We start from the raw sequence: 52,197 nt of genomic DNA, 5'->3' as shown, positions 1-52,197 counted from the left end.
GACGGCTGGTACACCAAGGACGGCACCGACGGCGACTGGGGCGACAAGGTCGAGTCCCTGCCGGCCGCGTTCCCCGCGGGCGTCACGACCTACTACGCCAAGTGGGCCGCTGATTTCACTGACTTCGAGGATCCCTTTGAGGCGGATGCGGTCGGTCAAACTTGGCCCTACGATGCTTCTGAGCGCACGCTTAAGATCTCTGGCACCTATCCGGGCGATGTACTCACCTATGAGTTCGATGGTCAAACTGTTACCGCTACGGTCAATGGCGACGGCAAGATTGAGGGTGCTCCTACCTTCAAGGATGTAGAGGACAGCACTACGGTCAAGGTCACGATTTCGCGTGGTGGTGAAACTGCTTCGGGCGAAGCTGCGATGAAAATTCAGCCTGCAGCGCTTGTCGTTACTACTCCGTCTGCCTCGAAGACATATGATGGCACGGCTCTGACTGCCGCTGGCACCATCAAGGGCTTTGTCAACGGCGAGACTGCGACCTTCACCACTACCGGTTCTGTGACTAACGTGGACGACCCCAACAATGGTGTTGTGGGTAACAACACGTACTCGCTGGTATGGGATGGCACTGCATCTGAGTCCAATTACGCCATCATCACTGAGAACCTCGGCACTCTTACGGTGATTCCGCAAACTATTAATCCCGAGGACCCCGACAACCCGGGCTCATACATGGGTGTTACGGTTAACGATCCTCAAAACACTGTGTACAACGGCACCGATCAGGCGTGGCTGCCCACGGTCGTGAGCGAAGAGGGCGTGACCCTCACTCAGAGCACGGATGGCGGCGAGACCGGCGACTACATCGTCTCCTACAACAACAGCACCATCAACGCTGGTCACATCGTGGTGACGATCACGGGCTGCGGTAACTACGCGGGCACGGTTACGCGCGAGTACGATATCTTCCGGGCCACCATCAGGGTCCATGCCAACAACCACAGCAAGGTCCAGGGCCAGGCCGATCCGTCGCTCACCTCTTGGTACGAGGGCGCCGTGGCGAACGAGATCCCCGGCTGGACTGGCTTCATCTCCCGCGCTGCGGGCGAGGCCCCCGGCCAGTACGCCATCGGCCAGAACACGCTCCGGCTCGCTGACGGTCAGAACGGGTTCCTTGAGAGCAACTACACGCTCGAGTTTGTGGGTGCCACCTTTACCATTACCCCGGCGCCCGTAACGCCGGACGGCGGTGACGACACGCCTGTCACGCCGGTGACGCCGGTCAACCCGGTGCCTGGTCCGGACGACGGTGCGGATGACGCTACCGACGACGCCGAGACCGAGGCCATCGATGACGACGAGACCCCGCTTACTGAGTCCATCGAGGATGACGACACCCCGCTTGCCAGCGGGCGCGAGGATCGCGATTGCTGGGTCCACTGGTTCATGTTTGTGGGCCTCGCGGTGAGCGCCATCTACTACATCGGCGCGCTCATCCACCGTCGCAAGTTCACCGGCGACCTCAAGAGCTACGAGGACTCCGTCCTCAACCCCGACGACCAGAACCGCGCGTAAGGAGGGATAGAGATGAAGAAGTCCAACGTGATTATCACCGTTGTCCTCGCCGTGGTCTCGGCCTTCCTGCTGTGGCTGTGGTACTGGCTTGGCTTTAACGAGGTCGACTCGCCGCTCGATCTGGTGGTGAGTGTGGTCTGGTGGGCTGTTATCGCCGCCGGCGTGGTGCTGGTGTACCGCTCTGAGCAGAAGCGCCGCCGCCAGGTGCGCACTGTCTACCTGGCGGACGGTCGCTACTACAACAGCGAGGCGGGCCTGCGCACCGTGCAGGCTCCGCTCGCGGCCGTCGACGCCATCGCCGTGGTGCTCGGTGCGCTGGAGTACGACTTCAGCAAGATGGACGCGCCCGATCAGTCCAAGCCCGAGGAGCGGGTGGACTGGCGCTACGTGATCCATACGGACAAGTTCAAGCCCGCCCGTACCGATGACAACGGCAACCGCGAGAACGAGACATGGGAGGGCGACGTGGTGACCGTCGCCACGGGCAACACGCGCACGTTTGCCTCGCGTGAGGAGCTGGAGAAGCTCATCGCGTAGGCGCTGTGCCAGAGACGTCCCATGGGGCATGCAGGGCGACCCTCGGAAGTTCCGGGGGTCGCCTTTCTTGTGTTGCCGCTGGGCGCCCGGCGACGACACGCGACAATCTGTCGCGACGGAGGGCGACAGATTGTCGCTCGTGATTGGTTGCAGAGGGAAAGCTCGGCCCAGACCCAAGGCGCGGTTCAAGCGCATACCGGCCGCGGTAGCGCGCCGTGGCAGACGTGCCCAGCTGGTATGATGAGAGCAAGCTGTGGGGCGGGCCTCAATTCTGCCGCGCGGCGTACGGGTACGGTTGGGCGGCCGCGCGGGCGCGGTGGCTCTCTGCGCGGAGGGCACCATGGGCAAGGGGACTCGCAACATAGCTAAACAGCTCGGGCGCATGCGCTTGGGGCTGATCTTGCTCGTCTTCTTTGTGGCGCTCGCCCTCGTGGGCGGGCAGATCCTGCGCTCGACCCTCCTGCAGAACGCGCACGAGTCCAACACCGCCCTCTCGCGCTATTACGCAGCAGAAACCAACAGCTCGCTCACCATGTACCGCGCCCTGTTGGAGTTTGGCACCGAGTCGCTCGACTCCCGTAACGAGCAGGGCAACACGTGGGAGGAGCTCGAGAGGTGGGTGCGCCTGTTCTGCACGCGCCTGCGCTCGGTGCTGGGCGATGAGGCCATCAACGTATACGGCGTGGTTGACGGAACGCCGCTCACGGTGGGCGATTGGGACGAGATGGCGGGCACCGGGGGAGACGGGACGGGCGCCGGGGGAGGCGCGGCGGGTACCTCGGCAGATACCTCAACCGGCACCTCGGCAAACGTCGCCACCGATGAGCTACCCGCCATCGATGTCACCACGCGCGAATGGTATCGGGCGGCCATGGCGTCGCCCGGCGAGACCGTGTTTACCGACGTGTACGAGGACGCCCTCACCGGGCAGAACGTGGTGACCGTGGCATGCGCCGGCAGCACGGGCAACGTGGTCTTGGCGTTTGACCTCTACCCCGAGAACTTCGTCTTCCAATACGAGCAGCAGGATCTGCCGGAGGGCGCCTCGTTCTTCTTGTGCGACGGCGTGGGGAACATCCTCTACAGCGAGACGTCGTTTACGCACGAGGACGGGCTCGACGCCTACATTCTCGACCTCGTCCACCGCATCGAGGCGGGCGAGCTCGAAGACGCCACCTCGTATGTGATCGACCTCGATGGGCGCGAGCGCGCCGTCGACTACAGCCGGCTCGCCAACGGCTGGTACTCCATCGTAACGGCGCCGCGCGCGGTCATTTTGGGGCGGCTCCAGTCGGTCGGCGTGCTGTTTGGCATCATGGTCGCGCTGTTTGCGGTGCTTCTGGGCGCGCTCGCCGTGCGCGACATGCGCCGCGCCCGCACCATGGAGCGCACCAACGAGACCGTGCGCGTGCTGGGCAACAGCTACTACGCCATCTACCTCGTCAATTACGAAGAGGGCACGTATGAGATGATCAAGGGCTCCGACTACGTGCGCCGGCGCATCCCCAAGCGCGGGCCGTACGAGAGCCTGCTGCGCACCGCCGCCGAGGTGATCGAGCGCGACACGTTTGAGGAGTTTGAAGAGAGCTTCTCGGCCGACAACATCCGTATGCTGGTGGCAGGGCGCGTGCGCGACTACGGCGGCGACTTCCAGCGGCGCTTTGGCGACAGCTACCGCTGGGTCAACGTGCGGGTGCTGTACGACGAGTCGCTCGATCCGGAGGAAGTGGTGCTGTGCTTCCGCGAGGTCGACCAGGAAAAGCAGCGCCAGCTGCAGGAGCGCCATTATTTGGAGGAGGCGCTCGAGAGCTCGCGCGCGAGCATCAAGACGCGCCAGGCGTTCTTTAACAACATGAGCCACGACATGCGCACGCCGCTCAACGGAATCATCGGCCTGACGGAGCTGGCACGGGCGCATACGGACGACCCCGCCGTGGTGACCGGGTACCTCGACCGCATCGACCGCTCGAGCCAGCAGCTGCTTGCGCTCATCAACGACATTCTGGACGTAGCCCGCATGGAGCAGGGGAGCGTCTCGCTCGCGACCGAGCAGATGGATCTGGCGCAGGTGATTGACGACTGCGCCGAGCCGTTCCGTCTGCAGGCGGCGCGCGAGGGCAAGTCGTTTGAGCTTGCGTGCGATGTGGACGACGCGCGCGTGCTGGGCGACCCGCTGCGGTTTAGCCAGGTGCTCAACAATCTGCTCTCCAACGCGCTCAAGTACACCGACCCGGGCGACGCGGTTCACGTGCGCGCCGAGCAGCTGAGCGACGCCGAGGCCGAGGGCGGTGTGGCGACGTACCGCATCACCGTGAAGGACACGGGCATTGGCATGAGCCCGGAATTTTTGGAGCGCCTGTTTGACCTGTACGCGCGCGAGCAGCGGTTTGGCACACGCGAGACCGTGGGCACGGGCCTGGGGATGCCCATCACCAAGAACCTGGTGGAGCAGATGGGCGGCACGCTCGAGGTGCAAAGCGAGCTCGACCAGGGGAGCACGTTTACCGTAACGGTGCCGTTTGCCGTGGTGACAGAGGGTGCGCATGCACCTGCGGGCGACGCGGCGCCCGGCCCGGCGGGTGAGGGTGCGGCTGCCGTCGTCGACGCGCTGCCGGCTGCCGCGGACGCCGCTTCTCTCGGGGGCGCCGCCGGGGTCGACGCCGCGCCTTTGGGGGGTGCCGCCGGGGCCGCCCCGCGTCCCGCTGCCTCGGCTACGCCGCATGTGGCGGCGCCGGCGCCTACGGCAGAGGAGCTTCTGGCATCGCTTGCCGGCAAGCGCGTGCTGGTAGCAGAGGACAACGCCATCAATATGGAGATCGCAACCGAGATGCTCGGCATGGCGGGGCTCGAGACCGCGCGTGCCTGGAACGGGCGCGAGGCGGTCGACGCCTTCGCCGCGAGCGCACCCGGATACTTTGACGCGGTTCTGCTCGATATGAAGATGCCCGAGATGGATGGCTGCGCGGCGGCCCGCGCCATTCGCGCGCTCGATCGACCGGATGCGACCGCCGTGCCGCTTGTTGCCGTGACGGCCAACGCGTTTGCCGAGGACATCGTCGCCACCACGGCCGCGGGCATGGACGCGCACGTCTCGAAGCCCATCGATTTCAGTTTGCTCTGCCAGACGCTGGCAGAGCTCATTGCGGCGCGGGGCGACGCCGAGGCACGGGCGGCCGGCGGGGCTTCGCAGCCCGCGTGCGGCGGTGATGCCGGATGAGACGCAGCGACACCCTCGGCTCCCGCTATAGGCGCTTCTGCGCGCGCCGGCGCCGCTTCTTTACCGAGGACTACCCGCGCGTGATAGAGCGGAACTTTCGCAACGTGCGCGCCGCGTGTCTGATGGCCTGCGCCATCGCGGCGCTCTTTACCCCCGTGGCGGCGCTCAGTGTCCCCGCGTGGCACCCGAGCGTCGCCCACTATGCGCTCGCGCCCATCGCGCTTGCGCTCTACGGGCTGATGCGCGTGGCGTCGCCCCGCTTGGCAACGCGCCCTTGGGCTGCGGCGGTGGCGTGCCTGGTGGTGGAGGCGCTGCTGCTTGTTGCCATCGGTCTTCTCGATACGGTTTTTGCCGCGGGGCGCGTGGGCGTGCTCACACAGCCCGTCGGCATTGGCCTCGGGGTGCTCATCGCCACGCCGTGGGGGCTGCCGCTCGGCGTGCTCGGACTAACCGATGCGCTCTTTGTGGCGCTTTCGTTTGCGACCAAGCCGCTCGCCGCCGCCGAGGCCGACCTCTTCTCGGTGTGCGTGGGGTTTGTGGTTGCCATCGCCGTTGCCCAGCTCGCCCTCGAGCTGCGCCTGCAGGACTTTGACGCCCGCGAGCGCTATCGCGAGCTCTCCGAGCGCGACGCCCTCACGGGGCTCCTCAACCGCGGCGCGCTGGCGGCGGCAGCGGCGCGGCTGATCGGTTCCGATGCGGAGCGGGCTTCTGGCGGGCGGTCCGGTGCGCACGCCAGCGCGCCCGTCAGCCTCATCATGGTGGATATCGACGCCTTTAAGCAGGTTAACGACACCTACGGACACGATGCCGGCGACGACCTGCTCCGTGCCATGGGCGACATCCTGCAGGCGTCGTTTCGCGCGACCGACGCCGTCGGCCGCTTTGGGGGCGACGAGTTCATGGTCATCGCGCCCGGGCTCACGGACCCCGCCGTCGCGCGCGCCAAGCTCGCCCGCGTGCAGACCGCCTTTGGCGAGCGCGGCTCGCACCAGGTGGGCGCGCCCGTCTCGTGCAGCTGCGGCGTGGCGGTGGCGCCGGCGGGCGCCGCGTCGTTCGAGCGGTTGTTCCGCGCGGCGGACGAGGCGCTGTATGAGGTGAAGCGTGCCGGCAAGGGAAACGTTGCCGTGCGAGAATATACAGAGCGGGAGCCGGGGGAGGACCGCCGGCGCCGCGGAGAGGGAGGCGAGGGCGTTGCCAGAGAGCGATAACCTCGACAAGGGCGCGGGCACGCTGCTCATCGTCGACGACGACGCCATCAGTCGTACCATATTGGCCGCGCTGTTTGAGGGCGACTACCGCATTGTGGAGGCGCAGGACGGCGCCGCCTGCCTCGACGCGATCGAGCGCGAGGGAGACGCGGTGGTGGCGCTCCTGCTCGACGTGATGATGCCCGGCATCGACGGGCTCGAGGTGCTCAAGCGCCTCGCCCCCACTGGGTTTCTTACGCGCACGCCGGTCTTCCTCATTACGGCCGAGCGCACCGCCAAGGTGATGGAGGAGGCCTATCGGCTCGGCGTGATGGACGTGATCGTCAAGCCCATCATCCCCTTTGTGGTGACGCGCCGCGTGCGCTCGGTCATCGAGCTGTTTGAGAGCCGCAAGCGTTTGAGCTCCACCGTGGAGGACCAGCGCCAGCAGCTGCTCGAGCGCGCCGAGCGCATCATCGAGCTCAACGTCGGCATGATCGAGGCGCTCTCGACCGCCATCGAGTTTCGCGATGGCGAGAGCGGCGACCACGTGCGGCGCATCCACGACATCACGCACCTGGTGCTCTCCGAGACGCCGTTTGGACAGGGCTACGCTGCCGAGGACATCGACGACATCGCGCTCGCCGCCATCATGCACGACGTCGGCAAGATCGCCATCCCCGACGCCATCCTGTGCAAGCCGGGGCGCCTCACGCGCGAGGAGTTCGAGGTCATGAAGTCGCACACCGTGCAGGGGGCTGAGCTTCTGGAGCGTATCCCGCAGATGCGCAGCATGGGCGCGTACCGGTACGCCGTCGACATCGCCCGGCACCATCACGAGCGATGGGATGGGCGCGGCTACCCCGACGGCCTTGCGGGCGACGAGATCAGCGTGCCGGCGCAGGTGGTGTCGCTGGCGGACGTCTACGATGCGCTGACCAACAAGCGGGTGTACAAAGCGGCGTTTACGCGCGAGGAGTCGCTCCGTATGATCGCGGACGGGGAGTGCGGCGCTTTTAACCCCGAGCTCCTCTCGTGTTTCTTTGCGGTGGAGCCGCAGATCGCCGCCCTGTATCAGGCTCCCGCGGCCGATAGTGCACATAAGCCGGAGGGCGATGCCGTATCTGCCCCCCATATGACGACACCCCCTGTCAACTAAGGAGAACGGTCATGGATCTTGCGGTACTGGAGCGGGCGGGCATCGATACGGAGGACGCCCTCAGCCGTGTTATGGGCAGCGAGGCGCTGCTCATGCGCCTGCTCAACACCTTTCTAGAGGACGATAACATGGCCAAGCTCGAGGCCGCTGCGGCCGCAGACGACGCGGAGGCCGGGCTCGAGGCGGCGCACGCGCTCAAGGGCGTGACGGGAACGCTCTCCATGACCGAGCTCTATGCTCTGACATCGCGCCAGTGCGAGCTTATCCGTGCGGATGACTGGCCGGCGGCGCGGGCGCTCACGCCGGAGGTCGCAGAGGCGTACCGCAGGGTGGTCGCGGGCATTGGGGCGTGCGGGGAATAGGACCGCGGGGGCTGCCCCGCGCCTCGCACGGCTCCAAAGGGCGTGCGGGTGCCTATAACTAACCCCCTCTGGACAAAATGTGCATCGAAATAATAAATGACCCCTCATTGAGGGTCGTCATGGAGGCGTTTTCGCTCGATATTCCGCCTCGCTTGTCCCTTTTTCGCGGCTCGAGCGCCCGAAAAGAGGCTGTATCGCCTTTCACAGGCGATTGCACGGCCGCTTTCTAGGGGGTTATTTATTATTTCGATGCATGATTTGTCCATGGGGGGTTAATTAATTACGAAATCGGACGGCTCCAGCGACCAGAGACGATGCGACGCGAGGGGCGCGGCGCCCCGCGTCGTGTCTCCAGCGGCACGCCGCTTCCGGCTGCTTGTGAAGATTTGGGGCAGTGGATGATAGATATTAGATATATCATCCTATTATGAGCGAGATACAGCTCGCCTCACCGACGAGGGTAGTCAAGAAACAACACTACCTAACTGGCTGGTTAGAAGTGGTATAAGAACGGTCAGAATCTCGTTAGATGACCTACCGCTATCTGGCATCATAGTGGATAACTTCATGTAATCATCTTATGGCTAGTGCCCTATAGTACGGGCATGAGCATCTGCGTGTACGGCATATCAGCTCTTGAGCTGTATCGGTCGAGCGGGAGACTCCTCCCTGATTTGCTCGACGGGCCCCGGGTCGAGACCCTCGCGGGCTGCTCCCTGCCGCCGCGCGGCTTTCTCCAAGATGACATGGAACGCGCCGGCGTGAGGACGCGGCCCTATCACGTGCTGGTCTCCGAGCCCAATACATGGCGTGGGCGCGATGACGTGGTGTGCCATAAGCTGTCCGGGGGCGTGCCGGGCGCGACATACCTTCAGGCGTCCCGCGATCTGCTCGTGGTTTGCCCGGAGCTCATGTTTGTCGAGCTGGCCGCATCCGGCGCATACGATGTGCTCGATTTGGTGGAGATCGGCTACGAGCTTTGCGGGACCTATATGTTGGATGGCTCGTGGGACGGCTTTACCACTACGGAGCGCCAGATCGCCTATGCGGACGGGCTGCGCGCGATGGCAGATGCGTGGAGTCCGCGCCGCGGGGCGCGGCTCGCGCGCGAGGCGGCGCGTCTGGTGCATAACGGGGCGCATTCCCCGATGGAGACGGTCGTCGCCATGCTGCTGTCATATCCGCAGCGCTACGGCGGTCTCGGGCTCTCATCGATCCGGCTCAACGTGCGCTGTGAAACCCCCGACGGGCCCCGCCATCCGGACATACTGATTCCGGAGGCGGGGGTGGTCGTCGAGTACAAGGGGCTGCGCTATCACAGCGCCGAGCAGGCGGCTCGCGATGACCGGCGGCAAAACGCCCTGGTGGGCGCGGGGTATGCGGTCATCAACGTATGGTACGAAGACGTGATGGAGGGCCATCTGTACGAGCGGCTGGTTGCGAGCATCTTCCGCGCGTTGGGGCGGCGCCATCGCCCGCGCGCCGTCGCCTTCGAGGCGAACCAGCTTCTCTTGCGGCATCGGCTGCTCCCGCGGTTCCGCGCGCTGCAGGGTGGTTGCGATGCGTGGCGGGCGGGCGCGCAGGCGCACATGCGCGAAGGCGGACCGCAGGGCGCCTTCGATGAATACCTCGACATCCCGTAAGGGCGGCTAGCCGCGCCGGTACCGTGTCGCGGCGAGATGCCTGCTACAGCCCCTCGGCGTCGAGGCGAAGCGCCAGCGCCTCCTGGTGGATGGCGTGCTGCAGTGCAACGCTGCGGTCGATGGTGCCGTCTTGGACCAGGGCGAACAGGCTCTGATCCATCGTGCGCATGCCGGCGTCGCGCCCGGCGGCGATGACGGAGTCGATCTGGTGCGTCTTGCCCTCGCGGATGAGGTTGCGGATGGCGGTCGTGCTCGTCATGATCTCAAACACGGGCACCACGCCGCCCGCACGCGCCGGAACGAGCTGTTGGCTCACGATAGCCTGCAGTACAAGCGAGAGCTGCAGGCGAATCTGGCGCTGCTGCCCCACGGGGAACGCATCCACGATGCGGTCGACCGTGCCCGCGGCGCCGGTGGTGTGCAGGGTCGAGAAGATGAGCTGCGCCATCTCGGCGGCGGTGACGGCGGTGGAGATGGTCTCGGGGTCGCGCATCTCGCCGAGAAGGATGACGTCGGGCGCCTCGCGCATGGCGGAGCGCAGCGCCTCGGCGTACGTGGCGACGTCGGTGGGGACCTCGCGCTGCGTCACGATGCACGTGCCATGGCGGTGCACGTACTCGATGGGGTCCTCCATGGTGATGATGTGGCCCGCACGCTCGTGATTGAGCTTGTCGATCAGGCAGGCGAGTGTGGTGGACTTGCCGGCGCCGGCCGGGCCCGTAACGAGAACGAGGCCGCGGGTGAGCTCGGCCGTTTTGAGCACGGCCTCGGGGATATGGAACGCGGCGGGATCGGGCAGGCCGAAGGGGATGACGCGGATGACCGCGGCGAGCGATCCGCGCTGGCGGAACACGTTGGCGCGGAAGCGGCCGATGCCCGGCAGCGCAAACGAGAAGTCCTCATCGTGGTTGCCGCTCGTAAGGAAGCGCTCGACGTCGCGGTGGGCGACAGCGAAGATGGCGCGCACCGCGTCCTCGGTGTCAGCCGGCATGAGGGGCGCGTCTCCCTCGCGCACCTGGCGCCCGCCGGTGCGGTAGGTGAGGGGCAGACCGGCGACGATGAAGACGTCCGAGGCGCCGACCTCGATCATGTGCTGCAGGTATTCGGTCAGATTCATGTCAGTCTCCCATCCAAAGCGTGTCGGTGGTGTCTTCGGTCCAGGTGGTGGCGGGCTGCCAGGACGTGATGGTGAGGGCTGCGCCCGAGTCCACGGCAAAGGTGGCGGTGAGCGTGCGCCCGCTGGGTGCGGCGACGGTGAGGACGAGGGCGGCATCGGCGGCGGTCGCACCCGTGCCGGCGGTTGCGTCGGTGCCGGCGCCTATCGTCGCCGTTACGGTGGTGCCGGCGGGCGCGGACGCCTCGGTGCGGGCGGCTAGCTCGGGTGCCGCGGCCGCGAGCGCGCTCGCCGCGTCCTCCGGTGCGGTAGAGGGCGCGAGCGTGGCGAGTACGTCGGCTGCTTCGGCGGCAAACATCTGCGCGACGCGCTCGTTGGCGTAGTCATCTTGCGTAAAGGACGCCTGCCGTGCGGCAAGCGCGGCATCGGCGCGCGCCGTGGTGATAGAGAGCACGGCGAGTACGGCGAGGCAGAGCACGATGACGAGCGTGAAGATGCTGATGGGCCCCATGCGCACCGATCCGGCGGCTGGTGCCTCGCGCCTGCGGGTTATCATGCCGCCTCCTCTCGAGATGCGCTGGCAGCGACATAGCGCGCGGTGTCGAGCGTGTAGAGCGTCTCGCCGCCCACCGCGCTCTCGGCGTTGGTAGCGCCGGAGGCACCCTCGGCGGCATCTGCTCCCTCAGAGGTGTCAGCCGCGGCAACGCTGATAGTCGCGGTGTAGAGGGTCCCCGCGGCGCGCTCCTCAGCCGCAACGTCGACCGCTACGACGTAGAGGTCGCCGGTCTGCGCCCCCGCTTCCCGGCAGACGCGGGAGACGGGCTCGTCCGTGGCGGCAAAGGCCTCGGCGGCGTTCTGAGCAAGGGTTACGGCCTCGGAGAGGCGGGCCGCCCGCGCCTCCTCGGCGCGCGCGGAGGCAAACAGGCTCAACACCACGGCGAGCGCCGCCATGAGAAACGCGACGAGCACGAGCGCTTCGATGAGAAAGGCCGTCCCGTGCCAGAGCGGCGGGCGGACGCGCGCGGCATCGTGGGCGCGAGGGGAGGCGTCGCGCGTGCGGAGGGGGGTGATGGGCATTAGGCGACACCCCCTTCGGACGCGGCGTCGGCGGCGTCGGCGGCGCCAGCGGCCCGCGCCGGGGCTGCGACGGACTCATCGGCAGAAGCGTTCTCCGCGGCGGTGGCCGGCGTTTCGAATGGATCGGCCGAGCGCAGCGCAACGCGGGTCGATGCGTCGTCGGTGGTAATGGTGAGCGCGCCCGCGGAGACATCGAGCGCGACCTCGAAGCGCACGGTCTGCGCGAGCTCGGTGGCGCGGGCGGGATCATAGGGTGTGCCCGCGGGGACGTACTCCTCAACAAGCGCGCCGTCTTGCAGGTAGAGGCGCGTCTCAAACGTGCCGCTCGCTAGGCGCTCCGTCATGACCAGGCTCTGGCCGCCGCCGGGGGCCTCCTCCAGGCGGATGGCCCCGGTCGCGTCTTTTGAGCGGACGATGTTTGCCACCAGCGCCCCGGCAAGCCGGGCGTCGCGCGCCGCCGCGCCCGCCGCATGCACGCGGCGGTACACGCCGACGCCCGCGACGAGCGCCAGCAACAGCGCCGTTACAAACAGCAGGAAGAGCGCTGCGGTAAACACGTGCTGCGCCGCCCCGCGCGTCTTGGGCGCACGGGCGCTCATCGGGGCACCACCACAACGCTCGGCGCCACGTTGGAGGCGAACGCCTCGTAGGTGATGGCGAAGTCGTCCTTATTGACGGCGAGCCCGTAGTGCTCCTCGAGGTACTCGATGGTGGAGGGGTACGAGCCCTCGACCGCGCAGCACTGCGCCGCGGCCGCGAGCACCGCCTCGCGCACGCTCTCGCACGCTTGCGCGCGCGCCTCCTGTGCGGCAAGGCTGAGGCCCGCCCCGCCCGCGGCGAGCGCTGCCGCAAGCGCGACGACCGCGAGCGCAACGCGCCGCCGCCTGCGCCCTGAGCCTTCGGTGACCTCGTGATACATGGCCTCGCCCCCTTACCCGACAGATCCCATGATGCCCACGAGCGGCAGCATCACGGCGATGAGCGTCGCGCCCACCGACACGGTGAGGAATGCGGCGAGCGCGGGCTCGGTGCTGTTCACCACGCGGTCGATGCGGGCGAGGGCGTCGTCAAAAAACGTCCCGGCGAGCGTGTCGAGCACCTCGTCGGTTTGGCCGGCGCGGGTGCCGACGGTGAGCATGCGGGCGTAGACGGGCTCGAACACCTGCGCCTCGGCGATGGCTTGGGCGAGGCTCGCGCCGCGGTCGAGGTCGGTCATGGCGGCGTGCGCCCGCGTAAGGCGCGCGCGGAGCTCGACGTGGTCGACGGTCGCTAAGGCCTCGGCCATGGCCTTGTCGGTATCGAGGCCCGCCGCGGTATAGGCGGCGAGGGCGGTGGAGAAGCGCGAGAGCGCGAGCTGGTACATGGCGCCGCGCGTTATGGGCGCGCGCTCGAAGAGGGCGACGAGGCGCGCCTGCCCGGTCGTGGTGCGGCTTGCGACGAGCGTGGCGAGCGCGGCGATCGTGATGGCGAGCGTCACGCCGAGCGCCGTCCACCCCGTCACGACCGCCGCCGTCACAAGGCCCGCCGAGCCCGCCGTGAGGGTGCCTGCCAGCCCCTCGTACACGTCGATAAACACGGGAAGCACCGCGCCGACGGTAAGCGCGAGGATGACGCACATGACGCAGAGGAGCGCGGCGGGATAGCCCACGGCCGCGCGCACCCGCGCAAAGACGCGGTCCTCCTCGTCGTAGTAGGCGGCGAGGCTCTTGAGGACGTTCTCGAGCCGGCCCGCCTTCTCGCCCACGGCGACGAGGCGCACGGCGTGGGCGGGAAACGCGCCCGTTGCCGCAAGCGCGGCGGAGAGGCTCTCCCCGCCCGCGAGCGCGGGGTAGAGCGCGTCGCACACGCGGCGAAAGGCGGGGTCGGCGAGGTTTTCGCCCAGCATATGGACCGCCTCGTCGAGGGTGATGCCCGCGCCGAGCATGAGGGCGATGTCGTCGCAAAAGACGCTTATGGCGTCCGGGGGGAGCGCCGCCTGGCCCGGTGCCGGTGATGTGCGGTGCGTGTCTGCCATCGTCGTTTCTCCTGCCTCGTCGGGGTGTCGCTAATAGGTGTAGCGGTCGGTATAGGAGCTGCCGTCGCCCACGGTGTCGCCCGCGCCCGCCGCGGCGAACGTGAGGTCGACGCGCGTCCAGGTGTCCGGGTCGATGTGGAAGCCCACCGTCGTCCAACTGCCGTTGATGTACACCATGTTCCAAGCGTGATAGACGCCGTCGGGCGAAACGTAGCCCGTGATGATCTTGGTGGGGATGCCCAGGCTGCGCAGCATCGCCGCCGCGAGCGACGCGTAATCGAAGCAGATGCCGCTTTTTGCCGCGAGCGTGGCGTCTGGGTCGGGGACGTAACCGGTGGTGCCGCTGACCTCGGCCGCTTTGTCGTGGTCGTAGGTGATGTTGTCGACGACCCACGTGTAGACCGCGCGCATGACGTCGCCCTCGTTGGCGGCGCCCGCGGCGAGCTCGCGCGCCTGCGCGACGGAGGCGCTCGCGTCCGTAAAGGCGCAGAAGCGGTTGGGGCGGAGGTAGGGCTCGAACTCGCTGGCGAGCGCGACGGTTGCCTCAGCGCGGGCGATCTCGACGTAGTTGTTGCCGCTCGTGTTCTGCATGATGCGGAAGGTGTAGGCGCCGTCGCCCATGTTGAGCGGTGCGAAAAGCGGCGTACCGTCACCCGCGAGGTCGTAGTTGTAGCTCATGTCACCCGCGCTGACCTGCAGCTTGAGACGGCTGGTGCTGACGGCTGCGGCGGCGACATAGCCCTCGGCCACATGTGAGGTATCGATCTGCCCGCCCCCGCCGGTGGTCGCGGCCGCGGCGTCAAAGGTTACCGAGGGGACGGCGGTGGGTGCCTCGAAGGCGGGGCCGCTCGTCTCGCCCGCCTCGACGTTGCCTGCTCCCGACCCCGTGCCGCCGCAGGCGGCGAGTGCGGCCGCAAGCACCAAAGCGAGCGCACCGGCGAAAGCGCGCCTGAGGGTCGCCGCTGTGAGCCCACCGAGCCGCTCCCGCGCGCCGGCGCCGTGTCGTGCTATGTGACGAACGTAGGCCAAGGCAGCTCCTGCGGGCGATGGGCATTGTTGCCCGCTATTATAGCGTCACCCCCGCACCACAATGGGCCGGCGGCACAGGTAGGGCCGCCGTTGCGTTCTCGTCGGCGCGCCCCTCGTCGGCGCGCCCGCCGCTCCGGCGTTCATTCCCGCCCGGGCGGGGCATTCTTGCCGTGTCGCCACATTCCCGTGTGCGGGAGCGCCACTTTCGCCTCTTTGGGAAGGGGCCAACGTGGCAAATCCGCACACGGGAACCCGGCCAGGCGGATGGCGGCGCACCGTAGAGCGCGCAGGCGGAGGACGGCGCCCCGTATCCGCGTCGGGAGCGCATGCCGGCTGCGGCGCGCCGACCCTTGCGCAGTCTTTACAGGGGCGTTTCGTGTTGGTCGCGGCAGGGTGCTACGGTTGGGGGCGCTCGGTCTATACTGGTCGTGATGTAACCGGCAGCAAGGAGGCCACATGTCCGAAACCGCAGAGAAGACGCCGCTTGTGGGCATCATCATGGGATCGAAGTCCGATCTTCCCGTTATGGAGGGCGCGACATCCGAGCTCGAGGCGCTCGGCGTGCCGTATGAGCTCGTCATCGCGAGCGCGCACCGCACCCCCGACAAGGTTCACGAGTGGGCGGCGTCGGCGGCCGACCGCGGCATGAAGGTCATCATCGCCGCTGCCGGCAAGGCGGCGCACCTGGGCGGCGTGGTGGCCGCCTTCACGCCGCTGCCCGTCATCGGCGTGCCGATGAAGACAAGCGACCTTGGCGGTCTCGACTCGCTGCTCTCGATGGTGCAGATGCCTTCCGGCGTGCCCGTCGCCTGCGTGGCCATCAACGGTGCCAAGAACGCCGCCATCTACGCGACGCAGATTCTGGGCGCGACGATGCCGGAGTACCGCGCGGCGGTCGAGAAGCTGAAGGCGGAGATGGCCGAGGCGTAAGCGCAGCCGACGGCAATGGGCCGGGCGCGCGCCCGCTCCGCGGCGCGGAAGGATGAAGCATGGCTGAATATCAGGGCAAACGGTTCAAAAACGCCGCGGGCGGCACCGAGGCGCCGGGCGCCGGCGCGCATCGCGCACCGCAGGGTGCGGCGGGACGCGCCGCCGGTTCGCAGGCCGCCGGCGCGCACGCTGCCCCGGCACCCGGGCGCCATGCCGTGTCCGGGCAGACGCCCGCGCAGCACGCCGCGCCCGTACAAGGCGCGCGCTTCAAGCGCCCCGCCTCGGCCGACGCGCCCGCGCCTCGGGTTTCCCCCGCTCCCGCATCGCGGCAAGCGGGCATGCGGTTTAAGCGCAGCGCTCCCGCCGGGACCCCTGCGAGCGCGCCTGCCCATACGGCGGCGCCCTCGCCCGCGCCTGCAGCCGCTTCCTCGCACACGGCGGCGTCCCCGCAGACGCCCGCTGTGACCCGCGTTCGCGGCGTCGTGCCGGTAGGGCACGCGTCGGCGGCACCGCGCGCGACAGCGGGGTCGGGCGGCGGCGCCGTCCCGCCCGTGAAGCCGTCGCGCTACGGCGCCGGCAGCGCAGACGGGGACCGCGGCGACGGATCGGGTCGCCGGCGCCGCCGCATCCTGCCCAAGCTGCTCGTCGGCATCGGCGTCCTGCTGCTTCTCGTGGCCGGCGGCATGCTCATCCACACGCTGTGGGGCTACCATCAGGCGGAGGAGACGTACGGCAGCCTGGCGGAGTACGCGCCGGTGAGCGATACGGAGAACTCGGGCATCCCGGTGGTCGATTTCGATGCGCTGCAAGAGATCAACCCCGACATCGTCGGCTGGATCTACGTGCCGGGCACCAACATCAACTACCCGGTGGCGCAGGGCGATGACAACACCACCTACCTGAACCGCCTGTTTGACGGGACCACCAACAGCTCGGGCAGCATCTTCCTCGACGCCGACGCGACGGCGCCCGGCATGGTGGACCAGCAGACGCCGGTCTACGGCCACCATATGAACAACCAAAGCATGTTCTACGAGATCGATGACACCGTCGATCAGGCGGCGTTCGACGGCATCGAGGCGGTCTACTACATCACGCGCGATGCCACGTATCGCTGCACGCCGCTTATGACCTGCGTGATTGACGAGACGTTCCTCGAGGCGCGCCAAGCGACCTTCACCGATGCGGCGGCCTTTACCGCCTATCTCGAAGAGATGCACGGCTTCGCCCGGGCCGAGGCGGACGACGCAGCGGACCGTATCGCCTCCGCGCAGCAGGTACTCACGCTCATTACCTGCTCGGGCGAGCTTCCCGGCCCCGACCGCACCGTTATGGTGCTCACGCTCGACGAGACCATCCCCAACCCGTAGCCCCGGGCGCTGAGCGCCCCCTTCCCAACGAGGAGACCCATGGCAAAGGAATCCCCCTCCCTCGACGCGTGGATGCGCGAGGCAAAGGCCGACCCCACCGCCGCCCAGTGCGGCATGTACCTCGCCCATAACGGCGTGGTGCGCGTAACGCCCAAAGCCGAGGTGCGCGGCGTCGAGACCGGCGGCGTCCAGCCCGGCGAGCGCGTGACCACCCTTTCCTTTGGCTATGACCAAGACAAGGTCGACGCGGCCATTGCGGCGGCCCGTGCCATGCCCGGCATCTTCTATGTGCGCGTCTGGCTTAACGAAGGCGAGCTTTCCGTGGGCGATGACATCATGTACGTGCTCGTGGGCGGCGACATTCGCCCGCATGTGATCGAGGCGCTGCAAACCCTCGTCGGCACCCTCAAGAACGAGTGCGTGACCGAGGTCGAGCATGCCTAGCCCCGTCGTTTAGCCCGTTGTTGGCCCACATGGCAGCGGACTGTGCCATCTGATTGCACAAAGGTAAGGAATTCCCGGTCACAGGGGAAGTAGCGCCGAATTGAGCAGATCATCTACCTGCGCAAATGCTGGCGATTTGAGCTTGCATGCTGCGCCGTTGAGTTGAATTCCTTACCTTGGCGCATCTTATTGGGCGGTTGCTCGCATTGCCCCGCCTTTTTCGCGCCCGCACGGGCGCGCCCGCGGTGCGCTGACGCCGTGCTGACATCGTACCGACACCCTGCTGACACCGTGCCGACACCACGCTGACACCGCAGCAATAACCCTGCGGATTCCCATCTCCCGCTCTTCGCTTCGGGTCGCTGACCGCAAAAAGATGACGTGCTCGCACGCAGAGAGTCTTGATTTGGCGACAAATGCTGCTAGGCTCCGAATATGGAGACCGTGGCTGACATATCCGCATGGGCGTACGCCTGCACTCCTCCGTTGGTGCGGGACATCGCGATCCCCGACGAGCGCGCCGTCGCCCCGCCGCCTTACGGTGCGGACTATCCAGCGAGCCTTCTTGTCCCGCGCGGGCGACCGAGCGAGCTGGCCGGACGGGTGCGCGGGCGCATGTTGTCGGACCTGAAGGGCCTCGAGCCGCCCCTCTTTGCGATGCGCTCGGACGCGGTGGACGGTTCTCCCGGCCGTCTGATTTCATGGCATCGCGCCTCATCGTGGCTCGCGGATCGGCACTGCGAGGATGTCGGTAACGGCCTGTACGTCGTGCTTCCCGAGTACGCGCTCATGCAGATGGCGCGCAGTCTATCGCCCGCGCGGCTTGCATTGCTGATGTGCGAGGCGTGCGGTATCTACACCCTCGCACCCCAGACCGCGCGCGTCACATTGGTCGTGCGCGATCTGGTAGACCAAGGCGTCCTAACGCCGGGGACGGTGCTCGGCGGAGATGACTACGTTCGCGAATTCGCCGACGCGCGGGGTCGTCGCGTCGCCTTTGCGGACGCATGGGGAGACGACCTGGGCTGGCGGCTTTGCTTCGACCGTTTGGGGAACCCTACGGACCTCTGGAAGCGATCTCCCCTCACGTCCCATGCGCGTCTCGAAGAGGTGGTCGCAGAGCTGAGGGGTGCCCGCGGCATACGGACGGCTTCAAGGGCGCTCACGCTCTCATGCGATGGCTCGGCGTCGCCCGCCGAGTCGCGCGCCCTCATGATGCTGTGCGGGCCCGTGCGCGAGGGCGGAGAGGGGTGGCCCTGGCCGTCGATCAACCGTCGCATCGACTTCGACGAGCAGGCTAAGCGCCTTGCGGGCACCACGTACGCCATTGCGGATGCGGTGTGGATGAAACAGAGAATCATTCTCGAGGTTAACGGCTTTGGCTCCCATGCCGATCGACAGGGGTTCCATGAACAGGAGGGTCGCACGGCGGCGCTCGAGCATATGGGCTTTACCGTAGTGAGCCTCACGTACCCGCAGATGGAGGACTTGGAATTGTTTGAGAGCCGGACCCAGACGCTTGCGGAGCGGCTCGGATTTCCGATGAAAAGCCGCACGCACGCCTTTCTTACTCGCCGCGAGGGGCTGCATCGGGAGCTGTTCGATGGCGATTCGGGGGTGTTCTAGGGCAATACGGCCAAAAGAGCGTCAAGGTAAGGAAATGCGAGAAGGTGCGCCAGTAGACAGAGCTCACGCCGCAGCAAAAACGCAGGTTAGAGCCTTGCATGTTGCGTGCATATACGGGACCAGAATCAGAATTCCTTACCTTGGTGCACTTTTTTCTGTGGGAGCGCCAGCAGGCGCAAAAGCTACTGCGTGCCGGTATCCGGCTCCACGCGGTTCGAGCTCTCCGGTGTGATGGTCATGCTCTGGAACCGGTTCTCCATGTACTCGTTGTCGAAGTTGCGTGCGTAGAACTCCTCCACGGGCGTTGTCCCCGCCGTGCCCGAGAGCCGCTCGAACCAGCAGTCGAGCGCCTGCAGCGTCATGATTGCGTTGATGAGCATGAGCGCGGCGCACAGCGCGGTGAAGGAGTAGCGGATTTTCCAGGGGATGAGGTTGATGAGCTTGAGCAGGCGCGGCAGGCACAGCTTGATCCATACAAAGCCCAGACCGCCCCACATGAGCATGAACGGCGTCGAGGTGCGGCCTTGGAAGATGGTGGCGACGGGATCGGCGATGCCAAAGATCATCGTCCCGGTGTAGTCCCAAGCTACGGCGCCAAAGGCTGTTTGCATGAACCAGCTCACGAATGCCTCGAACACGCCGCCGATGATGGCGGAGACCACAAAGATAATGACCGGGTTCGACTTGTAGAAGCGGTTGAGTGCGATGGTCATGAGGCAGGCACCCACGCCGTAGATGGGCGAGAAGGGTCCAAAGAGCAGGCCGGCGCGGTCCTGGTAGACACCGGGGTCGACCCAGACCATGTGGAAGATTACTTCGATGATGAGACCGAGGATGCTGCAGACCACGAAGACCCAGAACAGGTTGAAGAAGTTGAGCTCGATATAGCCCGTGCCTTCGAGGTCGCGCCCGAGCATGCCGCGCGCGGCGGCCTCGCGGTCCTCAAGGTCGCGCAGGTGGCGCTGCAGCTTGCGCTCCTCGTGAAGCGAGGGGTCGACGGTAACAGAGAGGGCGATGAGGATGATGAGCTGCACGCCCGGGCGGATGAGCTCGGCGCCGATGCCCTGCAGCATCATGAGCACGAGGATCTCGACGATGGTCGTCGCGATAAGCACGTGCGACACGAGCGCGGCGCGCCGCCGGTGGTTGCGCAGCAGTGTGATGCCAAACACCACGAGGGCGATGGCGTTGGCAACCGCGATAACGATGCCGATGGTGAAGATGATGATGGTGAGGGTAGGGTCGAGGTTGATGCTGAGGCCGGCGGGGTCGGTGATGAGTGCCCAGCCCCAAAGCACCATAAAGAGGACGAGGACCGGCGCGGTAACGATGCCGTCGACAAGGCACAGCACACCGTAGATCCTGGTGGCGAGCGACAGCTTGCGCGTTTGTTCGGGCGTGGGAGTGCCGGGGTCGAGGTCGTTGCCGGGCAGGTCGTAATCGGGTAGCGGCGCGTCAGGTGTGGGCTCGGTCATGATGACTCCTCGGCGGATTGCCCCGCCAGTCGTTCGATATGCGTGAACGCTATGGTACCCCATGTGGCAGCCGCGCTCATCGTGCCATAATTAAGCCTTTCTGAGGACGGATGGCGCAGGCCCGCGGCGACGGCGCGGCCCCGCGCTTTGAGGCTGAGGACGGCGAGCATGATGCAACACAGCAAGATGGGTGAAGAACGTTTTCGCGGGACTGCCCCGCGGCACGACGACGTGCGATGCGGCGCGCAGCGCGACCGTGTGGGATGCGACGGCGCGCTGGGCGCTGCCGCGCCGCAAGACGATGCGCTGCACGAGGAGTGCGGCGTCTTTGGCGTCTGGGCTCCGGGGCGCGACGTGGCGCGCCTGACCTACTTCGGCCTCATGTCGCTTCAGCACCGCGGGCAGGAGTCCGCGGGCATAGCCGTCGGCGACGGCGGTACCGTTATGGTCCGCAAGGAGCTCGGCCTCGTAAGCCAGGTCTTCACCGATGCCGACCTCGCGGCCCTGCCCGGTCAGCTCGCCATCGGCCACGTGCGCTACGGCACGGCGGGCGCCAAGAGCTGGGAGGCCGCCCAGCCGCACCTTTCCACCATCAACGACGTGATCATCGCGCTTGCTCACAACGGCACACTCGTCAACACCGACGAACTGCGCCGTCAGCTTATCGACCTCGGCGTCAACTTCCTCTCCAACTCGGACTCCGAGGTGGCGGCGAAGCTCATCGGCTACTTCACCCAGCGCACGAGCCATCTGCGCGAGGGCATCCGCAAAACCATGGAGCTCGTGCGTGGCGGCTACGCCATGGCGCTCATCAACGAGCAGGCGCTCTACGCGTTCCGCGACCCCTTTGGCATCCGCCCGCTCGTGCTCGGCTACCTGCCCGCCGATGATCAATCTGGGGACCAATCTGGGGACGGGGTTGTTTTGAAGCATACTGAGGCCGAGGGCGCGGCCGACGCTCAGCCCGACCGCGCTGCCGCGGGTGCCGCCGGCGCCGCGCCGGACGGTGCCGCCCACACCCTGCCCGGCCGCGTCGGCGGCTGGATCGTTGCCTCCGAGACCTGCGCCCTCGATATCGTGGGCGCCACGTACGTGCGCGACATCCGCCCGGGCGAGATCCTGCGCATCTCGGCGGAGGGCCTTGTCTCCGAGCAGGGCGTGCCCGCCGCGCCGGAGGCGGCCGAGTGCATCTTCGAGCAGGTGTACTTTGCGCGCCCCGACTCGCTCATGGGCGGCAAGTCCGTCTATGCCTGCCGCTACGACATGGGTCGTCAGCTCGCACGCGAGGCGCCCGTCGAGGTGGATATGGTTATCGGCGTACCCGACTCCGGTCTGCCCCCGGCGGAGGGGTTCGCGCGCGAGAGCGGCATCCCCTTTGGCGAGGGCCTCATCAAGAACCGCTATGTGGCGCGCACGTTCATCCAGCCCACGCAGGAGCTTCGCGCCCGGGGGGTTCGCATGAAGCTCAACCCCCTGCGCGACAACATCGCGGGCAAGCGCCTGGTGGTTATCGACGATTCCATCGTGCGCGGCACCACCATGGTGCAACTCGTCCATATGCTGCGCGAGGCGGGAGCTGCCGAGGTTCACGTCCGCATCAATTCGCCCGAGGTGACGTGGCCGTGCTTCTACGGCATCGATACCGACGTGCAGTCCCAGCTCATCAGCGCCAACAAGACGCCGGAGGAGATTTGCGCCTACATCGGTGCCGACTCGCTCGCATTCCTCTCGGTCGAAGGGCTGCTCGCGTGCGTGCCCGCCATCGGGGAATCTCTTGCGGACGGGGCGCCGGACGGCGCCGCCTGCCCCGCACGCGGCTACTGCACAGCGTGCTTCACGGGCGTTTACCCGGTGGCAATTCCCGAGAGCTTCGGGCGCGACAAGTTCATGCCCGGCTACGACCCCTGCAATCTGACGCAGGCGACAGCGCTGCCGCGCGACGTGATCACCACAAAGGACCGCGACCGCAGCTGGGAGTCTGCGCACCGCGCGTAGCGGCGTCGTCGGGCGCGCAGAGAGGCCCGGCCCGAAATGCTCGGCGAGCAGGCGCATGCGGCCGCGGCGCACCTGCTATGATTTGTCTATCTGAGAGTTTCTCCCGAAAGGACCGCCGATGAGCGAGACACCCAAGCATGTGACCTACGAGGACGCCGGCGTCGACACGGCCGAGGGCGGCCGCGCCGTCGACGCGATTAAAGAGATGGTGGCCGCCACGGCGCGCCCTGAGGTCATCGGCGGCATCGGCGGCTTCGGCGGGCTTTTCTCCGCCGCGGCCCTCAAAGACATGGAGGACCCCATCCTCATCAGCGGCACCGACGGCGTGGGCACCAAGCTCGTGCTCGCCCAGCTGCTCGACCGGCACGAGACGGTGGGTCAGGACCTCGTCGCCATGTGCGTGAACGACATCCTCGCCTCGGGCGCCGAGCCGCTGTTCTTCCTCGACTACGTGGCCATCGGGCACATCGAGGCCGCGCACATGGCCAAGATCGTGAAGGGCGTGGCCGACGGCTGCAAGCTCGCGGGCTGCGCGCTCGTGGGCGGCGAGATGGCCGAGCACCCCGGCGTCATGCGCCCGGACGATTACGATCTCGCCGGCTTCACCGTGGGCGTGGTCGACCGCCCGAAGATGCTCGACCCGGCCGACGTGCGCCCGGGCGACGTGATCTTGGGCCTCGCCTCCACGGGCATCCACTCCAACGGGTATTCGCTCGTGCGCAAGGTCATCGGCGTGGACGGTATCGTGCCGGGCACGCCCGAGGCTGCGGCAAAGCGCGCCGAGCTGGAGCAGCCGCTCGAGGCGCTGGGCGGAGCCAGCCTGGCCGACGCCCTGCTCGCGCCCACCCGCATCTACGTCAAGCCCGTGCTCGAGGCGCTGCGCGGCGGCGCGGCGGGCAAGGTCCACGCCATCGCCCACATCACGGGCGGCGGTATCACCGAGAACCTCAACCGCGCGCTTGCCGCGGACGTCGACGCCGTGGTCGATCGGCGCGCCGACGGCAGCTTTGCGTGGAGCGTGCCGCCCGTCATCTCCTACATCGCGCGTGAGGCGGGGCTTACGGCGGACGAGGCCTGCAAGACGTTCAACATGGGCGTCGGCCTGATGCTCATCTGCGCGCCGGAGGACGAGGCCGCGGTCACCGCCGCGCTCGAGGCCGCGGGCGAGCACCCGTTCCGCGTGGGCGCGTGCGTCGCGGGCACCGGCAAGGTGGTGTACGCCGATGAGCGCTAACGAGCCTGAACGCAACGGCGCCGCGCACGACGACGAGTACCGTCGCCTGGTAGAGGAGGCGGGCCTGCCGCCCGAGGCACTGCCGACGGACGCGTTCTTTACGGCCAACGTCGATGCTGAGCTCGCCCGTGCGGTCGCACAGGCGGCTGGCGCGGATGCAGACGGAGATGCCGCGGAGGCCGCCGCGCCTCAGACGAGCAATCAGATTCAGGCCGCTCGCGCGGCCGCACGCGCCGCGGGCGAGACCTTGGCCCCGCTCGCCATCGGCGTGCTCGTCTCGGGCTCGGGCACCAACCTGCAGGCGTTGATCGACCGCATCGCCGACGGGACCTTGAACGCGCGCATCGCGCTTGTGGTCGCGAGCCGCCCCTCGGCCTATGGCCTCAAGCGCGCCGAGGCCGCCGGCATCCAGACGCTCACCCTCTCCAAAGAGGTGTACGCCGATCCTATCGCCGCGGACGAGGTCATTGCCCACGAGCTGCTCGCCGCGGGCGTCGATTACGTCATCATGGCCGGCTACATGCGCAAGGTGCACGCACCGCTGTTGGCGACGTTTCCCGGGCGCATCATCAACCTGCACCCGGCGCTGCTGCCGAGCTTCCCGGGTGCGCACGGCATCCAGGACGCCTACGACCGCGGGGTCAAGGTGACGGGTGTGACGGTGCACATCGCCAACGCCGCCTACGACCAGGGGCCCATCATCGCGCAGGAGCCCGTGCGCGTGGAGGAGGGCTGGTCGGTCGACGAGCTCGAGGCCGCCATTCACGCGGTCGAGCACCGGCTGTACCCTGAGGTGGTCGAGCTGCTGGCCGAGGGCCGCGTTCAGGTACGGGAGAACCTGACGGTGGCGATTTCGTAACAAGAGGCCGCGCGGGCATGTGCGCGGCGCGGGCGTAGGGAAGACGCCAGGCGGTCCGCGCGATGCGCCAGCTGCGGGGGAGGACTGCGCTATGGCTGCGACGGATCGCGAACGTACACATCGTGGCGGGGGAGACGCTCGTCCCCCGCGCCGTCCTGCCGCTGCGTCCGGGCGCAAGGGCGCCGCGCCCGCCGCGCGTCCCCATGCCTCCGGCGGCGGGCCAAAAGGGCTGGGTCGCAAGCCCGCCCCCGCCCCGCGCCCGCACGCCTCCGCCGGCACGTCGCCGCGTCGTCCCGCGGCATCGGCGCACCCCGACCGTCCCCGTCGCGAGGCCGCCGCACCGCGCCCCGGCGCGCCCCGCCGCCGGTCTGCCGCAGGCCCCACGGCGCCCAACGGCACCCGCGCGCCGCGACCCTCGTCGCGCCGGCGCGATCCCGCGCGCGTTAACCGCACGCGCTTTGGGTATCCCACGGTAAGCGAGCGCCTCGCCAAGAGCGCCGGCCGTGTGGCGCCGCACCGCCGCAGCGTGGTGGGTTCGACGGTCCAGCATAACGGTTCGCTCGGCTACATAGGCCGCGGACCCTTCGGCCGTGGCTCCTCGCAGCGCCGGGCAGCTCGGGCGGGCCTGCTCAAAGTTGCGCCATACGCCCTTGGGGTCGTGGTCGCGGTCGCGCTGCTCTGGGGCATCGGCTCGGCGGTGCAGGGCGGCTGGAGCCCGCTCGCCTTTCTGGTTCCCGCTTCCGCTCCGGTCGAGCTCACCGGGGCCGCTCGCGGTATCGCCGGCGCCCTTGAGATTCCGCCCGAGCAGTCGACCCTGCAAGTGCGCAGCGGCAGTGCGCGCGTGCTCACACCGGGCCGTGCGACGGCCACGGGCACCGGCCGGGTGACGTTCTCGGCCGTCGGCGACAACCTCGCCAACGAGAACCTGCTCGCCATCGCCGACGCCGCCTCCGGCGCCACGGGCGACGGCCAGTACGACTTCAACGCGTTCTACGACGGCATCCGCGATGAGATCCAGGGGTACGACATCGCTTTCGTCAACCAAGAGACGACGCTCGGCGGCCCCGATCGCTACGGTTACAACGGCTATCCCTCCTACAATACGCCGGATACCATGGCCGATGCCCTCATCGCCGCCGGGTGGGACGTTATCTCTCTCAACACCAACCATACCTACGACACCGGCGAGCCCGCCATCCAGCATAGCCACGAGGTGTGGAGCGCCCACCCCGAGGTGCTCACTATCGGCAGCTACGCCACCGATGCCGCCCGCAACCGCGTGCAGCTCGTGGAGTGCAACGGCATGCGCATCGCGTTTCTCTCGTACAGCTACGGGCAAAACGGCTACGACCAAAGCGAGCTTCCCAACGATTATTACGCCGTGCCGTACGTGCGCGAGGACATGCAGGCAGACGTCGAGCGCGCCCGCACGGTGGCGGACGCCGTGGTGGTCTACATGCACTGGGGGACGGAGTACGAGCACGAGCCGAGCGATACGCAGCGCACGTGGGCGCAGGAGCTGGCCGATGCCGGCGTCGACCTCGTCATCGGAAGCCATGCCCACGTGATCCAGCCGATGGAGTGGCTCGAGGGCGCGGGCGGCAAGACGCTGGTGGTCTACGGCATGGGGGACCTGTGGAGCGGATACGACTCATATCCCGAAACGATCCTCTCGGGCATGATGACCTGCGATATCGTCAAGCTCGACGCGGACGCCGCCGCCGAGGCGGGCCGGGGCGTCGCCATCGAGAACGTCGTCTGGCACCCGCTCATCGAGCATATGGAGGGCGGGTCGGACACGGTGTATCTCGTGCGCGACTACACGGCGGAGCAGGCCAATGCCAACGAGCTGCTGACCGACGTTGTGGGCGACCGCTACTCGTGGATGTGCGACCTGAGCCATCAGGTCATAGGCGAGGGCTTTACCATCGATCTCTAGGGCTCGCGCCCCTTTAGCCCGCGCCGGGCGTAATAGCCCGCTGCACGGCGCCCCGCGGGCCGGAGCGGCGTTCCGGTCTGCCCCGCGCCGCCTACCCCGTGCGTGCGACCGCTCACCAGATTGTGGGTATGCAGACGCTGCGGGGCGGGCTTACTAACCCTATAGGGTACTATCCGCCGGCGCCGCGCGGCGCCCGTCTCAAGGAGGAACATCATGGGTCGTAAAGTCGAGGAGCCGCTCGAGATCGATTTCGAAGGACTTCAGGCGTACCTGCGTTCCAAGACGCGCGTATTTATGGATGTCGACGGGGACGAGTACTACATTACCCATACGGACGGGTACTGGCGCGTGCAGGATTGCGGTAAGTTGAACGACAAGGGGCGTTTTACCGATTGCTCCGAGCTCGTCGCCACTATGCCTGAGGTCATCGAGTTGCCGTTCCGCGACGGCAAGAGCATCCACGACCTGTTTGATCAGGCCGTGTTCTACGAGTCCGATCAAGAGGGCTGGGAGTAGCCCCTCCCTTGGGCAGCCCCTCCCCGAGGGTGGGGCGCGGCGTCTTATGGCTCCGCATGAGCGTGCCGCCCCCTGCGTTGCGCGCCGAGCACCCTCACCATAGGCCCCCGGCCGCCGATGCGCTCGCGTGTCGGCGGCTTTTTCGTGCGTCGACGGCCCCTCCGTTGGCGTGCCCTTTTCCTGCTCGGCCGTCGGTCGTCTCAATTTGGTTATGGAAGCGGCGCGCGTGCGTTGACTGTTATCCGAAACCGGACTAAACTCCCGTCACGTGTTTACACCGGAGGTGGGCGCTCACGAGGTTGGCGCAGAGGGGGGAGGTCGTATGACAGCGGACGCATGCTCGCGCGATGGGGGCTCGGCTCGAGAGCTCGATTACCTCTATAACGAAATCGATAAGCTCTACCACGTCTATGCCCACGGCTGCGGCGTCTCCGACTGCGCATACTGGATGCTCTACGATCTGGAGGTCGCGGGCGGCGAGCTGCCGTTAGCCGAGTTGACCGGGTCGTGGTCGTACAGCAAGCAGACCATCAACTCGGCGCTCAAGACCTTGGCCGAGCGCGGGCTCGTAGAGCTTTCCTTTGTGCCGGGCAGCCGCAAGAGCAAGCGCGCCCGTCTGACGGAGGCAGGTCAGGTGTTTTCGCGTCGGCACATCCTCCCGGCGATCCGAGCGGAGGAGCGGGCGTTCTCGTTTTTGTCTCCCGCCGAGCAGGAGGAGCTCATCCGCTTGGTGCGGCGCTATACCGAGGCGCTCGATGCCCAGCTGACCGCGGTCGAGGCTGCAGACGCGGGCCCGGGCTCTGATGCTGAGCCGCCCACCGGCCCCGGGTGCGACCCCGGCGCCGGCCCCGATTGCCCTGTCGACCCCGGTCGCGCCGTCCCCGCGCCCGACCGCGACCGCCCCACCCATTCGCCCTATCCCGTCGACCAAAAGGAGGACTGCGCGTGAAGACCCTGCTGCGCTTCTTGCGGCCGTACAAGCTGCAAACGTTTGGCGTGCTCATCGCCCTTGCCGTTAATCTGGCGGGTGTGCTGCTGGTGCCGACGATCCTCGCCAACATGATCAACATCGGTGTTTCGTCGCGCGACTTCGGCTTTATCTTGAACCAGGGCGGCTATATGCTCGTGGCTGCCGTCGTGTCCGGCGCCGGCGCGTTTGCGTGCAGCTATTTTTGCGCCGACCTCGTCACCAAGGTGGGGCGCGACATCCGCAACGCCGTCTACGACGCGTCGCTCGCCTTCTCGGGCGGCGACTTTGAGCGCTTCGGTACCGGCTCGATGATCACGCGCACCCTAAACGACGTCAACGTCATCCAGATGGCCATCTCCATCACCATCCAGATGATCCTGCCCGTGCCGTTTGCGATGGTTATCGGTATCGCGCTTGCGTGGTCGGTCGATTACCAGATGGGCATGATGCTGCTCAGCTTTGTGGCCGTCGTCGCCCTTATCGCGGTTGCGAGCGTCAAGTCGGCCGCGCGCATCTTCCAGCGGCTGCAGCGCTTCATCGACCGCATGAACGTGCGCCTGCGCGAGAGCATCACCGGCGTGCGCGTCATCCGCGCGTTTGGTAAGGAGAAGACCGAGCAGGAGAGTCTCGACGAGGCGTTCTCTGAATACGCGACCAACGCTATCCGCGTCAACTGGATCTTTGCGACCTTCGACTGCTCGGCGTTCTTCATCATGAACATCGCCGAGGTCGCGATTCTCTGGCTCGGCGGCAACCGCGTGGGCGCCTATGCGATGGAGATCGCCTCCATCTCCGCCTGCGTCGAGTACGCGATGATGATCCTCTTCTTTATTATGATGGCGCAGATCGGTGCGCTTATGCTTCCGCGCGCGCTCGTGTGCATCGAGCGCTGCCGCGAGGTGATCGAGCACGCGCCCTCCATTGCGGACGGTCCCGAGACGGCGCTCGCCACCGCGGCGGATGCCCCCGCCGCGCCCGCGCCCGCAGGCGATGTGGTGGCGCACTTTGGCAACGCATCCTTCCGCTTTGCCGACGCCGACGAAGACACCCTCCATCACCTCAACTTCCTCTGCCGTCGCGGCACCACGACGGCCATCATCGGCCCCACGGGGTCGGGCAAGTCCACCATCGCCAAGATGCTCCTGCGCTTCCACGATGTGACGGACGGCACGGTCGAGCTCTGCGGCACGGATGTGCGGGAGCTCACCCAGCACGCCCTGCGCGAGCACATCTCATATGTGCCGCAGAAGGCATGGCTCTTTAGCGGGACCATCGCCGACAACCTGCGCTATGGGGCGGAGGACGCCACCGATGAGGAGCTCTGGCACGCCATCGATGTCGCGCAGTCCGGCTTTGTGCGCGAGCTGCCCGAGGGTCTGGGCCACCGCGTGGCGCAGGGCGGCACCAACTTCTCGGGCGGGCAGCGCCAGCGCCTCTCCATCGCGCGCGCCCTCGTCAAGAAGGCCGACCTCTACATTTTTGACGACTCGTTCTCGGCACTCGACTTCAAGACGGACGCGGCGCTGCGCCATGCGCTCGCCGAAGAGGTGCGCGACGCCGCGGTCCTCATCATCGCGCAGCGCATCAACACCATTTTGAATGCCGACCAGATCGTGGTGCTCAAAGACGGATGCATCCAGGGTCTTGGTACGCACGAGGAGCTCATGCGGACCTGCGAGGCGTACCGCGAGATCGCGCGCTCGCAGCTGCGCGCGGAGGAGCTCGAAGCGCTCATGGATGATGCGAACGCGAAGGGAGGTGCATAAACCATGGCACAGGAGAAGGACCAGAACATGATGACCGAGACTCCGCAAAACGCGCCGGCGCCCGCGCGCTATGCCGACCCCGCCGAGCCAGCGCCCTCGGGCGCGCCCGAGCCCGAGGCCGAGCAGGAGCTCGAGGTTCCCCAGAACGCCCGCGCCGTCATCGCCCGCCTCTGGCGCGAGTCGCGCGGCGAGCATTGGCGCTTCGCGGTGGTGCTCGTGTGCGTGGCATGCTACACCGTCGCCCAAATCTCGGCCCCTGCGTACAGCGCGCACCTCATCGACCTTCTGTGGGGCAACATCCAGGCGGCCCACGCGCGCGGCGAGCTCTTTACCATAGGCTGGGAGACGGGTGGCCGCGAGCTTCTGACGTTTGTGGGCATCTGGACGGTTGCCTGGGCGTTCTACACGGTGCAGAGCTTCACCATGGCGAGCTTTGCCGAGCGCCTGAACCTTAAGCTGCGCCACCGCATCGGCGAGAAGCTCAACCGCCTGCCCCTCAAGTACTACGACGCCCACAAGCCGGGCGACGTGATGAGCCGTGCCACCAACGACCTCGACAAGGTGTCCGAGGTGCTGCAGCGCGGCCTGCTCTCGATGCTCATGGCGGTGGGCTCTGTCACGGGCGCCGCCATCATGATGGTGCGCCTCAACCTGACGCTCTCGCTCGTGTTCCTCTGCTTTGCCGTCATCGCCGTCACGGGCACGCGGCTGGTGGCCAAGCGCACACTCGTGCTCGCTGCCGAGCAGCAGCGCGCCGTCGGCATCTTGAACGGCCATGTGGAGGAGGCGTATTCCGGCCGCATCGTCATCAAGGCGTTCAACCAGGAGGAGGCGAGCTCGGCGCGCATCCACGAGGCGACGCAGCAGCTTGCCGACACCATGCGCCGCACCGACTTTGTGACCAACGTCGTGGCACCCATGGTGCGATGCCTCGTGCGCCTGTCGCAGGTGGTGCTCGCGCTCATGGGTACGAGCATCCTCATGGCGGGCGGCCTCACCATCGGTACGCTGCAGGCCTTCTTCCAGTACGTCAACACGGCCTCCGAGCCGCTCACGCAGTTCTCGCTCACCATAAACCAGCTGCAGAGCGCACTCGCGGCGGTGGAGCGTGTCTTCGGCGTACTCGACGAGCCGGAGATTGAGCCCGATCCGGAGGTGCCCGTCCATGTGGCGGAGCCGGTCTCGGGCCGCGTCGCCTTTGAGCACGTGCGCTTTGGCTACGATGCCGACCGCCCGCTCATGACGGACGTCAACTTTGTGGCGGAGCCGGGGCAGAAGGTCGCCATCGTCGGCGCTACCGGCGCGGGCAAGACGACCCTCATCAACCTGCTCATGCGGTTCTACGAGATCGACGGCGGGCGAATCACCCTCGACGGCGTCGACACGCACGCCATGACCCGCAGCGAGCTGAGGAGCCATTTTGGCATGGTGCTGCAGGATGCATGGCTGCGCGAGGGCACGATTGCCGAGAACATCGCCTACGGCTGCCCGGGCGCCACGCGCGACGAGGTCATGCAGGCGGCAAAGACCGCGCAGGTCGACTTCTTTGTACGGACGATGCCCAAGGGCTACGACACGCTGCTCGAAAACGATGCGGAGAACATCAGCCAGGGCCAGCGCCAGCTCTTGACCATCGCACGCGTGCTGCTGGCGAATCCCGCCATCCTCATCCTCGACGAGGCGACCTCGAGCGTCGACACGCGCACCGAGCGCTCGATCGTGCAGGCGATGGAGGCGCTCACGCAGGGCCGCACGAGCTTTGTGATCGCGCACCGCCTCTCTACGATCGTCGACGCCGACCTCATCTTGGTGATGGACCACGGCAACATCATCGAGCAGGGCACGCACGACGAGCTGCTCGCACAGGGCGGCGCCTATGCGGAGCTCTACAACTCCCAGTTCGCGTAAGGCGGCTTAGCGCAAGGCGACGGGCCCGGGCGGGGTCCGTCGCCTTGCTTGAGGGCCCCGGTGGGGCCCGTCGTCTTGCCGTTGGGGGCGGTGCTACTCGCCGAACTTCTTCTTGGGCGGGCGCGCCTCGGTGAGCGCCGTGTAATCCACATTGGCCGAGCTCGGGTGCATGGGGCCCGGTGCGAACCAGTCGAGCGCGCAGTCGATCCACGCGTTCCAGAACGGCCACTCGTGCCCGCCGATGCCGGGCTCCCAATACGTCACGTCAAAGTCGGCGTCCTCGAGCAGTTGGACCACCTCGCGGTTGTTGGCGCAGAGGTTGTCGGACTTGCCGCATGCCCCGTAGAAGCGGGGCTTGGGCAGACTCGGGTCGGCGCGGAAGCGGTCGACCAGCGCAACGTAATCCTTCTCGGAGCCGAGGACCGTGTCGAGGTCGCCAAAGAACCGCTCGTAGTACTTGCGCTTGCGCGGGCTGTGCGATTCCACGGCGTCGAGCACGCGGTCGCGCATGAAGGCGCCCGAGAGCGAGATGATCGACCCAAAGCGGTCGGGGCGCAGAAGCCCGTTGATGAGGGCGGTGTAGGCGCCGATGGAGATGCCCGCGAGCGCCGTGTCCTCGCGCTTGCGCGAGAGCGGGAAGAGCCGCCGCGTCACCTCCACGAGCTCCTCGGAGATGAACTTGCCGTGCCACTCGTTGATCTCGGGCTTATCGAGGTAGAGCCCGTCCTCGCCGGAGGGCATGATGACGGCGACGTCGCGCGCCTCCGCCGTTTGGATGACGTGGGTCTTGTCGATCCAGTCGTAGTCCTGTCCAAACAGCCCGTGCAGCAGGTAAACCGTCCGGTACGGGCCCTGGCGGCGCTTGGCGAGCTTGGAGCCGTCCATCTTGTCGACGGGAATGACGGCCGTCAGCACAACGTTGCGCTCGAGGTAACGCGAGTAGAAATCAACTCTGAGGAGGGCCATGACGTCTCTCCCTTCGGTTTGACGTGGGACGCCGTGCGAGCAGCGGCGACATCGACGCCCGCGGAGCCGACCCGGGCAGCCGCGGGCGCATCATGTGGATCAGCGGGGCAGCCAGTTCAGCGCCATGGGGAGCGCTTGGTTCCAGAGGTTCCAGTCGTGTCCGCCCTGTAGCTCATGATACGTGACGTCGAGCCCCGTGCCGCGCATGCGGTCGGCGAGTACGCGGTTAGCGGGGGTCAACGGGTCCTGGTTGCCGCTCGCCATAAAGATGCGCGGGCGGGGCCGGTCGCAGTACACGAGGTCGGCGGCGAGGCGAGCGGGGTCCTTGTCGGAGTTCACCACCTGCGAGAGGTCGCCAAAGATCGACTCGAGGTAGGTGCGCTCCAAAAAGAAGAGCCCGTCGGAGATGATCTGCTCAAAGCCGTCGATGACCATGGCGCTCGACAGCGCGATGATCGACCCGAAGTTCTCGCAGTACTTGAGGCCGTTGCGCAGCGCGCCGTACGCGCCCATGGACACGCCGCCGATGAAGGTGTCCTCCCGGCGGTCGGAGAGCGGGAACATCCGACGGGTCACGTCGAGGAGCTCCTCGCCCACAAAGCGGCCGTAGTAGTTGTGGGTCTCGGGGTGGTCGAGGTAGAACGCGTTGTAGCCCGAGGGCATGACCACGGCGAGGTTGCGCTCCTCGGCAAGCGCCCGGATGCGCGTCTCGGAGATGAGGTCGGTGTGGTTGCCGGTGATGCCGTGGAGCAGGTAGAGCGTCTTGAACGGCGGCTTTTTGGAGGGGTAGTCGCGGCGGTCCCAGGCGCTCGGGTCGTGGCGACGGGTGTGGTCGACACCCATGGCCTCGCCGGCGTTATCGACGGGGAGGATGACGTCGAGGGTGGTGGTGCGCATCAGCGCAGCGGAGAAATAGTCGACGGAAAGACGTGCCATGCGTCTCCTTTGACTCGAAGGGTCATTTCGTCAACATTATAGAACGTGAAGGCGGGGCGGGTGGCGACGTGCCCTTCGGCGCGCGGTGCCGGCAGGGGGGCGGTATGGCTCGATGCCTCCTTGCGAGGACCCGCGGCGCCGTCGTCGCCCCTCGTTACGAGCTCTCGCCCTCGTGCGGGGGAAGGTCCTCCTCGCGCGCCGAGGCTGTTTTGAGCACGACCCCGCGCGCCTCCAGAAGCGCGGTGAGCTCGGCTACCTGCGCCTCGAGCTGGCCGATGCGGCAGGCGTTCTCGCGAATCTTCTCGCGGCTGAGCGCATATGCCTCGCGGACGGGATCGGGCATGTGCTCGTGGCGCTCGCGCGCGTCGGAGCGCTCCTCAAGTACGCGGCAGCCGTTGCGACGGACCACGCGGCCGGGTATGCCCACCACGGTCGCGTTGTCGGGCACGTCTTTCACCACCACGGAGTTGCCGCCGATGCGCACGTTGTTGCCGATCTGGATGTTGCCGAGCACCTTGGCGCCGGATCCCACCACGACGTTGTTGCCGAGGGTGGGATGGCGCTTGCCGTCCTCGTTGCCCGTGCCGCCGAGTGTGACGCCCTGGTAGAGGGTGCAGTCGTCGCCCACCACGGTGGTCTCGCCGATGACGACGCCCATGGCGTGATCGATAAAGAGCCGCCTGCCCAGCTGCGCGGCCGGGTGAATTTCGACGCCGGTAAAGAAGCGCGTGATCTGGGAGAGGACGCGCGCGGGCCCGTGCAGGCCGTGCGTCCAGAGCCAGTGCTCGGGCGTGTGCATCCATTTGGCGTGGAGGCCGGGGTAGGAGATGAAGATGGTGAAGGCGCTCTGCGCTGCCGGATCGCTGCGCTTGACGTTGGCGATGTCCTCGCGGACGGTGGTGATGATGCCCATGGCGGCTCCTGTCTGGGATGCCAAGTGTTGGGGGCGGCGCGCCCCCAAGGTGCGTTCCTGTATGGTAGGCGGCGGCGCGCTAAATGTCTAGCAAAATACTAGGATTAACATCCGGCGCCTCAGCGCCTTATAGACGTTATTCTCTCGTTGAGCTTGGCCCCATGCGGCCCCCGCACATTCAGGCGCACGGTCCCGCGGGGACGGTGAGACCTGCGTTACAAACGATGCTCCAGATAGGCGCGAAAATAGGGGAGCTCAAACGCCACGACTCCGCGGCGCTTCTCGCCGATGATGCCCGCGTCGATGAGTCGCCGTCGGTACTGGGCTATCTGCGCCGATGAGGAGACGGTGTGGCTCACGCAGACGCAGATGTCTGAGCTGTTTGGGCGCAGCATCGCGGTCATATCGCGTCATATTAGCAATGTGTTCGAGGAAAAGGAGCTGGTAAAAGAGGGTAATTTGCATTTTATGCAAATTGCTTCCTCGACGAAGCCGGTGGCCTTCTACAGCCTCGATGTCATCATTTCCGTGGGCTATCGCGTCAAGTCGCAGCGCGGCGTGGAGTTTCGCAGGTGGGCGACGGATGTGCTCAAGCGCTATGTTCTGCAGGGTCATGCGGAAAACGATGCGCGCCTGCGGCAGCTGGGGACGGTCGCGCGGATTATCGAGCGCCTGCCCGGCGAACTCGCGTCGCGGTAGACTCTCGATATCGTCGAGAGCTACACCGACGCCTACACGCTTCTCGACGCTTACGATCGCAAGGCTGTGCCGCGACCCCGCGGCGTCCGCTCAACCTATGTGCTCGATTACCACGAGTGCATGGAGCTCATTGCGCAGATGCGCCCGCGCTTTGGGAGCGACATCTTCGGACGTGAGAAAGACGAATCGTTCCGAAGCAGCATCGCCGCCATCTACCAGTCGTACGGCGGCGAGGAGCTGTATCCCTCGCTTGAGGAGAAGGCTGCGAACCTGCTGTACTTCATTATCAAAAACCACTCGTTTGTGGATGGCAACAAGCGCATCGCGTGCAGCCTGTTTCTGTACTTCCTCGATCGGAATGACGGCTTGTTCCGAGGCATCGAAAAGCGCGTGTCCGACAGCACGCTCGTGGCGATGGCGCTCATGATCGCAGAGTCGCGTCCCGAGGAGAAGGAGACGATGGTTGCGCTCGTGATGAACTTCCTCGCATGAGGCTGGACGGGGATCGGCCCCTCGCATCCATCCGCCAGCTCGTGCAAGGGTCGGGACGGATGCTCGGTGAGCCGATTTCGTGCGGATCGTGGCCGTTTCCGGGACGATGGCTTGTCCCGGAAACGGGTGCGGTACACTATCCGCTACGCCGGTTAGCCGGCAGCACCATGCGCGGGCATCGCCAAGTGGTAAGGCATCAGCTTCCCAATCGAGCGAGCAAGAGAACGCAAGCGCAACCAAAGCAACCCATAATCAAATAAGACCAGTTAAAACGCCCTGTTTTCGCAACGGGCGTTTTTTCATGGGCTCTCGCGCAATCGGAGCAACGCGCGTTTTTTCCGAATCGGTTCCGAGCGCAAGGCGCTCTCCCTGCACGCTGACGCCCGCAAACAAGGGGCTCGCAAAGCCGACACCGAGGCGCGCCCCACGTTCGCCAAGCCGCCGTCGGGCACCTCCGCCACAGACGTGGAAGTGCGGCGGCGCTGAAGCTCTGCGCGGCGCCTGCTCGCTTATGTGCGCATCGCGGAGGAAGGCCGGCTCTCTCGTCCGGATATTCCTCCCGTACCTGAATCCCAAAACAATCGGAAGGAGCGTGGGAGCCATGTGCCCGTGCAAGGTCCTGGCGATAGCGAACCAGAAGGGAGGGACGGGCAAGACCACGACGGCCGCGAGCCTGGGCGTCGCCCTCGCGATGCGCGGCAAGCGCGTCCTGCTCGTCGACGCGGACCCGCAGGGGGACCTCACCACATCGCTCGGGTGGAACCCGGACGAGCTCGAGGTGACGCTCGCCGCCCATCTCGAGCGAGCGGTCCTCGACGAGCCGTTCCCCTGCCGCGCGGGCATCCTGAGCCATGCGGAGGGCGTGGACCTGATGCCCGCCAACATCGAGCTCTCGGGGACGGAGGTGGCGCTCGTGAACGCCATGAGCCGCGAGCACGCCATGCGCTCGTGGCTCGACCGCGCGAAGCGCGGGTACGACTTCGCGATCATCGACTGCCCGCCGTCGCTCGGGATGATGGCCATCAACGCGCTCACGGCGGCGGACGGGGTGGTCGTCCCGGTGCAGGCCCAGTACCTCCCGGCGTAGGGGATGACCCAGCTCGTCAAGACCGTGAACCGCGTGCGGCGGCACATCAACCCCTCCCTCCGCATCGAGGGCGTCCTGCTCACGCTCGTCGACGCGCGCACCAACCTCGCCCGCCAGGTCGAGAGGAACATCCGGGGCTCGTACGGGGAGGCCCTGCGCGTGTACGAGGCAACCGTCCCCGTCGCCGTCAAGGCCGCCGAGAGCAGCGCGCACGGGAAGAGCGTGTTCGCCTACGACGCTTCGGGAAAGGTCGCGCGCGCCCGCTCCGGCATCGAACGGCTCGTCCATCTGACGCCGCGCGCGGCACGGCGCATCGCCCGCGCAACGGCCGAGGGCGGGGAGCCGCGCCCCGTGGCGGAGGAGACCATCGCGGCGGAAGCCGTTCAGGTGGGCGACATCCTACGCGTGCTGCCCGGGGAGGCCGTGCCCGTAGACGGCGTCATCGTCTCCGGTCAGACCTCGGTGAACCAGGCGGTCATGACCGGCGAGAGCCTGCCGGTGGACAAGGGCCCGGGGGACGAGGTGTCGTCCGGCACGGTCAACCAGTTCGGATCGTTCGACATGGCCGCGACGCGCGTAGGCGAGGACTCGTCCATCCAGCGGATGATTCGCCTCGTGCAGTCGGCCGACGCCGACAAGGCCAAGATCGTGAACCTCGCCGACCGCTGGGCGGTGTGGATCGTCGTCATCGCCCTTGTGGCAGCAGTTCTCACCTATCTCGTGACGGGCGAGATCATCCGCTCGGTCACCATTCTCGTCGTCTTTTGCCCGTGTGCGCTCGTGCTCGCCACACCCACGGCCATCATGGCGGCGATCGGCAACGCCACCAGGCACGGCTTTCTGGTGCGCGAGGGGGACGCGCTCGAGCGCCTGGCGCAGGTCAGGCGCGTGTGCTTTGACAAGACAGGCACGCTCACCACGGGGGAGCCGCAGGTGGTTGCCGTGTGCGCGGGCGAGAAGGACGTGAGCGAGGACGCGTTGCTCGCGGTTGCCGGCGCGGCCGAGAAGCGATCAGAGCACCCCCTCGGGCGCGCCATCGTGGCCGCGGCCACGGAGCACGCCGGAGCGGCGCCGAAGGACCCAACGTCCTTTGCCATGGTGCCCGGTCGCGGCGTAGTGGCCGAGGTGGGCGGGCGCACGGTGTACGCCGGCAGCGCTGCGCTGCTGGCGGAGCACGGTCTGGCTATACCGGACGCGCTGGGGAGGCGCGTGGACGCTACGCGCGCCGAGGGGGCAACGATCACCTATCTCGGCTGGGGCGACACGGCAGCGGGGTTCATCGCACTCGCCGACCGCGTGCGCGAGAACGCCACCGCTACGCTTTCGGCAGTGTGGGAGACGGGCGTGGAGCCGGTGCTCCTCACGGGGGACCACGAGGCGGCGGCCGCCCACGTGGCTGCCGAACTCGGCATCACCACCTACAAGGCCGCCTGCCTGCCCGAGGACAAGCTCTCCTTCATCGATGACTCGGAGCGCGCGGGCAAGGGCGTTTGTATGGTCGGCGACGGCGTCAACGACGCGCCTGCGCTCAAGCGCGCGCTTGTGGGCATCGCCATGGGAGGCGTCGGCAGCGATATCGCCGTTGACGCGGCGGACATCGCGCTCGTGAACGATGACATCGCCGAGCTGCCGCACCTCCTGCGCCTCTCCCGCCGCATGATGACGACCATCAAGATCAACCTCACGTTCTCGATGACGCTCAACTTCATCGCGATCGCGCTCGCCATCTCGGGCGTCCTGAACCCTGTGGTGGGCGCCCTCGTGCACAACGCGGGCTCGGTGCTCGTTATCGTCAACTCCGCGCTTCTGCTGGGATGGAAGCCGCGTGTTCGGTAAGGCTGCTTGGGGCGGTATTCGGCCTAGCGGCGAGCTTGATGATTGACGCTTACGAGGCGTTCCTGTAGAAGCATCCGTTACCACCGGGCGAGAAACGCGAGCGTCTGGGTGAAGGCGTCCTCGCGGCTCCGCCGGCATGCTTCGGGGTGGGCGCGCTCAACGCGGAAGAGCTTGAGCGAGGGTGTCTCCATGGGCACGAGGATGTGGCTCGCGTACTCGTAGGAGCGTCGCGTGATCTCGAAGGGATGGGCGTGCTTGGCGAGGCACTGCTCGACGATCCGACAGGCCTCGTCGCTCGGCCACATGGCGTCATGCGAGGGGCTGGCGAGAAGGACGGGCCCGTTGATGCGCTCCACGGCAATCCAGGCCTCCTTGGGCGCGCGCTCGACGATCCGCTCGTAGACGAAGCGCATGTCGAGCTGGCGCTCGGTGACGATACGGCGGATGATGCCGAGGTAGGGGAGCCTCCCGCCGCCCCGCGCGCAGGGCATGGGCTCGCCGCGCCAGGTCCAGCTCGAGCGGTCGCTCAGACCCTTGCCGGCAAGGCTTTTGTTGCCGGTGATGCCCGGCATGGCGCAGGCGAGCGGGGAGATGGCGACGACGCAGGTGATCTGAGGCATGAGCGAGGCGGCGAGAAGCGCCAGCTCGCCGCCCTTGGAGATGCCGTAGATCCCCACGCGGTCAAAGCCACGCTGCCGGAGATAGGCGACGGCACGCTCGATTGGCTCGATCGGCACCTCGATGAGCTCATCGGGGAGTCCCGGCGCGTTCCAGTAGCACAGGCCGAGCGCCGCGATGCCCTCCCGTGCGAAACGCGCACCGAGGTTGCGCGGGATGTTCTCGTTGCCCTCGCTGCCGCCGAGCACGATGAGAGCCTTGCCGGAGTACGCTTCGACGTGCCGCTCCGGCAAGTGGAGGAATCCGAAGAAGCCGTCTTGCTCGACGGTGAACCGCTCCATGTCCCACTTCCCAACGACAGGCCCCACAGCGGACCGATTGATGCTTCCTAGAGACGTCGAGCGCTTTCTGCGGCCAGCGCGATGGTGGTGCCGTTGTGCAGGAGCGCCGAGGTCTGGGGTCGGATGATGCCGACGATTCCCGCAGCGAGAAGGGCCGAGTTGATGCCCATAACCGCGGTGAACGAGCGGTCGAGGCGCCCCATGAGGGAGCGGCTGAGCGCGTGCAGGCGCACGATGGCGTCGAGCCCGCCCGCGGCGAGCGTGACGTCGGCGACCTCCTGCGCGATGGCGGTGCCCGTGCCCATGGCGATGCCCACATCGGCGGCGGAGAGCGCCGGCGCGTCGTTAACGCCGTCACCCACCATGACGACGCGTTGCCCGCGAGCCACGAGCGCCTCCACGTAGGCATGCTTGTCCTCGGGGAGCAGGTCAGCCCGGTACTCGGTGATGCCCGCCTCGGCGGCGATGCGTGCGGCGGTGCGCTCGTTATCGCCGGTGAGCATGATGATGTGGCCGATGCCCTGTGAGCGAAGTGCCGCAATTGCCTCGGGCACTCCTGCCTTTAAGGGATCTTCGATGCCGAGCACGCCCACCAGCTTTCCGTCTTGGGCGAGGTAGAGCGGTGAGAGGCCTTCGAGGTCGCCGTCGATGCGCGCCTCTGCCTCGGGGGCGACTTCGACGTGCTCGTCCTCCATCACGAAGTGGCGACTACCGATGACGATGCGCTTGCCATCGAGCGCCGATGCGATGCCGTGCGCCACGATATAGGCGACCTCGGCATGGCGTTCGCGATGCTCGAGGCCGCGCGCGGCGGCGGCCGCCACCACGGCGCGCGCCACGGGATGCGGGAAATGCTCCTCCAGGCAGGCCGAGGTGCGCAGCACCTCGTCCTCGGTCCAATCGGGCACGAGGGCGAGCACGCGCGCGACCCGGGGCGTCGCCTCGGTGAGCGTTCCCGTCTTATCGAACACGATGGTGTCGGCGGCGGCGATGGCCTCGAAATGCTTGGCACCCTTGACGGCTATGCCTTCGTGCGCGCTCTGGCTCATGGCGGAGAGCACGCTGATGGACGACGTGAGCCTGAGGGCGCAGGAGTAGTCGACCATGAGGGCGGCCGATGTCTTGGCAAGGCTTTTCGTGGTCGCCGCCACAAGCCCCGCAAGCAGGAAGTTCCACGGCACGAAGCGGTCCGCGAGGTGCTCGCGGCGCGTCTGGACCTCGCTTTTGAGCTGCTCGGAGGCTTCAACGAGATTCACGATGGAGCGGAGCTTGGTCGATGCGGGCTCGGCGCCCACGCGGATGACGATCTCGCCCTCTTCAACCGCGGTGCCGGCGAAGACGTCGTCGCCGGCCATGCGCCCGACGGCAAGCGGCTCGCCGGTGAGTGCCGCCTGGTTGACCATGGCCGCACCGCATACCACCACGCCGTCGACGCACACGGGCATGCCGGTGCGCGCCACGACGAGGTCGCCTGCGCGGAGACTCTGGGTGGGCACGGTGACCTCCTCGCCGTCCTCAAGGCGCCGGGCGTTTTGAGGAATGGCCATGAGGGAGCGGATGAGTTCGTGCTCTGAGCGCTCACGGGTGGCGTCCTCGAGGACCTCTCCCAGGTCGAGGAGGAACATGGTGCTCGCCGCGGTTTTGGGGTCGCACTTGACAAACGACAGGCCGATGGCCGTGGCGTCGAGTACCGGCACATCGAGGCGGTGCCGCATGAGCGAGGTGAGGCCGGCGCGCAGAAACCCGAGGTAGTGAAGGCCGGCCCATACCGCCCTCAATGCGGGCGGGAGGAGCCAGCGGCGGATGAGATGGTTGCCCACTAGGCAGATGATGCTGCGCGCGGCGGACGGGACCGCGGGCGCGAGCGCCGTGGGCGCCTGGGCGCGCACCGCATCGAGCTGGACGCGGCTGAGCTCGTTCAGCCGATCGAGCAGGGCGGTTCTTGCAAGGGCGTCGCGGTACCAGATGGCGACCGAGCGAATGCGCGGGTAGGAGCGCACGCGCTCGACGCCTGTCCACGAAGAGAGCGAGGTCTCGAGGGCGAGGGCGTCGGACGGGTCAAGGTGATCGGCAAACGTAAGGCGCAGACGCCCCGGCACCTCGTGTTCGATGACGTATCGCACGGTCGCGCCTACGCCTTAGCGGGGACGGTCTCTGCGGCGGTATCCGACGCGCCGTCTTCCTCGTCCTCGACGCCGTAGACGCTTTCATTGAGATACGCGGCTTCGGCGACGATGTCGTCCATCTCGGCTCGCGCGCGTTCGACGGTATCTTCACAGGCCTGCTTCGCGCGCAGCCCAGCCGCGACGGCTTCGACGTAGACGCGTTTCGCCCCGTCGCTCGTAAGCACCCTGGCGCCAACAGACCCGATCAGTACGCCGGCACCCAGAAGCAGACCGTGCGTCCCCTTGAGAAAGCCCAGAGCACTCATGCGAAACTCCTCTCTGCGCACAACAGTACGCCTTGGTAAACAATTACAAGTTAACTGTAGCTCACTCTGAGGAGGGGAGTGGTGTGATTTGCGAATTGGGAAGAACTTGCTGTCAAGAATTCGAAAGAATGCGGCGGCTGGTCGCGTCCATCCCCGATAAGCGATCCACAGACGATCGTGGCGGTCTACATATAGTGTAGGTCCGGTGGTGATTAGGCGAGCAGGCAGATGAGCATCGCGGTGAACATGATCGTGAACACGAGGTTGCTCCACCCGCCGAAGAGAATGCACCGCGCTGGTTGTGGCACGCGCATCCACACGAGACCTAAAAAGTTCGTCACGATGGGCGTGAAGACGACAAACCAGGCCGGGAAGACAGTTTGCCCCAGCGTGATGGCGGCGGCGAGCAGGATAGACCCGGCGTACATAGGAGTCGTCGCCAGCCGCATGATGAGCATAATGTTGGCGGATACCTCCTCGTAGAGGTCCTCATGCTCCGCTTTAGCGATGATGGAGAGATAGGCGTACTGCGCGTGGTAGGCGCCGCCGCAGATGAGCGCGAAGGTAAGGAGCGCTGCCGCAAGCCAGACGAGCCAGGCGAGGTCGCCGCGTCAACCTGACCGGAGTCGGACCCGGGGTTCGCCCTCATGAGGCGCTGCCGGACGGACGAGCTCGTCGCGGCGCTGTCCCGGGTGCCGAAAGTCCAGCTTCGCCGCCTACTCATGCATACCGTCGTGCGCCTCCCGGTCAGGGAGATCGCCCGTCGCGAGGGCTGCTCCGAGCGGGCGGTGAAGTACAGCCTTGCGCGCGCACGGAGGCGGATGAGGGCCTTGTTGACCGACGGGGATTGAAGGTCGCTCAAGCCCGTTCGGCCCCTGCCCGAACGGGCTTGAGTATCCCGGGGTCAAAAATGATTCGGCTCGGTGACCATGCCGCCGGCAAGCCGCCGCGCGTCAGCGTTCCTAGAACTCCCCCTTGACTTCGTGAACGAACTCCCTCTCGCCGAATCGACGCCGCCTCCACTCGCTCGGCGCGGTTCCGTATTCCCTCTTGAACGCGGAGGAGAACTTGCTCGGGTTCGCGTAGCCGACGCGCACGGCGGCTTCGGCGACGCGCGTTCCGCTGGCAAGCAGGGCGGCGGCGACCTCCATGCGCCGCTTGCGGAGGTACCCCGCGACGGTGCTCCCATATGCCCGCGAGAAGTACTGGTTGAGTGTCGTCGCGCTCACACCGAACGCCGACGCTAGCACGCGGGCGTCGTGGGCGCAGTCGAGAGAACCCTCGAGCTCGTCGTGCACGGCGGCAACGATGCGCATCTGGGCGCGTGTGAGGATGAAGCGGGGTCTGGCGCAGGAGAGGTCGCGACGTTGGAGGCCAAGCAGCAAGCCGAGAACCTCGTAGGTGGCCAGAGCCCTGTCGGGTGCTTCGACGAGGGCGGCGATGCGTCTCATATGCCCGTTGAGCTCGCCGTCGCCGCTGAGCACGGCGGCGCTGCCCGCCTGTCGCGCGATGGCCTCGACGGCATCCTCGTCATCGAGCAGCGAGAAAAGCGGCGATCGAGCGATACGCGTGTTCACGAACACCTCGACGCCCCGGTAGCGTCCCGAGGGGTACCGGAACTCGGCGGGGCGCTCCTGCGAGCAGCTGATGCACACCTCGCCGGCCGAGACCGTCGCCAGACCCCCGCTTGGGACGTCGACCTCGCAGCGGCCCTCGTGGCACAGGTTTATCGTCAGCCATTTGCCCCGCGAGAACGCGGGGAGGGGGACGGACGGGGCCTCTGGGACGTTGGGGCACCGCTCGCACGCGAAGTCGACGTTGGCGACGAACAGGTCGCGCGACAGGGATCGGCCTCGCATGCACCCGCTCCCGACCGGGTGCGACAGTACCAGCTCGTAGACGCCGTCGGCGTCTTGGACGAGCTCGACGCCGGAGGCGACGCGCAGGCGCGTCCCCCGGTTGCTCTCCGTATCGGTGAAGGGTGCGTTTCCCATAGGCTATCTTCCGTTCGCGCAGTCCAGCCCCATTCGTCTCAAAAGTTTATTTTATCTAACTTGATGAGATTTGGAGCTGAACCTACATCGCGGAGTTGAGGGGGCATGCGTTCCAGGCTTACTTTGGTGGCCGCGGGCGTCATGCCCGTTTAAGGAAAGGAGCGATTCCATGAGACTATGCGATGTGGCGACGGGGCTTTCTGCCCGTATCGCATCCGTATCCGGCGACGACCGGTTCGTCTCGCGCGTCACGGCCATCGGGCTGACGGAGGGATGCGCCGTCGAGGTCCTGCAAAACGTCAAGAACCGGCCCGTGCTCGTGCACGTGCGCGACAGCGACGTGGCGCTCGATCGCGGCGACTGCATGCGCATCGAGGTGGAGGTGGTCGCATGAGCTGCGAGAGATGTGCGGCTTCCTGCCCCGCGGCGGGAGGCGCGAAGGCGCCCGCCGCCCGCAAGGCGGCGGGCGGCGTCACGGTCGCGCTGCTCGGCCAGCCCAACTCGGGCAAGTCGACGCTCTTCAACGGGCTCACGGGGGCGCGCCAGCACGTGGGCAACTGGCCCGGCAAGACCGTGGAGCGGAAGGAGGGGACGTTCGAGCGCGGCGGCACGGCGTTCCAGGTCGTCGACCTCCCCGGCTCGTACGGGCTCGCGGCCAACTCGCCCGAAGAGGAGGTGACGCGCGACTACCTCGCATCGGGCGCTGCCGACATCGTGCTCGTGATGGCCGACGCGTCGCAGCTCGAGCGCAGCCTCTACATGCTCGCCGACTTCGTTGCGGCGTGCCCGGGGCAGCCGTGCCTGCTCGCCCTCAACCTCATGGACGTCGCCGAGAACCAGGGCAAGCGGATCGACGCCGTCCTTATCGCGCGGCGGCTGGGCGTTCCTGTGGTGCCGCTCGTCGCCTCGCGCCCCGAGGGATACGGCGCGCTGCTTGACGCGCTTGCACGCACGGTGCGCGAGCGTTCCGTCGTGGATGGTGCGCGCCTGCGCGAGGGGATCGCTGCCGCCCCCGACACGATCCAGGGCACGGCCGCAGCGAAGTTCGCCTGGATCGAGGGGCTGCTCGACGGAGCGGTGGAGGCGCCCGCGCGCCTGCACGCGCTTTCGCGCTTCGATCGCGTGGTCACGGGCTCGCGCTGGTCGAAGCCCATCACCATCGGCATGATCTTGCTCGGGTTCATCCTGGCGTTCGTGCCGGCTATTCCCATCATGATGCTCGGCGGCGCCATCTCGTCGCTCGGGCAGGTCGTGGCGGGCGCGCTCGCGCAGGCGGGCGCCCCCGATGTTCTGGGCAGCTTCCTCGCGGGCGTGGTGTTCAACAGTTTGTGCTTCGGCACCATGATGGTGGGCTACGTCTTCGGCATCAACCTCGTGTTCGGCCTCTACGAGGAGGCGGGCTACATGGCGCGCATCTCCTACGTGTTCGACCACACCATGGCGCGCTTCGGGTTGCAGGGCAAGTCGCTCATGCCCTTCCTCATGTGCCTCGGCTGCACGATGGGCGGCGTGTCGGGTTCGCGCGTCATCGACTCGTGGGGCCAGCGCATGCTCACGGTGATGATGGCCTGGGCGATCCCGTGCGGCTCGACCTGGGGCGTGGTCCCGGTGCTCGCCGTGGCGTTCTTCGGCGTGGCCGGCGCGCCGCTCGTGATCGTGGGCATCTTCGCCGTGACGATCCTCATCATGTGGCTCGTGGGCAGGGTGTTCGGCCCGCGCTTGGTGGCGGAGGGCGAGCGTGCGGGCATGGTCATGGAGCTTCCGCCGTACCATCGGCCGCATCTGGGCAACGTCGCGCGCGGCGCCCTGCTCAAGAGCCGACAGATGTTCGTGCGAGCCATCCGGGTCGTCGCCCTCTTCGCCTTCGCGATTTGGGCGCTCACCTACACCGCGACCGGCAGCGTCGAGGGGTCGGTGCTCTACGCGCTCGGTACCGCTATCGAGCCGGTCACGCGCTTCTTCGGCATGGGTTGGCAGACGTTCACCGCGTGGTTGTGCGCCCTCGTGCTCAAGGAGTCCGCGCTCGGGGTGCTCTCGGGGCTCTTCACGGGTGCCGCGACGCCCAACGCCGTGCTCGTGGGCGTCATGACCGGCGCCGCCGCCGCGGCGTCGAACATCGGCGAGGTCATGGCGCAGGCCATCTCGGCTCCCGAGGCGCTCGCGTTCATCTTCGCGTTCACGTTCAACATGCCGTGCGCGGCGAGCGTGTCGGCGACCTGGGGTGAGGTGCACTCGACCAAGTGGACTGTCATCACGGCGCTCTTCTACATCTGCTGCTCTCTGCTATTGGGATGCGTCGTCTACCACGTGAGCGCGCTATGCTTCTAGCGGGCGTCACCCCGCAACCGACGTACGACCCCATATGGTGGAAGTGGCAAACGTAATGAGGGGCGTCGCGGCGGAAGGCGTTGCGGTGCTCGTAATCACCCACGACATGGACCTCGTTGCGGAATGCTGCGACCGTGCCCTTGTCTTAGAAGAGGGGCACGTCAGGTTCGAGGGGCTGCTGGACGAGGAGGTTCTCTGCGATGCCGTTGCCTATCTGAAGCTGTCTCACGAGTGCCCTGCCCCTGTTTGTGAGAGGAGCCGATCCATTGCTCCATGAGTCGGGAGAGGACTACCTCGAGGCCATCCTCGTGATCCGCCGCCTGCGCGGGTCGTGCAGAAACGTGGACATCGCCGGGCGCCTCGGCCGCTCCAAGCCGAGCGTGACGAAGGCGCTCTCGAACCTCGCCGCCGCCGGCCTCGTCCGGATGTCCGGGCACGACGTGCTCCTCACCGAGGAGGGCGAGCGCGCCGCGTCCGCGACGCTCGAGCGGCACCGCTTCTTCAAGCGGCTGCTCGTCGAGTCCGGTGTGGACGCGAAGACCGCCTCGGCGGAGGCCTGCCGCATGGAGCACTGCCTGTCGGAGGACTCGTTCCGCAGGCTCGCCGACCGCCTGGCCCCGGAGACCGGTGCCGCATAGGGTAGCGCGTCTCCCCCTAGCGGCTTTCAGAGCGGCCCCTTTTGCCGGACGACAAGAGGGGCCGCCTTCTTGCGGGCATGGGCGCGCCTCGACGGGAGGGGCCCGTCCGCCGCGTCAACCGAGCCGGAGTCGGAGCCGGGATTCGGTCTCCTGAGCAAGTGCCGGACGGACGAGCTCGCCGCCGCCCTGGCCCAGCTCCCGGCGGTCCAGCTCCGCCGCCTTCTCATGCACGCCATCGCACGCCTCCCGGTCAGAGAGATCGCCCGATGCGAGGGGCGCTCCGAGCGCGCTGTCAAGTACAGCCTCGCGCGCGCAAGGAGGCGGATGGGGGAGCTTATGGATGGGAGCGTCTGACCCTGCCCCTCTCTACGTCAATTCCTGCTGATCGTTTCTGGCTCGACGTTCACGACAGCCATAACGGAGCGGTTCCTGAATTGTTGGGGAGACATCCCGAACGCCTTCGCAAACGCCGCCGAGAAGCTCGTGGGCGAGCGGTAGCCGACCTCTCGCGCCGTCTCGGCAACACCGGCTCCGGACGCCAAGAGCGCCCTCGCCTCCCGCATCCGTCGTTCGGCCAGGAAGGTGCCCCAGGAGCTTCCGGTTGCCTGCTTGAACAGTCTCTTGAACTTGGTGAGGCCCATGCCGGCAACCGAGGCAGCCTCCTCCTGGCTCACGCGTCCGCGCCACCGGGCACTCGCAAACTCCACGGCGGCGAGGATGCCGACACGGTCGCCCCTTTCCCTCGGCAGGCATGCCGTAGCTGTGCCGATGAGCGCGCCGAGCAACATCTTTGCTGCGCCCTCGTAGACGAGCTCCGCGCCCGGCATCGCTGGATTGACGCGTGCGATTTCGTCGAGGGCGGAGAGCGCTCCGGGTGCCCAGCCAACGCTATGGCTCATGTCGGCAAGAAGCGATGAGACCTCGTCGATGGGCCCCCACCCGAGTTCGGAGAACGCATCGCGGAGCGCGCCCTCGAAGTACTCGACCTCCGCGTAGGAGAAGTGCGACCCGGCGGCGACGGGCGTCGTGACCCAACCCTCGCGTGTCTCGATGTAGGCGATCGCCACGGGGTCCGCCGCGCCGGCGCGCCCCTCGCTCGCTGCCGGGCCGCGCACGGTGAGGTAGCGTCGCGTGTCGATGCCGAAGAGCGTGTTCACGAGGATGGTGAAGTCGCAGGTGACCACCGTGAGGCCGTCGCCCGCCCAGGCGCGGTACCAGCCCTCGGCGCGCACGCCGTCGCCCACGAACAGCTCGCCGGCGCCCCGGTCGTCGCCTGCGGGCAGGAGCCCCATGTGCTCGAGCTCCTCCGCCTGGAAGAGCTTCGGCTCTTCGTTTGGTCGCCCGTCTCTCGTGCTGGTCGTTTCCCCCATGCTCGTGCGCCCTTCCTTCCCGCTGCTGCACAATCAATGTAAGTCTAGTCTAACTTGCTGCGCCCACATCGGGCTATCCGTGCGGTCGTGGCGGAAAGGGGGCCTCATGGCCAAGCGAAAGGAGGGCGCGGGCAGGGAGGAGTCCTGGGCCGCCCGCGTCATCGGGTTCACCGGCGGCGGGAGGTGGCTCATCTACCTCTCCATGGCGCTCTCGGCGCTGTCGTCGGTCTGCTCGTTCCTGCCGTTCGTCGCCGTTTACCTCGTGGTGGCGGACGTCATCGCGGTCTACCCGGACTTCTCGGCGCTCGACGCGGCCCGCATGGCGGGCTTCGGCTGGATGGCGGTCGCGGGCGTGGCGGGCAACATCGGGCTCTACCTCGCAGCACTGCTCTGCGCTCACTCGGCCGCGTTCGACGCCGAGTACAACCTGAAGCTCCAGATTGCGGAGCATCTGGCGCGCATGCCGCTCGGCAGGCTCGAGGCGCTCGGCACCGGGCGCGTGGGCAAGGTCATGGACGAGAGCGTCGGGGCCATCGAGGGGTTCTTCGCCCACTCGCTGCCGGACATGGCCGCGGCGTTCGCGGCGCCGGTGGCCATCGTCGTCCTGCTCTTCGTCTTCGACTGGCGCTTCGGGCTCGCGGCGGTCGCGTGCGTGGTCTCGGCGTTCGGCGTCGAGGCGGCGGGCTTCTCCAACAAGGCCATCACGGACAAGATGCAGCGCCACTTGGTCAACCAGGAGCTCATGACGAACGCCACCGTGGAGTACGTGCGCGGCATGCCCGTGGTCAAGGCGTTCGGCCAGACGGCCGAGTCGTTCGGCCGCCTCTCCGAGGCGGTGCGCGCCTACACGGACCTCGCCCTCGACGTCGCCCTCTTCTGGCAGAGCCTCATGCCGGCGTTCACCGCGATCATCAACAACGCCTACCTGTTCGTCCTGCCGGTGGGCATCGCGCTCGGCGCGGGCCTCTCGGGCGCCGACTTCCGGGCCTTCGCGCTCGACTTCATCTTCTACCTGCTGTTCGTGCCGTCCATCGCTGGCGCGCTCAACAAGATGATGTACATCTCCGAGGACAGCATGATCATCTCCTCGCAGCTCGCGCGCATCGACGAGGTTCTGGGCGTCCCGGCGCTGCCCGCGCCGGCGCCGGGCCGGGCGCTCGCGCCGGAGCGCTTCGACGTCGAGCTCGACCATGTGTCGTTCTCCTACGAGGCGGGCGGCGGGGAGGGAGCCCCGCTCGCACTCGACGACGTGAGCCTCGCCGTCCCCGAGGGCACCACCTGCGCCATCGTCGGGCCGTCCGGGGCGGGCAAGTCCACCATCGCGAGCCTCGTGGCGCGCTTCTGGGACGTCTCGGCCGGCGCGGTGCGCATCGGGGGCGTCGACGTGCGCGACATGGAGCCCGACGCCCTTATGGGCTGTGTGAGCCTCGTCTTCCAGGACGTGCACCTCTTCCGGACGAGCATGCTCGAGAACATCCGCATGGCGCGGCCGGGCGCCACGCGCGAGGAGGTCGTCGAGGCGGCCCGCGCCGCGCAGGCCGACGCATTCATCCGCGCGTTGCCGCAGGGCTACGACACCGTCTACGGCGGCGAGGGCGTGCACCTCTCCGGCGGCGAGGCGCAGCGCGTCTCCATCGCCCGCGCCATCCTCGCCGACCGCCCCGTCGTGGTGCTCGACGAGGCGACGGCGTTCTCGGACCCGGAGAACGAGCACCTCATCCAGAAGGCGTTCGAGCGCCTCATGGCCGGCAAGACCGTGATCATGATCGCGCACCGGCTCTCCACCGTGGTCGGCGCGGACCAGATCGCGGTCGTGGACGGCGGGCGCGTGGTGGAGCGCGGCCGGCACGGCGAGCTCCTCGCCGCCGACGGCGCATACGCGCGCATGTGGGCGCGCTACACGCAGGCCCTCTCGTGGGGCATCGGCTCGGACGCGCCGAACGGAAAGGAGATGGTCTAGATGGCCTTCTCGAACAAGATCCCGCGCCTGCAGAGGGCGCTCGCCCTCACCGACCGGGGCTACCGCAGCCTCAAGGGCGCCATCGCGGCGTGCACGCTCACCAACCTCGCGCTCATGGTGCCGTTCGCCATCACGGTCATGGTGTTCGGCGTGGTGCTCATGCGGCTCACGGGGCAGCAGGTGGACTGGCAGGCGCTCTGGGGGCTCTTCGCTGCGGGCGTCCTCGGGCTCCTCGCGGTCTTCCTCTGCGCGCGCAACGACTACCGGCGCACCTACGTGACGGCGTACCGCGAGACCGAGGCCACGCGCATGGGCCTCGCCGAGCACCTGCGCCGACTCCCCATGGGCTTCTTCAACCAGCGGGACCTCTCCGAGCTCACCGAGAACCTCATGGGCGACGTCTCGAGCCGCGAGTCGCTCATGTCGAGCACCATCCCGCAGCTCGCGGCAAGCTGCGCCTCCACGGCGGTCGTGTGCGCGATGCTCGCGCTCTTCGAGTGGCGGCTCGCGCTCTGCGTGTTCGCGACGCTGCCGGCGGCGCTCCTCATCGTGCTCGCCGCCCGCGGGCACGAGCGACGCCTCTTCGAGCGGCAGACCGGCGCGCGCCTCGAGGCGACCGCCCGCCTCATGGACTACGTCGAGGGCATCCGCGACATCCGCGCGTGCCGGCAGGTGGGCGCGCAGTCGGCGCCGATGCGCGCGGCGCTCGGCGCCCTGCGCGACATCGCGATGAGGGTCGAGCTCGCGGTGGACGTGTGCGTGTCGGCCGCCACCACGGTGCTCCAGGCGGGCGTCGGGCTCACGGTCTTCGTGGGTACGACCCTGCTCACGGGCGGCGAGGTCGACTTCGTCACGCTGCTCATGTTCCTGCTCATCGCCTCGCGCGTCTACGGCCCCATCACCTCGATCCTCTCGCAGCTGCCGAACCTGCTGCAGCTCTCGGGGCGTACGGCGCGCCTCAGGGCTCTCGCCGACGAGCCGGCCGCCGCGGGCACGGGCGACGCGTCCGGCCTGGGCGCGAAGCCCGTCGAGCTGCGCGACGTCCGCTTCTCGTACGGCGCGGGCGGCGGCGAGGTCCTGCGCGGGGTCTCCTTCCGCATGGAGCCGGGCACCGTCACGGCGCTCGTCGGCCCCTCCGGCTCGGGCAAGTCGACCGTGGCGAAGCTCGTCGCGCGCTTCTTCAGCCCGAGCTCCGGTTCCATCTCGGCGGGAGGGGCCGACCTCGCGTCGCTCGACGAGGAGTCATGGCTCAAGAACGTGTCCGTGGTCTTCCAGGACGTGACGCTCTTCGACGACACGGTGATGGAGAACATCCGCATGGGCCGCGCTGGCGCTACCGACGAGGAGGTGCGCGCGGCGGCGCGCGCCGCCCACTGCGAGGAGTTCGTCGAGCGGATGCCGGAGGGCTGGGCCACGCGTCTCGGCGAGAACGGGGCGCGCCTCTCGGGCGGCGAGCGGCAGCGCATCTCCATCGCCCGCGCGCTCCTCAAGAACGCGCCGATCGTGCTCCTGGACGAGGCCACGAGCTCGCTCGATCCCGAGAACGAGACGCTCGTGCAGGACGCGGTGAGCCGCCTCTGCGCCGGCAAGACCGTGCTCGTGATCGCGCATCGCCTCCGCACCGTTTCAGGCGCCGACCAGATTATCGTGCTCGACGGCGGCTGCGTGGCGGAGCGGGGCACACACG

Annotated in this window: 46 protein-coding genes (1 of these 46 cut by a window edge); 28 read left to right on the top strand and 18 right to left on the bottom strand. The window is 67.4% G+C overall.

The annotated features are described in order from the left end of the window. The 7 genes from B5F70_RS10650 to B5F70_RS08640 form a co-directional block, all read left to right on the top strand. The coding region (locus tag B5F70_RS10650; RefSeq protein ID WP_158094970.1) for an MBG domain-containing protein at positions 1 to 1,530 on the top strand (1,530 nt) is incomplete at its 5' end. Between the two features lie 12 nt (positions 1,531 to 1,542). Beyond that, a complete protein-coding gene (locus B5F70_RS08665) occupies positions 1,543 to 2,067 on the top strand; it encodes a hypothetical protein (RefSeq protein WP_087205171.1) in 525 nt (174 codons plus the stop codon). A 340-nt stretch (positions 2,068 to 2,407) separates the two neighbouring features. Further along, a complete protein-coding gene (locus B5F70_RS08660) occupies positions 2,408 to 5,284 on the top strand; it encodes a hybrid sensor histidine kinase/response regulator (RefSeq protein WP_143753953.1) in 2,877 nt (958 codons plus the stop codon). Then, entirely contained in the window at positions 5,281 to 6,492 is a 1,212-nt protein-coding gene (locus tag B5F70_RS08655) for a GGDEF domain-containing protein (RefSeq protein WP_087205169.1), read from the top strand. Before B5F70_RS08660 ends, B5F70_RS08655 begins: the two co-directional genes overlap by 4 nt. Beyond that, positions 6,476 to 7,630, top strand: a complete 1,155-nt coding sequence (locus tag B5F70_RS08650; protein ID WP_087205168.1) for an HD domain-containing phosphohydrolase — start codon at positions 6,476 to 6,478, stop codon at positions 7,628 to 7,630. Before B5F70_RS08655 ends, B5F70_RS08650 begins: the two co-directional genes overlap by 17 nt. Before the next feature lie 11 nt (positions 7,631 to 7,641). Then, the gene (locus tag B5F70_RS08645) at positions 7,642 to 7,992 is read left to right on the top strand and encodes an Hpt domain-containing protein (protein ID WP_087205167.1); all 351 of its coding nucleotides are present in this window, start codon (positions 7,642 to 7,644) and stop codon (positions 7,990 to 7,992) included. Between the two features lie 605 nt (positions 7,993 to 8,597). Beyond that, positions 8,598 to 9,635: a hypothetical protein gene (locus B5F70_RS08640; protein ID WP_143753952.1), complete on the top strand. Its 1,038-nt coding sequence runs from the start codon at positions 8,598 to 8,600 to the stop codon at positions 9,633 to 9,635. Between the two features lie 43 nt (positions 9,636 to 9,678). On the opposite strand, the gene B5F70_RS08635 is transcribed toward B5F70_RS08640, so the two are convergent. Genes B5F70_RS08635 through B5F70_RS08605 form a run of 7 tightly spaced genes read right to left on the bottom strand, consistent with a single transcriptional unit; the run spans position 9,679 to position 14,869 of the window. Beyond that, a complete protein-coding gene (locus tag B5F70_RS08635; protein ID WP_087205165.1) occupies positions 9,679 to 10,752 on the bottom strand; it encodes a PilT/PilU family type 4a pilus ATPase in 1,074 nt (357 codons plus the stop codon). Between the two features lies 1 nt (position 10,753). Next, positions 10,754 to 11,305, bottom strand: a complete 552-nt coding sequence (locus B5F70_RS08630) for a hypothetical protein (RefSeq protein WP_087205164.1) — start codon at positions 11,303 to 11,305, stop codon at positions 10,754 to 10,756. Then, on the bottom strand, positions 11,302 to 11,826 hold the full coding sequence (locus tag B5F70_RS08625) for a hypothetical protein (protein ID WP_087205163.1): 525 nt from the start codon (positions 11,824 to 11,826) through the stop codon (positions 11,302 to 11,304). The genes B5F70_RS08630 and B5F70_RS08625 overlap by 4 nt, the downstream gene beginning before the upstream one ends. Continuing rightward, a complete protein-coding gene (locus tag B5F70_RS08620; RefSeq protein ID WP_087205162.1) occupies positions 11,826 to 12,425 on the bottom strand; it encodes a DUF4860 domain-containing protein in 600 nt (199 codons plus the stop codon). Before B5F70_RS08620 ends, B5F70_RS08625 begins: the two co-directional genes overlap by 1 nt. Then, on the bottom strand, positions 12,422 to 12,745 hold the full coding sequence (locus tag B5F70_RS08615; protein ID WP_087205161.1) for a hypothetical protein: 324 nt from the start codon (positions 12,743 to 12,745) through the stop codon (positions 12,422 to 12,424). The genes B5F70_RS08620 and B5F70_RS08615 overlap by 4 nt, the downstream gene beginning before the upstream one ends. A gap of 12 nt (positions 12,746 to 12,757) precedes the next feature. Further along, the gene (locus B5F70_RS08610; protein WP_087205160.1) at positions 12,758 to 13,840 is read right to left on the bottom strand and encodes a type II secretion system F family protein; all 1,083 of its coding nucleotides are present in this window, start codon (positions 13,838 to 13,840) and stop codon (positions 12,758 to 12,760) included. Positions 13,841 to 13,870: 30 nt separating this feature from the next. After that, positions 13,871 to 14,869, bottom strand: coding sequence for a transglutaminase-like domain-containing protein (locus B5F70_RS08605; protein WP_087205159.1), 999 nt, complete (start codon positions 14,867 to 14,869; stop codon positions 13,871 to 13,873). A 456-nt stretch (positions 14,870 to 15,325) separates the two neighbouring features. Between B5F70_RS08605 and purE the strand changes: the two genes are divergently transcribed. From purE to B5F70_RS08585, 4 genes are all read left to right on the top strand, one after another. After that, positions 15,326 to 15,799, top strand: a complete 474-nt coding sequence (purE, locus tag B5F70_RS08600; protein ID WP_087205158.1) for a 5-(carboxyamino)imidazole ribonucleotide mutase — start codon at positions 15,326 to 15,328, stop codon at positions 15,797 to 15,799. A gap of 59 nt (positions 15,800 to 15,858) precedes the next feature. Next, positions 15,859 to 17,169: a sortase gene (locus tag B5F70_RS10990; protein ID WP_087205157.1), complete on the top strand. Its 1,311-nt coding sequence runs from the start codon at positions 15,859 to 15,861 to the stop codon at positions 17,167 to 17,169. Between the two features lie 39 nt (positions 17,170 to 17,208). After that, positions 17,209 to 17,613, top strand: coding sequence for a molybdenum cofactor biosynthesis protein MoaE (locus B5F70_RS08590; RefSeq protein WP_087205156.1), 405 nt, complete (start codon positions 17,209 to 17,211; stop codon positions 17,611 to 17,613). A 444-nt stretch (positions 17,614 to 18,057) separates the two neighbouring features. Next, positions 18,058 to 19,239 carry a hypothetical protein gene (locus B5F70_RS08585; protein ID WP_143753951.1) on the top strand — a complete coding sequence of 394 codons (1,182 nt, stop codon included), beginning with the start codon at positions 18,058 to 18,060 and terminating at the stop codon, positions 19,237 to 19,239. A 182-nt stretch (positions 19,240 to 19,421) separates the two neighbouring features. On the opposite strand, the gene B5F70_RS08580 is transcribed toward B5F70_RS08585, so the two are convergent. After that, positions 19,422 to 20,714: a putative ABC transporter permease gene (locus B5F70_RS08580; RefSeq protein WP_087205154.1), complete on the bottom strand. Its 1,293-nt coding sequence runs from the start codon at positions 20,712 to 20,714 to the stop codon at positions 19,422 to 19,424. 168 nt (positions 20,715 to 20,882) lie between these two features. Here B5F70_RS08580 and B5F70_RS08575 point away from each other — a divergent pair, with 168 nt between their 5' ends. The 8 genes from B5F70_RS08575 to B5F70_RS08540 all read left to right on the top strand — a co-directional run bounded on the left by B5F70_RS08575 (position 20,883) and on the right by B5F70_RS08540 (position 31,901). Next, positions 20,883 to 22,709, top strand: a complete 1,827-nt coding sequence (locus tag B5F70_RS08575; RefSeq protein WP_241145957.1) for an amidophosphoribosyltransferase — start codon at positions 20,883 to 20,885, stop codon at positions 22,707 to 22,709. A 118-nt stretch (positions 22,710 to 22,827) separates the two neighbouring features. Then, complete coding sequence (gene purM / locus B5F70_RS08570) at positions 22,828 to 23,943, top strand: phosphoribosylformylglycinamidine cyclo-ligase (protein ID WP_087205153.1); 1,116 nt, start codon at positions 22,828 to 22,830, stop codon at positions 23,941 to 23,943. Between the two features lie 205 nt (positions 23,944 to 24,148). Next, complete coding sequence (purN, locus tag B5F70_RS08565) at positions 24,149 to 24,802, top strand: phosphoribosylglycinamide formyltransferase (RefSeq protein WP_241145960.1); 654 nt, start codon at positions 24,149 to 24,151, stop codon at positions 24,800 to 24,802. A gap of 91 nt (positions 24,803 to 24,893) precedes the next feature. Then, positions 24,894 to 26,741: a CapA family protein gene (locus tag B5F70_RS08560; RefSeq protein WP_087205151.1), complete on the top strand. Its 1,848-nt coding sequence runs from the start codon at positions 24,894 to 24,896 to the stop codon at positions 26,739 to 26,741. A gap of 213 nt (positions 26,742 to 26,954) precedes the next feature. Continuing rightward, the gene (locus tag B5F70_RS08555) at positions 26,955 to 27,257 is read left to right on the top strand and encodes a CDP-alcohol phosphatidyltransferase (protein WP_087205150.1); all 303 of its coding nucleotides are present in this window, start codon (positions 26,955 to 26,957) and stop codon (positions 27,255 to 27,257) included. A gap of 322 nt (positions 27,258 to 27,579) precedes the next feature. Further along, complete coding sequence (locus tag B5F70_RS08550) at positions 27,580 to 28,206, top strand: winged helix DNA-binding protein (RefSeq protein WP_087205149.1); 627 nt, start codon at positions 27,580 to 27,582, stop codon at positions 28,204 to 28,206. After that, entirely contained in the window at positions 28,203 to 29,993 is a 1,791-nt protein-coding gene (locus B5F70_RS08545; protein ID WP_087205148.1) for an ABC transporter ATP-binding protein, read from the top strand. The genes B5F70_RS08550 and B5F70_RS08545 overlap by 4 nt, the downstream gene beginning before the upstream one ends. 3 nt (positions 29,994 to 29,996) lie before the next feature. Continuing rightward, positions 29,997 to 31,901 (top strand): ABC transporter ATP-binding protein, encoded by a 1,905-nt coding sequence (locus B5F70_RS08540; RefSeq protein ID WP_087205147.1) that lies wholly within the window; start codon positions 29,997 to 29,999, stop codon positions 31,899 to 31,901. Positions 31,902 to 31,994: 93 nt separating this feature from the next. Here the strand turns inward: B5F70_RS08540 and B5F70_RS08535 are convergent, their stop codons facing one another. The 4 genes from B5F70_RS08535 to B5F70_RS10540 form a co-directional block, all read right to left on the bottom strand. Beyond that, the gene (locus B5F70_RS08535; RefSeq protein WP_087205146.1) at positions 31,995 to 32,867 is read right to left on the bottom strand and encodes an alpha/beta hydrolase-fold protein; all 873 of its coding nucleotides are present in this window, start codon (positions 32,865 to 32,867) and stop codon (positions 31,995 to 31,997) included. Between the two features lie 99 nt (positions 32,868 to 32,966). Next, the gene (locus B5F70_RS08530; RefSeq protein ID WP_087205145.1) at positions 32,967 to 33,803 is read right to left on the bottom strand and encodes an alpha/beta hydrolase family protein; all 837 of its coding nucleotides are present in this window, start codon (positions 33,801 to 33,803) and stop codon (positions 32,967 to 32,969) included. Between the two features lie 154 nt (positions 33,804 to 33,957). Next, positions 33,958 to 34,716, bottom strand: coding sequence for a serine O-acetyltransferase (cysE, locus tag B5F70_RS08525; protein WP_087205144.1), 759 nt, complete (start codon positions 34,714 to 34,716; stop codon positions 33,958 to 33,960). A 215-nt stretch (positions 34,717 to 34,931) separates the two neighbouring features. Beyond that, positions 34,932 to 35,075 (bottom strand): hypothetical protein, encoded by a 144-nt coding sequence (locus tag B5F70_RS10540; RefSeq protein WP_206383538.1) that lies wholly within the window; start codon positions 35,073 to 35,075, stop codon positions 34,932 to 34,934. On the opposite strand from B5F70_RS10540, the gene rhuM reads away from it, so the two are divergent. The 4 genes from rhuM to B5F70_RS08515 all read left to right on the top strand — a co-directional run bounded on the left by rhuM (position 35,065) and on the right by B5F70_RS08515 (position 38,830). Continuing rightward, entirely contained in the window at positions 35,065 to 35,415 is a 351-nt protein-coding gene (rhuM, locus tag B5F70_RS10890; protein ID WP_241145956.1) for a RhuM family protein, read from the top strand. The two genes, B5F70_RS10540 and rhuM, sit on opposite strands and share 11 nt — an antisense overlap. A 66-nt stretch (positions 35,416 to 35,481) precedes the next feature. Beyond that, positions 35,482 to 35,907: a type II toxin-antitoxin system death-on-curing family toxin gene (locus B5F70_RS10885; protein WP_241145955.1), complete on the top strand. Its 426-nt coding sequence runs from the start codon at positions 35,482 to 35,484 to the stop codon at positions 35,905 to 35,907. Positions 35,908 to 36,508: 601 nt separating this feature from the next. Continuing rightward, entirely contained in the window at positions 36,509 to 36,994 is a 486-nt protein-coding gene (locus B5F70_RS10795; RefSeq protein ID WP_206383536.1) for an AAA family ATPase, read from the top strand. Positions 36,995 to 36,997: 3 nt separating this feature from the next. After that, entirely contained in the window at positions 36,998 to 38,830 is a 1,833-nt protein-coding gene (locus B5F70_RS08515; RefSeq protein WP_206383535.1) for a cation-translocating P-type ATPase, read from the top strand. A gap of 77 nt (positions 38,831 to 38,907) precedes the next feature. Here B5F70_RS08515 and B5F70_RS08510 read toward each other — a convergent pair whose 3' ends face one another. The 5 genes from B5F70_RS08510 to B5F70_RS08485 all read right to left on the bottom strand — a co-directional run bounded on the left by B5F70_RS08510 (position 38,908) and on the right by B5F70_RS08485 (position 44,214). Further along, entirely contained in the window at positions 38,908 to 39,789 is an 882-nt protein-coding gene (locus B5F70_RS08510; RefSeq protein ID WP_087205143.1) for an acyl-CoA thioester hydrolase/BAAT C-terminal domain-containing protein, read from the bottom strand. A 47-nt stretch (positions 39,790 to 39,836) separates the two neighbouring features. Further along, a complete protein-coding gene (locus tag B5F70_RS08505) occupies positions 39,837 to 41,912 on the bottom strand; it encodes a heavy metal translocating P-type ATPase (protein WP_087205142.1) in 2,076 nt (691 codons plus the stop codon). Positions 41,913 to 41,920: 8 nt separating this feature from the next. Further along, positions 41,921 to 42,220 carry a DUF6110 family protein gene (locus tag B5F70_RS08500; RefSeq protein WP_206383534.1) on the bottom strand — a complete coding sequence of 100 codons (300 nt, stop codon included), beginning with the start codon at positions 42,218 to 42,220 and terminating at the stop codon, positions 41,921 to 41,923. Positions 42,221 to 42,432: 212 nt separating this feature from the next. Further along, positions 42,433 to 42,678, bottom strand: a complete 246-nt coding sequence (locus B5F70_RS08495) for a hypothetical protein (RefSeq protein ID WP_087205141.1) — start codon at positions 42,676 to 42,678, stop codon at positions 42,433 to 42,435. 504 nt (positions 42,679 to 43,182) lie between these two features. Further along, positions 43,183 to 44,214, bottom strand: a complete 1,032-nt coding sequence (locus B5F70_RS08485) for an AraC family transcriptional regulator (RefSeq protein WP_087205139.1) — start codon at positions 44,212 to 44,214, stop codon at positions 43,183 to 43,185. Between the two features lie 169 nt (positions 44,215 to 44,383). On the opposite strand from B5F70_RS08485, the gene B5F70_RS08480 reads away from it, so the two are divergent. The 3 genes from B5F70_RS08480 (at position 44,384) to B5F70_RS08465 (ending at position 47,180) form a co-directional block, all read left to right on the top strand. Next, entirely contained in the window at positions 44,384 to 44,608 is a 225-nt protein-coding gene (locus tag B5F70_RS08480; RefSeq protein ID WP_019128997.1) for a FeoA domain-containing protein, read from the top strand. Then, positions 44,605 to 46,542, top strand: coding sequence for a ferrous iron transporter B (locus tag B5F70_RS08475; protein ID WP_087205138.1), 1,938 nt, complete (start codon positions 44,605 to 44,607; stop codon positions 46,540 to 46,542). Before B5F70_RS08480 ends, B5F70_RS08475 begins: the two co-directional genes overlap by 4 nt. Positions 46,543 to 46,808: 266 nt before the next feature. Beyond that, the gene (locus B5F70_RS08465) at positions 46,809 to 47,180 is read left to right on the top strand and encodes a metal-dependent transcriptional regulator (protein WP_087205136.1); all 372 of its coding nucleotides are present in this window, start codon (positions 46,809 to 46,811) and stop codon (positions 47,178 to 47,180) included. Between the two features lie 371 nt (positions 47,181 to 47,551). Here B5F70_RS08465 and B5F70_RS08455 read toward each other — a convergent pair whose 3' ends face one another. Further along, on the bottom strand, positions 47,552 to 48,550 hold the full coding sequence (locus B5F70_RS08455; RefSeq protein ID WP_087205134.1) for an AraC family transcriptional regulator: 999 nt from the start codon (positions 48,548 to 48,550) through the stop codon (positions 47,552 to 47,554). Positions 48,551 to 48,656: 106 nt separating this feature from the next. On the opposite strand from B5F70_RS08455, the gene B5F70_RS10790 reads away from it, so the two are divergent. Both B5F70_RS10790 and B5F70_RS10785 read left to right on the top strand, forming a co-directional pair. Beyond that, positions 48,657 to 50,510 carry an ABC transporter ATP-binding protein gene (locus B5F70_RS10790; protein WP_206383533.1) on the top strand — a complete coding sequence of 618 codons (1,854 nt, stop codon included), beginning with the start codon at positions 48,657 to 48,659 and terminating at the stop codon, positions 50,508 to 50,510. Continuing rightward, on the top strand, positions 50,511 to 52,197 hold the 5' portion of the coding sequence (locus tag B5F70_RS10785) for an ABC transporter ATP-binding protein (RefSeq protein WP_206383532.1). It continues 95 nt past the right edge of the window; 1,687 of the gene's 1,782 nt are visible here — the first part of the coding sequence; the start codon lies at positions 50,511 to 50,513; its stop codon lies off the right edge, out of view.

Origin of the sequence: Collinsella sp. An268 (assembly GCF_002159765.1) — a bacterium.
In the GTDB taxonomy this organism is placed as follows: Bacteria; Actinomycetota; Coriobacteriia; order Coriobacteriales; family Coriobacteriaceae; genus Coprousia.
The sequence above is the reverse complement of the archived record's forward strand: the minus strand, read 5'-3'. Positions and strand labels throughout refer to the sequence as shown.

What these genes read in the sequence shown, in the direction of transcription:
- B5F70_RS08665 (WP_087205171.1), top strand. Translation starts at nt 1,543, where the DNA reads ATGAAGAAGTCCAACGTGATTATCACCGTTGTCCTCGCCGTGGTCTCG.
- B5F70_RS08660 (WP_143753953.1), top strand. Translation starts at nt 2,408, where the DNA reads ATGGGCAAGGGGACTCGCAACATAGCTAAACAGCTCGGGCGCATGCGC.
- B5F70_RS08655 (WP_087205169.1), top strand. Translation starts at nt 5,281, where the DNA reads ATGAGACGCAGCGACACCCTCGGCTCCCGCTATAGGCGCTTCTGCGCG.
- B5F70_RS08645 (WP_087205167.1), top strand. Translation starts at nt 7,642, where the DNA reads ATGGATCTTGCGGTACTGGAGCGGGCGGGCATCGATACGGAGGACGCC.
- B5F70_RS08640 (WP_143753952.1), top strand. Translation starts at nt 8,598, where the DNA reads ATGAGCATCTGCGTGTACGGCATATCAGCTCTTGAGCTGTATCGGTCG.
- B5F70_RS08635 (WP_087205165.1), bottom strand. Translation starts at nt 10,752, where the DNA reads ATGAATCTGACCGAATACCTGCAGCACATGATCGAGGTCGGCGCCTCG.
- B5F70_RS08630 (WP_087205164.1), bottom strand. Translation starts at nt 11,305, where the DNA reads ATGATAACCCGCAGGCGCGAGGCACCAGCCGCCGGATCGGTGCGCATG.
- B5F70_RS08625 (WP_087205163.1), bottom strand. Translation starts at nt 11,826, where the DNA reads ATGCCCATCACCCCCCTCCGCACGCGCGACGCCTCCCCTCGCGCCCAC.
- B5F70_RS08620 (WP_087205162.1), bottom strand. Translation starts at nt 12,425, where the DNA reads ATGAGCGCCCGTGCGCCCAAGACGCGCGGGGCGGCGCAGCACGTGTTT.
- B5F70_RS08615 (WP_087205161.1), bottom strand. Translation starts at nt 12,745, where the DNA reads ATGTATCACGAGGTCACCGAAGGCTCAGGGCGCAGGCGGCGGCGCGTT.
- B5F70_RS08610 (WP_087205160.1), bottom strand. Translation starts at nt 13,840, where the DNA reads ATGGCAGACACGCACCGCACATCACCGGCACCGGGCCAGGCGGCGCTC.
- purE (WP_087205158.1), top strand. Translation starts at nt 15,326, where the DNA reads ATGTCCGAAACCGCAGAGAAGACGCCGCTTGTGGGCATCATCATGGGA.
- B5F70_RS10990 (WP_087205157.1), top strand. Translation starts at nt 15,859, where the DNA reads ATGGCTGAATATCAGGGCAAACGGTTCAAAAACGCCGCGGGCGGCACC.
- B5F70_RS08590 (WP_087205156.1), top strand. Translation starts at nt 17,209, where the DNA reads ATGGCAAAGGAATCCCCCTCCCTCGACGCGTGGATGCGCGAGGCAAAG.
- B5F70_RS08580 (WP_087205154.1), bottom strand. Translation starts at nt 20,714, where the DNA reads ATGACCGAGCCCACACCTGACGCGCCGCTACCCGATTACGACCTGCCC.
- B5F70_RS08575 (WP_241145957.1), top strand. Translation starts at nt 20,883, where the DNA reads ATGATGCAACACAGCAAGATGGGTGAAGAACGTTTTCGCGGGACTGCC.
- purM (WP_087205153.1), top strand. Translation starts at nt 22,828, where the DNA reads ATGAGCGAGACACCCAAGCATGTGACCTACGAGGACGCCGGCGTCGAC.
- B5F70_RS08560 (WP_087205151.1), top strand. Translation starts at nt 24,894, where the DNA reads ATGGCTGCGACGGATCGCGAACGTACACATCGTGGCGGGGGAGACGCT.
- B5F70_RS08555 (WP_087205150.1), top strand. Translation starts at nt 26,955, where the DNA reads ATGGGTCGTAAAGTCGAGGAGCCGCTCGAGATCGATTTCGAAGGACTT.
- B5F70_RS08550 (WP_087205149.1), top strand. Translation starts at nt 27,580, where the DNA reads ATGACAGCGGACGCATGCTCGCGCGATGGGGGCTCGGCTCGAGAGCTC.
- B5F70_RS08540 (WP_087205147.1), top strand. Translation starts at nt 29,997, where the DNA reads ATGGCACAGGAGAAGGACCAGAACATGATGACCGAGACTCCGCAAAAC.
- B5F70_RS08535 (WP_087205146.1), bottom strand. Translation starts at nt 32,867, where the DNA reads ATGGCCCTCCTCAGAGTTGATTTCTACTCGCGTTACCTCGAGCGCAAC.
- B5F70_RS08530 (WP_087205145.1), bottom strand. Translation starts at nt 33,803, where the DNA reads ATGGCACGTCTTTCCGTCGACTATTTCTCCGCTGCGCTGATGCGCACC.
- cysE (WP_087205144.1), bottom strand. Translation starts at nt 34,716, where the DNA reads ATGGGCATCATCACCACCGTCCGCGAGGACATCGCCAACGTCAAGCGC.
- B5F70_RS10795 (WP_206383536.1), top strand. Translation starts at nt 36,509, where the DNA reads ATGTGCCCGTGCAAGGTCCTGGCGATAGCGAACCAGAAGGGAGGGACG.
- B5F70_RS08515 (WP_206383535.1), top strand. Translation starts at nt 36,998, where the DNA reads ATGACCCAGCTCGTCAAGACCGTGAACCGCGTGCGGCGGCACATCAAC.
- B5F70_RS08510 (WP_087205143.1), bottom strand. Translation starts at nt 39,789, where the DNA reads ATGGAGCGGTTCACCGTCGAGCAAGACGGCTTCTTCGGATTCCTCCAC.
- B5F70_RS08500 (WP_206383534.1), bottom strand. Translation starts at nt 42,220, where the DNA reads ATGAGTGCTCTGGGCTTTCTCAAGGGGACGCACGGTCTGCTTCTGGGT.
- B5F70_RS08495 (WP_087205141.1), bottom strand. Translation starts at nt 42,678, where the DNA reads ATGCTCATCATGCGGCTGGCGACGACTCCTATGTACGCCGGGTCTATC.
- B5F70_RS08485 (WP_087205139.1), bottom strand. Translation starts at nt 44,214, where the DNA reads ATGGGAAACGCACCCTTCACCGATACGGAGAGCAACCGGGGGACGCGC.
- B5F70_RS08480 (WP_019128997.1), top strand. Translation starts at nt 44,384, where the DNA reads ATGAGACTATGCGATGTGGCGACGGGGCTTTCTGCCCGTATCGCATCC.
- B5F70_RS08475 (WP_087205138.1), top strand. Translation starts at nt 44,605, where the DNA reads ATGAGCTGCGAGAGATGTGCGGCTTCCTGCCCCGCGGCGGGAGGCGCG.
- B5F70_RS08455 (WP_087205134.1), bottom strand. Translation starts at nt 48,550, where the DNA reads ATGGGGGAAACGACCAGCACGAGAGACGGGCGACCAAACGAAGAGCCG.
- B5F70_RS10790 (WP_206383533.1), top strand. Translation starts at nt 48,657, where the DNA reads ATGGCCAAGCGAAAGGAGGGCGCGGGCAGGGAGGAGTCCTGGGCCGCC.